Raw genomic sequence first — 43,546 nt, forward strand, 5'->3', positions numbered from 1 at the left:
GTTGATAGGCCGGATCTGGAAGGCGGGTAACCGCTGGAGGTGACCGGTACTAATAGGCCGAGGGCTTGTCCTCAAATGCTCGCGTCCACTGTGTTAGTTCTGAGACAACGACCGTTGTCGGCTTTGAGCAGAACACCAACTGAAAAGTGTGCTTGTTCGCTCGAAACCAATAGAGTTTCGGTGGTCATAGCGTGAGGGAAACGCCCGGTTACATTTCGAACCCGGAAGCTAAGCCTTACAGCGCCGATGGTACTGCAGGGGGGACCCTGTGGGAGAGTAGGACGCCGCCGAACAATCTTTGGAGGACCCCTGGTCACCAGCGTTCAGCTGGGACCAGGGGTCCTTTTGTTTTTTCCAGGGCGCGCCGGCTACCCGGCTGCGCGAGAATGACTTGCGGTACCGAAGACAGGAGTCACCCATGTCCACCAACTCTCCCGACGACCGACCGGAGCGCGACCAGCGGCGACGGGACAGTGGTGACCGTGGTGACCGCAACGACCGTGGCGGGTTCCGCGGCGGTCCGCAGCGCGGCAACGACCGTGCCCCCGACCGCAGTAGTGACCGTGGCGGCTATGCACGCCGTGACGACCGCCGTGACGACCGGCGCGGCGACGACCGCGGTGACCGTGGCGGTTTCCGTCCCCGTGACGACCGCGATCGTGGCACTTACGGCCGCCGTGACGACCGTCCCTCCAGCGGCCCGCGTCGTGACGACCGTCCCTCCAGTGGTCCGCGTCGCGACGACCGTCCCTCCAGTGGTCCGCGTCGCGATGACCGTCCTTTCAGTGGTCCGCGCCGGGACGACCGTCCGTCGAGTGGTCCGCGTCGCGATGACCGTCCTTTCAGTGGTCCGCGCCGGGACGACCGTCCGTCGAGTGGTCCGCGTCGTGACGACCGTCCCTCCAGTGGTCCGCGCCGCGATGACCGTCCTTTCAGTGGTCCGCGTCGCGATGACCGACCTTCTTCCGGGCCTCGGCGCGACGACCGTTCCGGTGGTCCGCGTCGCGACGACCGTCCGGGCGGCTTCCGGCGCGACGACCGTCCGTCGGGTCCCCGCCGTGACGACCGTCCTTCCGGGCCGCGTCGTGACGACCGTCCTTCCGGGCCCCGACGCGACGACCGTTCGTTCGGTCCGCGCCGCGACGACCGGGACCGCGGAGCCGGCCAGGGCGGGGAGCGTCCCCCGTTCCGCCGTGACGACCGCGGTGAGCGGCGCGGAGACGACGACCGCCGTGACTTCCGTCGGGACGACGACCGTGGCGGCTTCCGAAGTGACGAGCGGCGGGACGAGCGCCGCACCGACGACCGCGGCGACCGCGGTGGCTTCCGCGGCCGTGACGACCGTCCCGGCGGCTTCCGTCGTGACGACCGCGGCGACCGGCCCGACCGCGGTGGATTCCGTAGGGACGACCGGCGTGACGACAACCGGGGCGAGCGCCCCGCCTTCGGCCGCCGTGACGACCGTGGGGATGACCGTCGTGACGACCGCCGTGAGGGCCAGCGCCCCGGTTTCCGTCGTACCGACGACCGGGCACCTGCCCGGCGCGACGACCGTGGCAACGACCGAGGTACCTTCCCCCGCCGTGACGACCGTCGCGATGACCGACGTGACGAGAGTCGCGGCGACGACCGTGGGAGTTACCCGCGTCGTGACGACCGCAGGGACGACCGGCGCGACGAACGTCGGGGTGACGACCGTGGGAGCTTCCCCCGCCGTGACGACCGCCGTGACGACCGGCAGGGTGGCGAGCGGGGTGACCGCGGTGGCTTCCGGCGGGACGACAGCCGTGGCGAGCGCCCCGGCGGCTTCCGCGGGCGGGACGACCGGGGCCGTGACGACCGTGGTCGTGGGGGCTTCGCCGGACGGCGTGACGCCCGCGCCGGCGGGTTCCGTGGCCGGGATGACCGCAGGGGCGACGACCGTCCCGGGGGCTTCCGGGGCCGTGACGAGCGGGACCGGGACCGGGAGCCGATCAAGCGGCTGCCGATTCCCGAGGAGGTCACGGGCGAGGAGATCGACAAGGACGTACGGCAGGAGCTGCAGAGCCTGCCGAAGGGGCTCGCGGAAGACGTCGCGAGGAACCTGGTGATGGTCGCCCGGCTGATCGACGAGGACCCCGAGGGTGCTTACGGCTACTCCCGGGTGGCCCTGAGGCTCGCGTCCCGGGTCGCGGCGGTGCGTGAGGCGGCCGGGTTCGCCGCGTACGCGAACCAGAAGTACAGCGAGGCGCTCGCCGAGTTCAGGGCCGCGCGGCGGATGACCGGCAGCGTGGAGCTGTGGCCCGTCATGGCCGACTGCGAGCGCGGACTCGGGCGGCCGGAGAAGGCGCTCGACATGGCCGGGGCCCCCGAGGTGCACAAGCTCGACAAGGCCGGCCAGGTGGAGATGCGGCTCGTCGCCGCCGGCGCCCGGCGCGACATGGGGCAGCTCGACGCGGCCATCGTGACGCTGCAGAGCCCCGAACTGGCCTCCAACTCCGTGCAGCCGTGGACCGCGCGACTGCGGTACGCGTACGCCGACGCGCTGCTCGCGGCCGAGCGTGAGGGCGAGGCGCGCGAGTGGTTCGCGAAGGCCGTGGAGGCCGACAAGGACGGCAGCACGGACGCCTCGGACCGGCTGGCCGAGCTGGACGGCGTGGACTTCGTGGACGCGCTCGACGAGGACGGCGAGGGCGAGGTCCTCGCCGAAGGAGAGCTCCGGGAAGCCGCCTCGGCCGACGACGAGGACGACCTCGACGACGACGTTCAGGGCGACCTCGACGACGAGCCCGCCGATGACCTCGCCGATGCCGATGCGGATGCGGACGCCGACGTCGATGCCGACACAGTCGATGTCGACGCGGCCGACGACGACGAGTCGGTCGCCGATGAGTCGGCCGACGACGTCGAACCCGATGTCCGACCCGACGTCGCTCTCGACGCTGACGCTGACGCTGAAGCCGAGGCCGAGGCCGAGGCAGACACCGGCGCCGAGGCCGACCGCGACAAGGACTGATCGCACCGAGTGAAAGGGGCGGGATCCCGGCAACGGGATCCCGCCCCTTTCGTGTGTCAGACCTCCAGCGCGCGCAGCACCAGGCCCGAGGCCGGTTTGGGGCCGAACGACGTGGACTTGCGGGGCATCGTCACGCCCTGGCGGGCGAGGTCGCGGACGACCTCCTCGCGGACGGGGTGCAGCAGGACGGCCGTACCGCCGTCGCGTTCGGCCTTCTCGACCGTGGCCGCCGTGTCGTGGATGTAGGCGATGTGGGCGGGGGAGTCCTCGGGGATGTGCCACACGTGGTCGAGGAGTGTGGCGTGCAGGACGGTCGCGTCCAGGGTGCGCCAGGCCGCCGGGCGGTCCGCCGGGACGGTCCGGGCCAGGAGCCCAGGGTCGGGGCGGTCGACCAGGTGGAAGGCGCCGTCGCCGGCGAGGAGGAACGCGTTGCCCGCGCAGGCCGCGTCCGCGAGGGTCTCCAGAGCCGTGGCGAGCGGCTCGTCCAGGTGGCGGACGCGGAACAGGCCGTCCAGGGCGGCCAGGGCCGCGGACACCGGCAGGCCGTGCAGGAGCCGGTGGATGGCGCGGACACGCAGCGGGTAGCGGGCCGTGTCGACCAGGAGGACCAGGCCGTAGTCCCAGGGGCCGGGCGAGGCGTGCTCCGCGCGTAGACGCCGGTAGGTGGCCCAGCGGTGGTGGCCGTCGGCGATGAGGGCCTGGTGGCGGGCCAGGTCTGCCTGGACACGGGCCAGGTCGGCCGGATCGGTGATGGACCAGAGGCGGTGGCCGAAGCCGTCCTCCGTGGTCGTGGACAGGAGCGGCGGCTGTCCGGCGGTGCGCTCGACGGCCTCGGCGGCGGCGGTCGCCGTGGCGTCCCCCCGGTAGGTCAGGAGCAGCGGTTCGAGGTTCGCGGAGGTGGCGCGCATGAGGGCCGCGCGGTCGGCGACGACGTGCGGCATGACGTCCTCGTGGGGCAGGACCACGCCGTCGGCCGGGTCCGACAACCGCAGGGCACCGATGATCCCGCGCTGGAGCATGCCGTCGTCGTGGCGCTGCTCGTAGACGTACAGGCCGGGTTCGGGGTCGGCGGTGAGGATCCCCTCGGCCTGCCAGCGGCGCAGGGTGTCGGCGGCCTGCTCGTTGCGGACACTCGGAGTGGTCGCCTGGGGCAGGATCAGCCGGACGATGTTGTACGGGTCCGCGGACTGGAGGTGCCACAGTCCGTCGGGGCGGACCACGACGTCGTACGGAGGGGACGTCACGGCGGCCAGGCTGCCGACCCGGTCGGGGTCGTACCGCAGGCCTCGGAACGGGGTGAGTTCCAGGCCCCGGGGCGTCGTTGCTTCCGAGTGACCTGCTGAGTTCATCCCGGCATCGTACGTGTGTCGGTGGCATGCGGGATGATCGGGGAAAGCGGACGAACGAGGAGCGATGTGGAATGAGCCAGAGCGTCAGGACGAAGCCCGACGGCAGTGACCGGGCCCTGAGCGAGGCGTACGACACGGCGCTGCTCGACCTGGACGGGGTGGTGTACGCGGGGGGTGACGCGATCGCGCACGCGGTCGACTCGCTCGCCACGGCCCGGTCCGGCGGGATGCGGCTCGCGTACGTGACCAACAACGCGCTGCGGACGCCCGACGCGGTCGCCGGTCACCTCGGCGAACTCGGCATCCCCACCGAGGCGTCGGACGTCATCACGTCGGCGCAGGCCGTGGCGCGGCTGATCGCCGAGCAGGTGCCGGCCGGGGCCAGGGTGCTGGTGATCGGCGGGGAGGGGCTGCGGGTCGCGCTGCGCGAACGCGGGCTGGAACCCGTCGAGTCGGCGGACGACGATCCGGTGGCCGTCGTACAGGGTTACGGCGGGCCCGAGTTGCCCTGGTCCCGCTTCGCCGAGGCCAGTTACGCCATCGCGCGCGGGGTGCCGTGGTACGCCTCCAACACCGACCTGACGATTCCGAGCGCACGCGGGATCGCCCCGGGCAACGGCGCGGCGGTCGAGGTCGTGCGGATCGCCACGGGTGCCGAACCCCAGGTCGCGGGGAAGCCGTTGCCGCCCATGCACCGCGAGACGATCCTGCGCACGGGGGCCGAGCGGCCGCTGGTGGTGGGGGACCGGCTGGACACCGACATCGAGGGCGCGTTCAACGGCGAGGTCGACTCGCTGCTCGTCCTCACCGGTGTGACCGACGCGCCCCAGTTGCTCGCGGCGCCGCCGCAGCACCGGCCGACCTATGTCGACGCCGACCTGCGCGGCCTGCTCACCGGGCAGCCGGAGGTCACCGCGGAGGGGGACGGGTTCCGGTGTGGTGGCTGGACGGCGACGGCCGGTACGGAGCAGTTGGAGCTGGAGGGCGAGGGCGAGGCCGTCGACGGGCTGCGGGCGCTGTGCGCGGCGGCCTGGACCGCGGCCGGTGAGGGTGTCTGCGAGCTCGATCCGGGGAAGGCGCTGGCGCGGCTGGAGTGGTGAGCCGTCCGGCGGCGGGCCTGGTGGGCCGCCCGGGCCCGGGCACGGCCTCCGGAGCACGGTGGCTTGCGAGGGTAGGCTAACCTAACCGGGTGTTGGTCGACAGTCCTCCCGAACAGCGCGCGGACACCGCCCCCGCGCCCCCAACCCGACGGGCGGTGCGCGCTCTTGGCCTGCTGGTCTCCGCCGCGACCCTGGTGCTCGTCGCACTGGCGAGCATCGCGGTCGGGGCGAAACAGCTGTCCACGGGGGAGGTCTGGCACGGCCTGTTCCACAACTCCGGCACCTACGGCGACGTCGTGGTGTCGGAGCGGCTGTCGCGGACGGTACTGGGACTGCTGGCCGGCGCCGCGCTCGGCCTGTCCGGGGCGGTGCTCCAGGCGCTCACCCGCAATCCGCTGGCCGATCCCGGGCTGCTCGGCATCAACGCGGGCGCCTCCGCCGCCGTGGTCACCGCCATCACCTTCCTCGGCGTCACCTCGCTGAGCGGCTATGTGTGGTTCGCGTTCTGCGGGGCGGCCGCGGTCGGGGCGCTGGTCTGGTTCCTCGGCGGCAGCCGGGGCGCGACACCGGTCCGGCTCGCCCTCGCCGGTACGGCGATCAGCGCCGCGCTCTACGGCTATCTCCAGGCCGTGATGATCAGCGACGACGCGGCGCTCGGCCGGATGCGGTTCTGGACCGTGGGCTCACTGGCGTCCGCGAGCGACTCGACCATCGTGCAGGTGCTGCCGTTCCTCGCGGCCGGCACGCTCCTCGCCCTCGCCCTCGCCCGGCCGCTCAACGCCATGGCCATGGGCGACGACACCGCCAAGGCCCTCGGCGCCCACCTGAACCGCACCCGGGCGCTGTCCATGCTGGCGGCCACCGTGCTGAGCGGGGCCGCGACCGCCGCGTGCGGGCCGATCGTGTTCGTCGGGCTGATGGTTCCGCACGCCGTGCGCTCCTTCACCGGGCCCGACCTGCGCTGGATCCTGCCGTACGCGACCCTCCTGTCGCCGGTGCTGCTGCTCGGCTCCGACGTCATCGGCCGGGTGGTCGCCCGGCCGGCCGAGCTCCAGGTCGGGATCGTGACCGCGCTCATCGGCGGCCCGGTGTTCATCTTTCTCGTACGACGGCGGAGGACGGCCCAGCTGTGAGCACCACCCGGACCAACCGTGTCCTCAGGACGCCGGGCGGGCTCTCCGTCCGGGTGGACGTCCGCGCCCTCGTCGTGGTCGTGCTGCTGCTGCTGGTCGCGCTCACCGCGAGCGTCGTGCTCATCGGCACCGGCGACTTCCCGATCCCGCCGGCCGACGTCCTGCGGACCCTGGCGGGCGACGGCACCGCCGGGCAGGAACTCATCGTCAACGAACTGCGGCTGCCGCGGGTCCTCGTCGGTCTCCTGGTCGGCGCCTCGCTCGGGCTGGGCGGGGCCCTGTTCCAGTCCATCTCGCGCAATCCGCTGGGCAGTCCGGACGTGCTCGGCCTCGGGCAGGGCGCGACGGCCGGGGCGCTGGTGGTGATCGTGCTGATGTCCGGCGACGCGGCCCAGGTGACCGTGGGCGCCCTCGCCGGCGGTCTGGTGACCGGGCTCGCGATCTACCTGCTGGCCTGGAAGCAGGGCGTGCACGGCTACCGGCTGGTGCTGGTCGGCATCGGTGTGTCCGCGGTCCTCACGGCGGTCAACGGCTATCTGCTCACCGTCTCCGACATCGTCGAGGCATCCCGTGCCGTCGTCTGGATGACCGGTTCCCTCAGCGGCCGCGACTGGACGCAGGTCTGGCCGCTGCTCGCGCTGTGCGCCGTCCTCGTGCCGCTGGTGCTGGCCCACGCGCGCGGGCTGCGGATGACCGAGATGGGCGACGACGTCTCGCACGCCCTCGGGGTGCGCGTCGAGCGCGTACGGCTGGTGCTGATGGTGGCCGCCGTACTGCTCACCGCGGCCGCCACCGCCGCCTGCGGCCCCGTCGGCTTCGTGGCGCTCACCGCGCCGCAGCTCGCCCGGCGGCTGACCCGCTCGCCCGGCCCGAACCTGCTGCCGTCCCTGTGCATGGGCGCCGCGCTGCTGGTCACCGCCGACTGGGTCTCGCAGTGGACCTTCGGCGCGGACCAGCTGCCCGTGGGTGTGGTCACCGGTGTGCTCGGCGGTGTCTACCTGCTGTGGCTGCTGGTCACCGAGCGCAGGGCGGGCCGGATATGAGCGCCGGCAGCAGTGTCCGCAGCGGACCGACCAACCAGAGGAGCACCGTGAACCGCCTGTCCGCCGAGGACGTCACCCTCGCCTACGACCAGCGTGTCATCGCCGCGCAGCTGTCGGTCGAGATACCCGACCACTCCTTCACGGTGATCGTCGGGCCGAACGCCTGCGGCAAGTCCACGCTGCTGCGGGCCCTGTCACGGATGCTCAGGCCGAGCCAGGGGCGGGTGCTGCTCGACGGGCAGGTCATCCAGTCGCTCCCGGCGAAGAAGGTCGCGCGGACCCTGGGGCTGCTGCCGCAGTCCTCGATCGCCCCGGACGGCATCACCGTCGCCGACCTCGTCGGCCGCGGCCGCTACCCGCACCAGGGCATCCTGCGCCAGTGGTCGGCCGAGGACGAGCGGATCGTCCGGGAGGCGATGGCGCAGACCGGCGTCGGCGAACTCGCCGACCGGTACGTGGACGAACTCTCCGGCGGTCAGCGGCAGCGCGTGTGGATCGCCATGGCGCTGGCCCAGCAGACACCGCTGCTGCTGCTCGACGAGCCGACCACCTACCTCGACATCCAGCACCAGATCGACGTCCTCGACCTGTGCGCCGAACTGCACGAGGAGCAGGGGCGCACGCTGGTCGCCGTGCTGCACGACCTCAACCACGCCGCGCGGTACGCCACCCACCTCATCGCGCTGCGCGAGGGCGAGGTCATCGCCGAGGGCGCGCCGGGCGACATCGTCACGGCCGAGCTGGTCGAGGGCGTGTTCGGGCTGCGCTGCCAGGTGATCGACGACCCGGAGACGGGCACGCCGCTGGTGGTGCCGGCCGCCCGCAGGGCACGGGCCACAGCTCGTGCCGGCGTCCGCGAGGCGTCCGCCACGGAAGCCTCTTGAGGGCGGCCCACGGGACTTCGCGGGCGGCCGCTACAGAAGCTTCCTGAGGCGGAACACGTCCCGCAGGCCCGCCTCCAGCCTCACCCGGCCCGAACCCCAGGCCTTGGCGAAGTTGAGCTCGCCGTTCACCATCGCCACGAGGTCGTCGCCGGTCATCGTCAGTCTGATCTCGGCCTTCTCGCGCGGCGGACCCTGGAGCGTGTCGTTCACCACGATCCGGCCGCCGGTGAGGCGGCCGACGAAGGTGATGTCCAGGTCGGTGACACGGCAGCTCAGCGAGCGGTCCAGGGCCGCGGCCTCCGCCACGTCCCCTTCGGCGCCCGCCATGGTGTCCGAGAGCTTGTCGAGTGCGGCACGGCACTCCTCAGTCGTCGCCATCGCGACCGACGGTACCCCAGTGCTTCGGGGTAGCGTCGGGGCATGAGCGACTCAGTGCCCGAGGCCGGGGCCCGGGACGAAGCGGCGGCCGCGGGGCCGCAGGCTCCGCCCGAACCGGAGTACGACCCGGCCGGTCCCGCCCCGCTGGGCGTGGCCCGCACCCCCACCGGCGACCCCGAGGTCGACGCCCGGCTGGAGCGCCTGGCCGACGCCGACCACCTCACCACCGACGGACACGCCGAGGTGTACGAGGATGTACACCGGGGGCTGCGTGACGCGCTGACCGCGCTCGACGCCCGCCCGGGACCTCCGGCGCCCCCGTCGACGTACCACCACAGGAGCTGAACCGAACGTGGCAGGAGTGGCACGCCGCCGCCTCGATGCCGAGCTGGTCCGCCGCAAGCTCGCGCGCTCGCGCGAGCACGCCGGACAGTTGATCGCCGCCGGGCGGGTCTCCGTCGGCAAGACCGTAGCGACCAAGTCGGCCACCCAGGTGGAGACCGCGGCCGCCATCGTGGTCGCGGCCGACGACGGGGACCCGGACTACGTGTCGCGGGGCGGCCACAAGCTGGCCGGCGCGCTCGCGGTCTTCGGACCGGCCGGGCTCGTGGTCGAGGGCCGGCGGGCGCTGGACGCCGGCGCGTCCACCGGAGGCTTCACCGACGTACTGCTGCGGGCGGGGGTCGCGCACGTGGTCGCCGTCGACGTCGGATACGGCCAACTCGCGTGGTCTCTGCAGAGCGATGAACGCGTCACCGTCAAGGACCGTACGAACGTACGCGAGTTGACGCTTGAAGTGATCGATGGGGAGCCTGTGGATCTTGTCGTGGGGGATCTGTCCTTCATCCCGCTCGGGCTGGTGCTGCCCGCCCTGGCGGGATGTGTGAAGCCGGACGCCGACCTGGTGATGATGGTCAAGCCGCAGTTCGAGGTGGGGAAGGAGCGGCTGGGCAGTGGAGGGGTCGTCCGCAGTCCGGAGCTGAGGGCGGAGGCCGTGCGCGGGGTCGCCGCGCGGGCCGGGGAACTGGGGCTCGGGGTGCGGGGGGTCACCGCCAGCCCGCTGCCCGGACCCTCCGGGAACGTCGAGTACTTTCTGTGGCTGCGGGCCGGGGCACCGGAACTCGACCCGGCCGATGTCGACCGTGCAGTGGCGGAGGGGCCGTGTTGACCGAGAACCGAGCTCGTACTGTTTTCCTGCTCGCCCACACCGGGCGGCCCGCCGCCATCCGCAGCGCCGAACTCGTCGTCAAGGGTCTGCTGCGCGAGGGCATCGGCGTGCGCGTCCTGGAGGCCGAGGCGCGCGACCTGCCGCTGCCGAGCGAGGTGGAGCTGGTCGGGGAGGCCACCGCGCAGTGCCTCGACGGCTGTGAGCTGCTCATCGTGCTGGGCGGTGACGGCACACTGCTGCGCGGCGCCGAGTTCGCCCGGGCCTCCGGGGTGCCGATGCTCGGCGTCAACCTCGGGCGGGTCGGGTTCCTCGCCGAGGCCGAGCGGGACGACCTGGACCGGGTCGTCGACCGCGTGGTGACCAAGTCCTACGAGGTCGAGGAGCGGATGACCGTCGATGTGGTCGTGCACCGCAACGGCGACATCGTGCACACCGACTGGGCGCTGAACGAGGCGGCCGTGCAGAAGGTCTCCGCCGAGAAGCTGCTGGAGGTCGTGCTGGAGATCGACGGCCGGCCGGTGACGGGGTTCGGGTGCGACGGGATCGTGTGCGCGACCCCGACCGGGTCGACCGCGTACGCCTTCTCGGCCGGCGGGCCCGTGGTGTGGCCCGAGGTCGAGGCCCTGCTGATGGTGCCGATCAGCGCCCACGCCCTGTTCGCGAAGCCCCTGGTGACCTCGCCGAACTCGGTGCTGGCGGTGGAGGTCCTGCCGCACATCCCGCCGGGGGTCCTGTGGTGCGACGGGCGGCGGACCGTGGAGCTGCCGCCGGGCGCGCGGGTCGAGGTGCGGCGGGGGGCCGTGCCGGTGCGGCTGGCCCGGCTGCATCACGCGTCGTTCACCGACCGGCTGGTCGCGAAGTTCGCGCTGCCGGTGTCCGGGTGGCGGGGGGCGCCGCACTGACGCCCCGAACGGCGGGCGGGGTGTTTTGCGCGGCTGCGAGGGGTTTACGGCTGATCGCACGGTTCCCCGCGCCCCTCGGGCCGGTGCACTCGCCCGGGTGACATGAGCGACCCGTATGCGTTCGTCCACCTGGGGCTTCGCCGCTGTGGGGTGGCCGCCGTCGCACGTCCCGCCCCCGACCTCGTAAGGTCGTGTCCGTGTTGGAGGAGATGCGGATACGGTCGCTCGGAGTCATCGACGACGCGGTCGTCGAGCTGTCGCCCGGTTTCACCGCCGTGACGGGTGAGACGGGTGCGGGCAAGACCATGGTGGTGACCAGCCTGGGGCTGCTCCTGGGCGGACGCGCCGACCCGGCGCTCGTGCGGATCGGCGCCAAGAACGCGGTCGTGGAGGGACGGATCGCCGTACCTCCGGGCGCCTCGGCGGTCCTGCGGGCCGAGGAGGCGGGCGCGGAGCTCGACGACGGGGCGCTGCTCATCAGCCGTACCGTTTCCGCGGAGGGCCGCTCGCGGGCCCACCTCGGCGGACGGTCCGTGCCGGTGGGGCTGCTGGCCGAGCTCGCCGACGACCTGGTGGCCGTGCACGGGCAGACCGACCAGCAGGGGCTGCTCAAGCTGTCCCGGCAGCGGCAGGCGCTCGACCGGTACGCCGGGGACGCCGTCGCCGTGCCGCTGGCCAAGTACACCGAGGCCTACCGGCGGCTCAGGGCCGTCGCCGTCGAGCTCGACGAGATCACCACACGCGCGCGGGAACGGGCCCAGGAGGCCGACCTGCTGCGCTACGGGCTCGACGAGATCGCGGGCGTGGAACCACGCGCCGGCGAGGACGTGGAGCTCGCCGAGGAGGCGGAGCGGCTGGGGCACGCGGAGGCGCTGGCGTCCGCCGCGACGGCCGCGCACGCCGCGCTCGCGGGCAATCCCGAGGACCCCGAGGGCATCGACGCGGCCACCCTCGTCGCGGGCGCGCACCGGGCGCTGGACGCCGTACGCTCGCACGACCCGGCGCTGGCCGCGCTCGCCGAGCGGCTCGGCGAGATCGGCATCCTGCTCGGTGACGTGGCCGGGGAACTGGCCGGGTACGCCGACGACCTCGACGCCGACCCGCTGCGGCTGTCGGCCGTGGAGGAGCGGCGGGCCGCACTGGGGGCGCTGACCCGGAAGTACGGCGAGGACGTCGCCGCGGTCCTCGCCTGGGCCGAACAGAGCGCCGCGCGCCTCACCGAGCTCGACGGTGACGACGAGCGGATCGGCGAGCTGACGATGGAGCGGGACGCGCTGCGGGCCGAACTGGGCGGGCTCGCACAGGCGTTGACCGACGCGCGGACGGAGACCGCGGAGCGGTTCGCGGCCGCGGTGACCGCCGAGCTGGCCTCTCTCGCCATGCCGCACGCGCGTGTGTCCTTCGACATCCGGCAGACCGAGGACCCCGAGGGGGTCGAGGTCGGCGGACGCACGGTGGGGTACGGGCCCTCGGGCGTGGACGAGGTCGAACTGCTGCTGGCGCCCCACCCCGGCGCGCCGCCGAGGCCGATCGCCAAGGGCGCGTCCGGTGGTGAGCTGTCCCGCGTGATGCTGGCCGTCGAGGTCGTGTTCGCCGGCACCGATCCGGTGCCGACGTACCTCTTCGACGAGGTCGACGCGGGCGTGGGCGGCAAGGCCGCGGTGGAGATCGGACGGCGGCTGGCGCGGCTGGCGAAGACCGCGCAGGTCGTGGTCGTGACGCACCTGCCGCAGGTGGCGGCCTTCGCCGACCGGCAGCTCCTGGTGGAGAAGACGAACGACGGGTCGGTGACGCGCTCCGGCGTCAAGGTGCTGGAGGGCGAGGAACGCGTCCGGGAACTCTCCCGGATGCTGGCCGGCCAGGAGGACTCCGAGACCGCCCGGGCCCACGCCGAGGAACTGCTGGCGACGGCCCGCCGCGACGGCCAGGGCTGAGGGAGCGGGCGGGGACGGGACGCCCGGGGCGGTCCGTGCACGCGGACAGGGCGGGCGCGGGCGCACGGGCGTCACACGCGGACGAAGTACCCGGTCCGGGGGCGTGTTCGGTTTCCAGGGGGCGTGCGGTGTGCGCGGAACCAACGGTTCCCTCACTCGTGTGAGTGACCCGCCGGGGCGCGTCGCCGGGTTTTCGAGTTCCCGGCGCTGCCGGAACGCCCGTACGGCCTGGCATCCTTGGTCTGGCACGCAGCACGCGGGGAAGCGCGCGGTACGCCCCTCCGTTCGCTACCTTCTGTACGTTTCCTCGTGTCCGCCCGACGCCGAACCAGGAGCCCCGGCCACGTGACGCCCGTGAGCAGCCCCGCACCGCACGGCCGGCCGCCGCTGCGCACCGTGCAGGTGCTGGGCGGCGGTAACGCCCGCAGCAGCGCGCATGTGCGCTCCCTGGCCCTGGGGCTCGCCGCACGGGGCGTGCGGGTCACGGTGTGCGCCCCCGCCGACGCCGATCACTCCTACGACTTCACCGGTGCCGGCGCCGAACACGTGCACGTGCCGCGCAGCAGCGACCCGGCCTCCGTGGCCGCGCTGCGGGCGGCGTGCGCCGACGCCGACCTGGTGCACGCGCACGGACTGCACGCCTCCTTCCGCGCCGTGCTCGCGCTCAGCGGCCGCCGCACCCCGCTGGTCGTCACCTGGCACGACCGCGCACAAGCCGAGGGGGCCCGCGCGCATCTGCTGCGCCTGCTGGAGCGCCGGGTCGTGAAGGCCGCCTCCGTGGTCCTCGCCACCACCTCGGACCTGGTGGACCGGGCCCGCCGCACCGGAGCACGCGACGCACGGCTCGCGGCGGTGACGATCCCCGGACCCGGGCCCGCCCCGGAGCACGAGGACCCCGACCGGCTGCGGCCCAAGCTCCGGGCCGAACTCGGCGCCACCGGAAGGCCGTTGCTGATCGCCGTCGGCTCCCTCGACGCGCACCGGGGCTACCACACACTGCTCGACGCGGCGCGCGCCTGGCGCCGGCTGGACCCGGTGCCGCTCGTGGTGATCGCGGGGGAGGGGCCGTTGCGGGCCGTGCTCCAGCGGCGGATCGAGGACGAGGGGCTGCCGGTACGGCTCCTCGGCCGGCGGGACGACGTGGCCGACCTGCTCGCCGCCGCCGACCTCGCCGTACTGCCCAGCCGATGGGAATCGCGGTCGGTGCTCGCCCAGGAGGCCCTGCTCGCGCGCGTGCCGCTGGTCGCCACGGCGGTCGGCGGTGTTCCCGACCTGGTCGGCGACGCGGCCGAACTCGTGCCCGGCGAGGATCCGGACGCCCTCGCGGACGCCGTCGTACGGCTGCTCGGTGATCCCCGGCGGTGCGAACTCCTGCGGGAGCGGGGGACCCTGCAGGCCGCCAGCTGGCCCACCGAGGACGAGACGGTCGCCCAGGTGCTGAGTGTCTACGACGAGTTGACCCAGCCGCGACCGTTCGTCTGAGGGCTCCCTCCGTCCGACCCGCACTACGACACGTGCCGGCGTGCCCGCAGCGCGAGGCTCAACGCCAGGACCGTCTGCGGGTCGTCGAGGTCGGTGCCGAGCAACTCCCCGATCCGGGCGAGGCGGTTGTAGAGCGTCTGCCGGTTGAGGTGCAGTTCGCGTGCCGTCTCCGCCTTGCGGCCGGCATGCGCCAGGTACGTCTGGAGGGTGGGCAGCAGTGGCGGCCGGGAGCGGCTGTCGTGGTCGCGGAGCGGGCCGATCGCGCGGTCCACGAAGGCCGCCAGGTCGGGATGGTCGCGCAGCCGCCACAGCAGCAGGTCGATGTCCAGGCGCCGCGCGTCGTACCACGGCCGGTCCGACAGGCCCTGCGCCGCGGTCGCCGTCTCCGCCGCGTGCCGCAACCCCGCCGAGGCCGCCGCCCAGCCCCCGGCCACCCCGACGACCACGACCGGCGGCTGAGCCCCCGGCCGCTGGATCCCGGCCCGTTCCACACCCGCCCGCAGCGCCGCCGCGACCCGGTCCGCGACCGCCGGGCGCTCCGACTCCGACCGCAGGCCCAGCAGCAGCGGGACGCGGCCCTCGACCGGTCGTACCCCCAGCAGGACCGGAACCCCCACCGAGGCCAGCTCCTCCCCGACCGCGCGCGCCAGGACCGCCCAGCCGCCGCCCGAGGACAGGGCGTCGCCGAGCCCCATCACCACCGGCAGCAGCGGGCCGTCGCCCGGCCTGAAGCCCAGAACGCGTGCCTGCGCGGGCGCGTCCTGCGCGGCGACCCGGCCCTCCGCGAGGTCGGTGAGGAAGTCGCCGCGCCCGCGCGCGGCCAGTTCCTCCTCCTGCCGGGCCTGCATCAGCACCACGGCCAGGATGCTCGCGGCCCGTTCCACGGCGATCCGGTGGACCGGCGCCAGCGGGGCCCGTACCGGCAGCAGGACCAGCCGCGCGCGGACCGAACCCGTGCCGGGGCCGCCGCCGGGCACGTCCACCAGCAGCGAGCCCGCCGGTGGCGGCGTGCCCCGGTGCTGGGCGCGCAGTCCCTCCCAGACCTGGAGCGGGTCGGCGCCCTCGGGACCGGCGCCGGCGGCGTACAGGAGCAGGCCGTCCGTCGTCTCCAGGAACACCGGGTTGGCGCTGAAGTCGGCCAGGATGCCGAGCACCTGGGGGACTCCGCCGCCGCCGAGCAGCGCCTCGGTACACCGGCGGTGCACCTCCTCGGCCCGTTGGACAAGCGCGTAGTGGCCGTTGACGATCTCGGTGTGGATCTCCTCGGTGACCGCCACGAACGGGACCTCGCGGTGCAGTTGCACCAGGGGCAGCCCACTCGCCCGTGCCGTGTCGACGAGCGCGGCGGGCAGCCGGGTGAAGCGCGGGCCGAGCTCCACCACGAGGGCCGCGATGCCGCGCTCGGCGAGGGTGCGCACGAACGCCCGCTGCTCGGCAGGACGGGTGCCCAGGCCGTAGCCCGTGGTCAGCAGCAGCTCGCCGCCCTTGAGGAGGGAGGCGATGTTGGGCACCTCGCCCGCGTGCACCCAGCGCACCGTGCGCTGCAACCGGTCGGCGCCCGCGATGATCTCGGGCAGCCCGCTGCGCAGTCCGGGCAGCTCCAGTGCCCGCTGCACGGTGATCCCCGCGCCCCGGGTGTCGAATCTGCTGTCCGCGCCGCTGTCCATGAGCCGGACGCTACCCGCGCGGACGCCACCAGGACATCTCCGGGCCCCCGCGGGAACGATCACGGCCCCCCGGACCGCTCACGGCGTCGGCGCCGGACTGATGTTGTGGTTGAAGCGGAACACGTTGTCCGGGTCGTGGCGCCGTTTCAGCTCGGCCAGCCGCCGCGTGTTCTCGGCGCCCAGGCCGGCCACCACCCGGTCCGGGCCCTCGTCGCCGACGAAGTTGAGGTAGACCGCCCCGGTGCTCCACGGCCGGACGTCGGCGCGCACGTCCCGGACCCACTGGACGGCCCGTTCGTCGTCGGCCGGGTCCTCCCAGATCGCGAACGGATGCACCACCCAGGGCGCGTCCCGGTAGGGCACCGGGTACCCGGCCGGCCCGGAGGCGATCGCGCCGCCCTGCGGGAACAGCACGTGCTGGGTGCCGGTCGGCGAGGGCAGGGTGGCCGCGCGGGCACAGAAGACGTCCACGAGGTCGTCGGGGGCGCCCGTCAGACTCTCCGCCGACCAGTAGTTCCGCATCCCGGGCGGGTCGTCGAGCATGCACTGCACATCGGCGTACGGCATCGCCCCGACCATCTCCGACTCGTGCGGCAGCGCCAGCAGCGGCTCGGCGAGCTTGCGCAGGTCCTCCTCGCCGCCGGCGTACGTCAGCAGCGCCCCGCACACCAGCCTGCCGACCAGGTGGGGCGGTACGAAGTCCTCGGGCGGGCCGGTGAAGTAGATGACACCGCCCGCCGCCTCGTCCGGGGCGGCCGTGATCAGGTCGCGGTAGGTGCGGACGACCTCGGGGCCGACCTCGGGGCGGAAGACCACCAGAGCGAGGGAGAACCCGGGCAGTTCGTGCAGCTTCAGGGTGAGGGCGGTGGCGATGCCGAAGTTGCCCCCGCCGCCGTGCAGACCCCAGAACAGCTCGGGGTTCTCGTCGGCGCTCGCGTGGATCCGGCCGCCGTCGGCGGTGACCAGTTCGACGCCGAGCAGGTTGTCCGCGGCCAGACCGCAGCAGCGGTCCAGCCAGCCGGTGCCGCCGCCGAGGACGAAGCCCCCCACGCCCGTGGTGGAGGCCCGCCCGCCGGTGGTCGCCAGGCCGTGGGGCTGGGTGGCCCGGTCCATGTCGCTCATCGTGGCGCCGCCCGCCACCCGTACCGCGGCGGCCGCCGGATCGACGGTGACCGCGCGCATGTGACGCAGGTCCACCACCAGACCGCCGTCGTTCACCGCCGTACCCGCCACGCTGTGCCCGCCGCCGCGCACCGCCACGGGCAGGCCGAGGTCACGGGCGCAACGCACCGAACGCACGACGTCGGCCTCGTCCACGCACTGGGCGATCACCGCCGGACGCCGGTCGATCATCGCGTTGAAAACGGTCCGTGCCTCGTCGTAGCCGGGGTGACCCGGAGTCAGCACGTCGCCGACCAGGTCCTCGCGCAGCGCGGACAGCGCCGCGCCCGCCTTCGATGGGGAGGCCATGGGCGCCCCCTTCCGTGCAGGGGCTGTTGGCTCCAGCGTAGGCGGGCCCGGCGGGTCGGTCCTGTTCAGCCGCCGTAGGCTCCCGACGCCGTCAGGCGCAGGGCCGTGTCGATGAGCGGGACGTGACTGAAGGCCTGCGGGAAGTTGCCGACCTGGCGCTGCAGGCGCGGGTCCCATTCCTCGGCGAGCAGGCCGAGGTCGTTGCGCAGGGCCAGCAGCTTCTCGAACAGCTTGCGGGCCTCGTCCACCCGGCCGATCATCGCGAGGTCGTCCGCCATCCAGAAGGAGCAGGCGAGGAAGGCGCCCTCGTCGCCGGGCAGGCCGTCGACGCCCTCGGCCTGGCCGTCGGTCGGGTAGCGCAGGATGAAGCCGTCCGAGGTGGACAGTTCACGCTGGATCGCCTCGATGGTGCCGATCACGCGCTTGTCGTCCGGCGGCAGGAAGCCCATCTGCGGGATCAGCAGCAGCGAGGCGTCCAGTTCCTTCGAGCCGTAGGACTGCGTGAAGGTGTTGCGCTCCTTGTCGTAGCCCCGCTCGCAGACGTCCCGGTGGATGTCGTCGCGCAGCTCGCGCCAGCGCTCCAGCGGGCCGTCCGCGTCGCCGGACTCGATCAGCTTGATGGTGCGGTCCACCGCCACCCAGGCCATGACCTTGGAGTGCACGAAGTGGCGGCGCGGGCCGCGCACCTCCCAGATGCCCTCGTCCGGCTCGTCCCAGTGGTCCTCCAGGTAGCGGATCAGCTTGAGCTGGAGCACCGAGGCGTAGTCGTTGCGGGCCAGGCCCGTCATGTGGGCCAGGTGCAGGGCCTCGGTGACCTCGCCGTACACGTCCAGCTGGAGCTGGTGCGCGGCGCCGTTGCCGACCCGGACGGGTCCGGAGTTCTCGTAGCCGGGCAGCCAGTCGAGCTCCGCCTCGCCGAGCTCGCGCTCGCCGGCGATGCCGTACATGATCTGCAGGTTCTCGGGGTCGCCGGCGACGGCCCGCAGCAGCCACTCGCGCCAGGCGCGGGCCTCCTCGCGGTAGCCGGTGCGCAGCAGCGAGGACAGGGTGATCGCCGCGTCCCGCAGCCAGGTGTAGCGGTAGTCCCAGTTGCGGACGCCGCCGATCTCCTCGGGCAGGGAGGTGGTGGGCGCGGCGACGATGCCGCCGGTGGGGGCGTACGTCAGCGCCTTGAGGGTGATCAGCGAGCGGACCACGGCCTCGCGGTAGGGGCCGTGGTACGTACAGTGGTCGACCCAGTCGCGCCAGAACTCCTCCGTCGCCTCCAGCGACTGCTCGGGCTCCGGCAGCGGCGGTGGCTGCTTGTGCGAGGGCTCCCAGGAGATGGTGAACGCGATCCGGTCCCCCGGCGCGACCGTGAAGTCGGCGTACGTCGTGAGCGACTTGCCGTAGGTCTCCACGGGCGTGTCGAACCAGACCGAGTCGGGGCCGGCGACGGCGACGGTGCGGCCCTCGTGCTTGTGCACCCAGGGCACCACCCGGCCGTAGGAGAAACGCATCCGCAGCGCCGAGCGCATCGGGACCCGGCCCGAGAGGCCCTCCACGATCCGGATCAGCTGGGGGGCGCCGTCACGCGGGGGCATGAAGTCGGTCACGCGGACCGTGCCGCGCGGGGTGTCCCACTCGGACTCCAGGATCAGCGAGTCGCCGCGGTAGCCGCGCCGGGCCGCGGTGGGCGGCTGGGCGTCGGAGGCGTGGGCGGGTCCGAGCCGCCAGAAGCCGTGTTCCTCGGTGCCGAGCAGACCGGCGAAGATGGCGTGCGAGTCGAAGCGGGGCAGGCAGAGCCAGTCCACCGTGCCGTCCCGGCAGACCAGTGCGGCGGTCTGCATGTCTCCGATGAGTGCGTAGTCCTCGATGCGCCCGGCCACGTGCAACTCCAGTCGAACGGCCACGTCGCCCCCAGCGGGGGGCTGTCGCTCTTGCGGTCAGGGGGAATGTGTCATGCGTCGTTGAGCGGTGAAGCAAAGCAGCCGCTCGTGCCGTATGGCAAAACGACAATCTCCGCTCAACGAACTGGCGAACTCTCGTTGTTCCGGGGCGTACGGGCGGGGGGTGGTGCCCTGTTGCCGGGCGGGCTCGCCAGCGAGTGTCCGAGCAGGATACGACGCACGTAGATGATCTGCGTGCCGCTCCGGGCAACCCGGAGGGGCCGAACGGGTGAGCGGCCGGTGAGAACCACGTGACCAGGGGCGGGTCCGTGCCGGCGGGTGCACGGTGCGTGGCCGGAAGCCATCTCCTCCGGGCGCTGATACCCTGGTAGCCCGTGGACCGGTGGGCAAGAAACCCCCGAACCGCAGCGACGGCACCCCCGGAGATTCCCGGTCGGCAGCCGTACCGCACCCCAGACCGCGACCACGGGAGCCCCCTCTTGGCCATGACGCCCAAATCCACGACGACCAAGCACATCTTCGTCACCGGGGGTGTCGCCTCCTCGCTCGGCAAGGGGCTGACCGCCTCGAGTCTCGGGATGCTGCTCAAGGCCAGGGGCCTGCGCGTCGTGATGCAGAAGCTCGACCCGTACCTGAACGTCGACCCGGGCACGATGAACCCCTTCCAGCACGGTGAGGTCTTCGTCACCAACGACGGCGCCGAGACCGACCTGGACATCGGACACTACGAGCGCTTCCTCGACCGTGACCTGGACGGCTCCGCCAACGTCACTACAGGACAGGTCTACTCGACGGTGATCGCCAAGGAGCGGCGCGGCGAGTACCTGGGCGACACCGTGCAGGTCATCCCGCACATCACCAACGAGATCAAGCACCGCATCCGCCGGATGGCGACGGACGAGGTGGACGTCGTGATCACGGAGGTCGGCGGCACGGTCGGCGACATCGAGTCGCTGCCGTTCCTGGAGACCGTCCGCCAGGTCCGCCACGAGGTGGGCCGGGACAACGTCTTCGTCGTGCACATCTCGCTCCTGCCGTACATCGGTCCCTCGGGCGAGCTGAAGACCAAGCCGACCCAGCACTCGGTCGCGGCCCTGCGGAACATCGGTATCCAGCCGGACGCCATCGTGCTGCGCTCCGACCGCGAGGTCCCGACCGCCATCAAGCGCAAGATCTCGCTGATGTGCGACGTCGACGAGGACGCCGTGGTCGCCTGCCCCGACGCCCGCTCGATCTACGACATCCCGAAGACCGTGCACGGCGAGGGCCTGGACGCCTATGTCGTCCGCAAGCTGGACCTGCCGTTCCGCGACGTGGACTGGACGACCTGGGACGACCTGCTCGACCGCGTGCACCGGCCCGACCACGAGGTCACCCTCGCCCTGGTCGGCAAGTACATCGACCTGCCCGACGCCTACCTCTCGGTCACCGAGGCGCTGCGCGCCGGCGGCTTCGCCAACAAGGCCCGCGTGAAGATCAAGTGGGTCACCTCCGACGACTGCCGGACCCCGGCCGGCGCCGCCCAGCAGCTCGGTGACGTCGACGGCATCTGCATCCCCGGCGGCTTCGGCGACCGCGGGGTGCTCGGCAAGGTCGGCGCCATCCGCTACGCCCGCGAGAACCGTGTTCCGCTGCTCGGCCTCTGTCTCGGCCTGCAGTGCATCGTGATCGAGGCCGCGCGCAACCTGGCCGACATCCCGGACGCCAACTCCACCGAGTTCGACGCGGCCACCTCCCACCCGGTCATCTCCACCATGGCCGAGCAGCTCGACATCGTCGCCGGCGAGGGCGACATGGGCGGCACGATGCGCCTGGGCATGTACCCGGCCAAGCTGGCCGAGGGCTCCATCGTGCGCGAGGTGTACGACGGCAAGGAGTACGTCGAGGAGCGCCACCGCCACCGCTACGAGGTGAACAACCACTACCGCGCGGAGCTGGAGAAGAAGACCGGCATCGTCTTCTCCGGCACCTCCCCGGACGGCAAGCTCGTCGAGTACGTCGAGTACCCGCGCGAGGTCCACCCCTACCTGGTCGCGACCCAGGCGCACCCCGAGCTGCGCTCGCGCCCGACGCGGCCGCACCCGCTGTTCGCCGGACTGGTGAAGGCGGCCGTCCAGCGCACGGTCGCGGCGGCGGGGAAGAGTTCGGAGTAACACACCGGTTGTACGGTGGCCGGGGCGCAAACCTTCAAAAGGTGGGCACCCCGGCCGCTTTCACGCGCGGCCTCGCACACGGGTCGGTACGTCTGGGAGGACAGGGCATGACGATCAGGGACACCCCGGAGGAATGGGAGATCCGGGCGACGCAGACGCCTTTCGTGGGCAACAAGACCTCCGTGCGCACCGACGACGTGGTCATGCCCGGTGGCACGGTGGTCCACCGCGACTACCAGGTCCACCCCGGCTCGGTCGCCGTCCTCGCCCTCGACGACGAGGGGCGCGTGCTGGTCCTGCGTCAGTACCGCCACCCCGTGCGGCACAAGCTCTGGGAGATCCCGGCCGGCCTGCTCGACGTTCCCGGCGAGAACCCGCTGCACGCCGCCCAGCGCGAGCTGTACGAGGAGGCGCACGTCAAGGCCGGGGACTGGCGGGTGCTCACCGACGTGTACACCACCCCGGGTGGCTGCGACGAGGCCGTACGAATCTTCCTGGCCCGTGACCTGTCGGAAGCCGACGGGGACCGCTTCGAGGTCGAGGACGAGGAGGCCGACATGGAGCTGTCGCGTGTGTCGGTGACCGAACTGGTCCGCGGGGTGCTCGCGGGCGAGCTGCACAACAACTGCCTGGTGGTGGGCGTGCTTTCGCTGGTCGCCGCCGAGCAGGGCGACGGGCTCGACGCGCTGCGCCCGGCGGAGGCACCCTGGCCCGCCCGTCCGTTCGAGTCCTGAACACACGCTCCCTTCCGGTGTGACCATCGGCGGATCCGATCGGGGGACGTCCCCGCCGCGCTCCGCCCGGGAGGTAGCAGAGCGTGAACTAGGCTCTGGAAACGCCCGAACCGGAGTCCCGGCGGGCTTGCGCGTGCGGTGGGACGGGAGTGTGGCCCGTGACGGATCAGGCGGTGGACACGGACGGCGTACGGCTGTCGGAACACGCTCCCGAACAGGCCCCGTTCGTGGGCCGCACACGGGAGTTGAAGGAACTCCGCGCCGACATCGAGCGCGCCGGTCTGGACACCCTCTCCGGCCGCAAGGCCCCCCGCGCACGCGTGCTCCTCATCGCGGGCCGGCCCGGCTCGGGCCGCACGGCCCTCGCCGAGGAACTCGTCCGGCAGGTCGCGGACCGCTACGACGGCGGGACGCTCCGCGCCCGGCTCAGCGAGCCCGACGGCACCCCCGTCCCCACCGAGCGCACCGCCCGCGACCTGCTCGACGCCCTCGGCCTGCCGGCCCCCGCGGGAGCCGCCGAGGACGACCTGACAGCCGCCTTCCGCGCGGCCCTCGCCGACCGCCGGGTCCTGCTGCTGCTCGACGACGCCGCCGACGCCGAGCAGGTCGACGCCCTGCTCCCGGATGCTCCGCAGTGCCTGGTCGTCGCCGTCTCCGGGGGCCCTCTCACCGGGATCGCGGACGTCAGGCCCTGCACCCTGGGCGGCCTCGACACCAAGTCCGGCCTGGAACTGCTGAGCCGCTGCACCGGCTCGGTCCGCGTCACCGTCGACCCCCGCGCCGCCGAGAACCTGGTCGAGGTGTGCCGGGCCGAGCCGGCCGCGCTGGCCCTGGCCGGCGGCTGGCTCGCCGCCCGCCCCACGGCGGCCGTCGCCGACCTCGCCAAGCACCTGCACGCCGAGAGCGACGAGGGAACACCGCTGAGCCGTGTCCTGCGGCTCGCCCACGCCTCCCTGTCCGGACCGGCCGCCCGGATGCTGCGCCTGCTCTCCCTCGCCCCGGCCGGCCTGGTCGACCCGCACACCGCCTCCGCGCTCGCCGGCTGCTCGGTCAGCGGCGCCCGCACCACCCTGGACGACTTCGTCGCCCTCGGTCTGCTGCGGGCCGTCGAGTCGCCGCTGCCGCGGTACGAGGTCCCCGGCTGCCTGCAGCCCCTGCTGCGAGCGCTCGCCGACACCCAGGACCGTCCGGCGGAACTCCAGCTGGCCCGCGCCCGCATGCTGGAGCGCACGGTGCGGCTGCTCCAGTCCTGCCGGGCGATCACCGAGACCGACAGTCCGCAGGCCCGCCAGAAGCTGCTCGGCATGCCGCGCTCGCTGCGGTTCCCCAACCCGCGGGCGGCCGAGGAGTGGCTGCGGGTGGGCCGGCCCGCCCTGCTGGCCTCCGTGCGGCTCGCGGTCGCCGACGGGGAGCTGGACACCCTGGCCCGCCGTCTGATGTCCCAGCTGGTGCGGGCGATGGTGGCCCACTTCGGCACCCGGGCGGCGGCTCCGGACCTGTACGGCGTTCACGGGCTCGTCCTCGACGTGGCCGAGCGGCGCGGCCTGCCCCGCGAGAAGGCCGCGGCCCTGCTGAACCTCGGCGACCTGGACGCCCGCACCGGCCGCACCACGGAGGCGCTGGCCCGCTACCGGGCGGCGCTGGACGCCGGGCGCGAGGCGAACGACCCGTACGCGACCGGCCGGGCGATGGAATCCGTCGGCGGCGCCCATCTGGAGCTCGGGGACTTCGACCGGGCCGCCGACTGGTACGGCCGGGCGCTGGCGCAGCGGCTGGCCCGGGACGAGCGCGCGGAGGCCGCCCGGCTGTACGGCCGTATCGCCGCCGCGCACACCTACGCGGGCCGCTACGGCGAGGCGCTGCGCAACTGGCGGGCCGCGGTCGCCGGATACCGCAAGAACGGCGATGTGGCGGCCCAGGCGCGGGCGTTGAGCGAACTGGCCCGGGTCCAGGAGTACGCGGGGCGGCCCGCCGAGTCGCTGCGGACCTGCCAGGAGGCGGTGGAGTGGGCGCGCCGGGCCGAGGACGTGCGTCTCCAGGCAGCACTGCAGCTGCGGCTCGCCGACACCCTGGAGCACCTCGGCGATCCCGTGGCGGCCCGTCTGCACCGGGGCGCGGCCGAGCGGCTGCTGGCCGAGGACCCCCGGGAGAGCGTTCCCGCGCCGGATCCCGGGGCCGAGGCACCCGGAACGAAGGCCGCGGCGCCGGATCCGGCGCCCGGGTCGACGGGGTCCGCCACGGAGGCCGCGGGGCCCGAAGCGGGGGCCGTGAGGCCGCAGTCCAGGGGTTCCGAAGGTGGAACAGCGCGCTAACACCTACGAAATCCGCAGTACACCCGGCGAAGATTGATGCAATGAAAGGCTAGACAGGGAGAACGCCTTCATTAGACTGGCTCTGCCGCACCTTCCCAGCGGTGTCTCCCGGTGTGCACCCGCATGCCTGGGTATGTGTTGTATTGCCCCACATCCTCTGAGCCAAGGACCGTGATCCACGTGAAGGTCGGCATCCCCCGCGAGGTCAAGAACAACGAGTTCCGGGTGGCCATCACCCCCGCCGGCGTGCACGAGCTGGTGCGCAACGGTCACCAGGTCGTCGTCGAGCTGGGCGCCGGGCTCGGCTCCTCGATCACGGACGCCGAGTACGTCGCCGCCGGGGCGCAGATCCTGCCCACCGCCGACGAGGTCTGGGCCGCCGCCGACCTGCTGCTGAAGGTCAAGGAGCCCATCGCCGAGGAGTACCACCGCCTCCGCAAGGACCAGACGCTCTTCACCTACCTGCACCTGGCCGCGTCCCGGGAGTGCACCGACGCCCTCCTGGAGTCGGGCACCACGGCGATCGCGTACGAGACGGTCGAGCTGCCGAGCCGCGCGCTGCCGCTCCTCGCGCCGATGTCCGAGGTCGCGGGCCGGCTGGCCCCGCAGGTCGGCGCCTACCACCTGATGCGCGCCAACGGTGGCCGCGGTGTGCTGCCCGGCGGTGTCCCGGGCGTGCTGGCCGGCCGGGCCGTCGTCATCGGCGGCGGCGTCTCGGGCTGGAACGCCGCCCAGATCGCCATCGGCATGGGCTTCCACGTGACGCTGCTGGACCGTGACATCAACAAGCTCAAGGAGGCGGACCGGGTCTTCGGCACGAAGATCCAGACGGTCGTCTCCAACGCCTTCGAGCTGGAGAAGGCATGCCTGGAGGCCGACCTCGTGATCGGCGCGGTGCTCATCCCGGGCGCCAAGGCCCCGAAGCTGGTCACCAACGAACTGGTCTCCCGGATGAAGCCCGGAAGTGTCCTTGTCGACATCGCGATCGACCAGGGCGGCTGCTTCGAGGACTCCCGTCCGACCACGCACGCCGAGCCGACCTTCCCGGTCCACAACTCGGTGTTCTACTGCGTCGCCAACATGCCGGGCGCGGTGCCCAACACCTCCACCTACGCGCTCACCAACGCGACGCTGCCGTACATCGTCGAACTCGCCAACCGCGGCTGGGCCGAGGCGCTGCGCCGGGACGCGGCCCTGGCCAAGGGCCTCAACACGCATGACGGCAAGGTTGTTTACCAGGAGGTCGCGGAGGCGCACGGCCTGGAGCACGCCGAGCTGGAGACCCTGCTCGGCTGAGCCCCGGCACCAAGTCGGCGCAGGCCAAAAGGCGATACGTCAACAGAGGTCGTCAACACCGCGCACCCGGCCGGACCTTGCTCGATGAGGTCCGGCCGGATGTGTGTATGGTCACTTTGCGGCTCTCGGTCAACTCGCCTCGAACGTAACCCTTGAACCGATTCGTACACCGGTGAAACCTGCCGTGCGACGGCCGTACGCCCTTGACAGAGGGATGTTTCATTGCCGACACATCCTGCCGGGTCCGGCGGATTGTGTTGCTGCGGACGCCCGACACGCCATAGAGTCGCCAACCGTCGGCATGGTGTTTCGCTGACCTGTCTAGAAGTTTCCTGGTCTCCAAGGAGGTAAGACGACTTGTGAATGAGTCGACATTTTCTCCCGGGGGTGGTCAACCAGGAATGCCTGCACAGGGCCAGGGCCCCGAGGGGTTCGAGGCTGTCGGCTCCGTCGCTGTGCGCACCTTCGCAGCCCACCAGAGTCACCGGACCTCAGGGGTGACTCAGTCAGCACACCAGAGCATGGATGGCCATCACGTGAACGCCACGGTCGGCGACGGAAGTGGCGCGCCCCACAACCATTTCGCCGCCTACGACGAACTGCCCGAGGGTCACTTCTACGACCCCGACGCCGAGTACGAGCCCGACCCCGAGTACGCGGCCACACTCGCGCCCGACGCCGCCCGCCAGCGCCGTGAGCGCGTGGGCCCGACCGGGCGCCCGCTGCCGTACTTCCCGATCCCGGGGCCGCTGACGGATCACGGACCCGCGAAGATCATCGCGATGTGCAACCAGAAGGGCGGCGTCGGCAAGACCACGTCGACCATCAACCTGGGTGCCGCGCTCGCGGAGTACGGCCGCCGTGTGCTGCTCGTGGACTTCGACCCGCAGGGCGCGCTGTCGGTGGGTCTCGGTGTCAACCCGATGGAGCTCGACCTCACCGTCTACAACCTGCTCATGGAGCGGGGCATGGCGGCCGACGAGGTCCTCCTGAAGACGGCGGTCCCCAACATGGACCTGCTGCCCAGCAACATCGACCTGTCCGCCGCCGAGGTGCAGCTGGTCAGCGAGGTCGCGCGCGAGTCCACCCTGCAGCGGGCGCTCAAGCCGCTGATGGCGGACTACGACTACATCGTGATCGACTGCCAGCCCTCGCTCGGCCTGCTCACGGTCAACGCGCTGACCGCCGCGCACAAGGTGATCGTGCCGCTCGAGTGCGAGTTCTTCGCCCTGCGCGGTGTGGCGCTGCTGACCGAGACCATCGAGAAGGTCCAGGAGCGGCTCAACCCGGAGCTGGAACTCGACGGCATCCTCGCGACCATGTACGACTCCCGCACGGTGCACAGCCGTGAGGTGCTCGCGCGGGTGGTCGAGGCCTTCGACGACCACGTCTACCACACGGTCATCGGGCGCACGGTCCGCTTCCCGGAGACCACGGTCGCCGGTGAGCCGATCACCACGTACGCCTCCAACTCCGTCGGTGCCGCCGCCTATCGCCAGCTCGCCAGGGAGGTGCTCGCCCGGTGTCACGCCGAGTGAGTCTGCCGGGGGCCGACGAACTGTTCCGTACGACAGGGGGAATGGCGCTCCAGGCGTCCACTCCCCGGCGGGGGGCCAACGGTGAGGCCCGGGTGCCCGCTCCCGCGGGCGAGAGCGACGGGGCGGCGGCCGGGGAGGACGCGCCGCAGTCCGTGCCCGTGCGGGGCGGTGACGGCGAGGGCGCGGAACACGTCGCGGCCGACGCCGGCTCCGGGGAGTCCCGGAGCCGGGACGGGGACCGCTCCGGACCACGTCAGGACGCGCAGGAAGGTTCTGCCGCGGGCCAGTCCCGCAAGCGCGGCCGGTCGCCCTCGCGCCGCCCCAGTGGGCGCGAACGCCATGACGAGAAGATCACGGTGTACGTCTCCGCCGAGGAACTGATGGACCTGGAGCACGCGCGGCTGGTGCTCCGGGGTGAACACGGGCTCGCCGTCGACCGCGGGCGGATCGTCCGTGAGGCGGTCGCCGTCGTGCTGGCCGATCTGGAGTCCCGGGGAGACGCGAGCATTCTCGTACGGCGACTGCGCGGGCGGTAACGGTAGCCTGCGGGGGCCATGACCTCGAACGACCCTCCCGCCTCCGTCCCCGGCGCCTCCGCCGGCCGTCGGCGTGCGCTGGGGAGGGGCCCCGGGACCACTCCGGGACCCGAGGCCGCCGTAGCGGAGGAACCCTCGGAACCCGAGGTCCCGCCCCCCGGAGGGGACACGCCTCCCGGAGGGGACACGCCTCCCGGAGGGGACACGCCTCCCGGAGGGGACACGCCCCCCGGAGGGGACACGCCCGCCGGAGGGCGAGCCGAGCAGGCCGCCGGCCCCGAGGTTCCGGCACCGGAGGTCCGGCTCCCGGCACCCGAGGCCCCGGTCCCGGACCAGGCGGCGCCCGGGCCCGTCGGGGCTGCCGCCGAGGGCCGGTTTCGCGGAGTCGGGGCCGAGGAGCCCGGTGACGGTGTCTTCACGGTGCGGCTGACCAACTTCGAGGGGCCCTTCGACCTGCTCCTCCAGCTGATCTCGAAGCACAAGCTCGACGTCACCGAGGTCGCCCTGTCCAAGGTCACCGACGAGTTCATGGCGCACATCAGGGCGATGGGACCGGACTGGGACCTGGACCAGACGACCGAGTTCCTGGTCGTGGCCGCCACGCTGCTGGACCTGAAGGCGGCCCGGCTGCTGCCCGCCGCCGAGGTCGAGGACGAGGCCGACCTCGCGCTCCTGGAGGCCCGGGACCTGCTCTTCGCCCGGCTGCTGCAGTACCGCGCGTACAAACAGATCGCCGACATCCTCAACCACCGCCTCGACGACGAGGCCCGGCGCTACCCCCGTACCGTCGGGCTGGAACCCCATCACGCGCGGCTGCTGCCCGAGGTCGTCATCAGCATCGGCCCCGAGGGCTTCGCGAAGCTCGCCGTGAAGGCGATGCAGCCCCGGCCCAGGCCGCAGGTGTACGTCGACCACATCCACGCGCCGCTGGTCAGCGTGCAGGAGCAGGCCGGGATCGTGGTCGCGCGGCTCAGGGAACTCGGCGAGGCCAGCTTCCGCGTGCTCGTGGAGGACACCGAGGACACCCTCACCGTCGTGGCCCGCTTCCTCGCCCTGCTGGAGCTGTACCGCGAGAAGGCGGTGGCGCTCGACCAGGAGATCGCCCTCGGCGAGCTGCTCGTGCGCTGGACCGGCGGGGCGGGGGAGGCCGGCCCGGTGGTGACCGACGAGTTCGACCGGCCGCCCCAGGAACCGGAGGAGTCCGGGCGGCCCGAGGAGGAGAAGGCGTGAGCGAGGAGAGCACCGACGTACCCGCGGGGTCGCGCACCGTCGCCGACCTCGACCTCAAGCCCGCTCTGGAGGCCGTCCTGATGGTCGTGGACGAGCCCGCGACCGAGGAGCACCTCGCCAGGATCCTCCAGCGGCCCCGGCGGCGGATCGCGGACGCGCTGCGGGAACTGGCCGACGAGTACACCGCGCAGGGCCGCGGTTTCGAGCTGCGGCTCGTCGCCGGCGGCTGGCGCTTCTACTCCCGGCCCGAGTTCGCGGCGGCCGTCGAGGGCTTCGTCCTGGACGGCCAGCAGGCCCGGCTCACCCAGGCGGCGCTGGAGACGCTCGCGGTCGTGGCGTACCGCCAGCCGGTCAGCCGCAGCCGGGTCTCCGCGGTCCGCGGGGTCAACTGCGACGGCGTGATGCGCACCCTCCTGCAACGCGGTCTGGTCCAGGAGGCGGGCACGGAACCCGAAACAGGTGCGATCCTGTACACGACGACGAACTACTTCCTGGAACGGATGGGCCTGCGCGGCCTGGACGAACTCCCGGAGCTCGCGCCCTTCCTCCCGGAGGCTGAGGCGATCGAGGCCGAGACACAGGAGGGCGTTTTGTCGTTCGACCCGGACGCACCCGATGCCCCGGGGGCAGATGACGCAGACGACTAGACGGAACTTTGATGCGAAGCAGCGGCAGGAACAGCAGCGGAAACAACGGCGGGAGCCGTGGTGGCAACAGCGGCGGCCGCGACGGGAGCAGTGGTGGCCGCGGCGGGAGCGGTGGTGGCCGCGGGAGCAGCGGTGGCCGCAGCGGGAGCAGTGGTGGCCGCGGTAACCCCCGCGGCGCCGGCAACGCCCGCGACGACAAGCAGGGGCAGCGCCCCAGCAAGCCCCGCCCCGAGGAGCGCCGCTACGACGTGGGCTCCGGCGCCACCCACGAGGGCCCCAAGTCCGGGCGCGGCGCCTCCGCGCGCGGCGGCGCCAAGGGCGGTCCCAAGCAGGGCCAGGGCACCGGGCGCGGCCGTTCGGTGCCGGCCACCTCCCGCGAGTACGAGGTGCGCGCCGAGGAACGCAACCGCGAGCGGTACGCGGGCAAGAAGGACATCAAGCTGCCCAAGACCTTCCCGGGCGCCGAGCAGGAGGGCGAGCGGCTGCAGAAGATCCTGGCGCGCGCCGGTTACGGCTCCCGGCGGGCCTGCGAGGAGCTGATCGAGCAGGCGCGGGTCGAGGTCAACGGCGAGATCGTGCTGGAGCAGGGCAAGCGGGTCGACCCGGAGCACGACGAGGTCAAGGTCGACGGCCTGACCGTCGCCACCCAGACGTACCAGTTCTTCTCGCTGAACAAGCCGGCCGGTGTCGTCTCCACGATGGAGGACACCGAGGGCCGGCAGTGCCTCGGTGACTACGTGACCAACCGCGAGACGCGGCTGTTCCACGTCGGGCGGCTCGACACCGAGACCGAGGGCGTCATCCTGCTCACCAACCACGGCGAGCTGGCGCACCGGCTGACCCACCCCAAGTACGGCGTGAAGAAGGTCTACCTCGCGCACATCGTCGGCCCGATCCCGCGCGACCTGGGCAAGCAGCTCAAGAACGGCATCCAGCTGGAGGACGGCTACGCCAAGGCGGACCACTTCCGGGTCGTCGAGCAGACCGGCAAGAACTACCTCGTCGAGGTGACCCTGCACGAGGGCCGCAAGCACATCGTGCGCCGCATGCTGGCCGAGGCCGGCTTCCCGGTCGACAAGCTGGTGCGCGTGGCCTTCGGCCCGATCACCCTGGGCGACCAGAAGTCGGGCTGGCTGCGGCGGCTGTCCAACACGGAGGTCGGCATGCTGATGAAGGAGGTCGACCTCTAGGACCAGGCAGGACCCGCACGTCGGCCGGCTTCCGCGGAACGGGCCCGGGGTGCGGGGACGCCCTCCGGGAGACCCGGCCGCCGCCGGCCGGTTCCTTTTCCCCCCGCCCGCCCCGACCCGGGGCGGGCGTCAGGGCCTTGTGGTGCCACCCCCACCCCCTTTATGGTCGACCTGACTCTTAGTCGGGTGGGCTGTGAAGGGGGTGGCGGCGTGACCGGGCGCGGACCGGTGCCCCAGGGCCCCGAGGGCTACGACAGGCGCGCCTTCGAGCCGTTCGCCCTCACCGTCGACCTCGCCGTCCTCACCCTCCGCGGGGGCGACCTGCACGTCCTGCTCGTCGAGCGCGGACAGCAGCCGTACGCCGGGCACTGGGCACTGCCCGGCGGGTTCGTGCTGCCCGACGAGTCCGCGGAGACCGCCGCCCGGCGCGAACTCGCCGAGGAGACAGGCCTGTCGGACGTCTCCGGGCTGCACCTGGAGCAGCTGCGGACCTACAGCGAGCCCGGCCGCGACCCCCGGATGCGGGTCGTGTCCGTCGCGTTCGCCGCGCTGCTGCCCCACGCGCCCGAGCCGCACGGCGGCGGCGACGCGGCACAGGCCCGCTGGACGCCGTACGACAAGGCCGGGCCGCTCGCCTTCGACCACGACGTGATGCTCGGCGACGCCCACGACCGCGTCGGCGCCAAACTCGAGTACACGTGTCTCGCCACCGCCTTCTGCCCGCCCCGGTTCACGCTCGGCGAGCTCCGGCAGGTCTACGAGAGCGTGTGGGGCACCGCGCTCGACCGGCCCAACTTCCGGCGCAAGGTGCTCACCACCCCCGGCTTCGTCGAACCGGTCCCGGGCGCCGCCCGGCTCACCGGCGGCCGCGGCAAACCGGCCGCGCTGTACCGCGCGGGGACGGCCACCACCCTGCATCCGCCCCTGCTCCGACCGTCCCGGGAAGGTTCACTCTCATGAGCGTCACGCCGTCCACCGCCCACAAGCGCGCCGCGAGCGGGGCCCTGGTGGGCCTCGCCCTCGGGGACGCCCTCGGCTTCCCGACCGAGTTCAACGACGTGCCGTCCATCCTCGCCACGTGCGGCCCGTGGCGGGAGATGGAGCTGGCGACGCCGGCGATCGTCAGCGACGACACGCAGATGACGCTGGCCCTGGGGCGGGGGCTGCGGACGGCCATGGACCGGGGGTTGCTGGAGCCCGGGCGGCTGGAGCGGGCCGTGCGGGAGGAGTTCGTGGACTGGTACCGGTCGCCGCAGAACAACCGCGCCCCCGGACGCACCTGCCTGGTCGCCTGCGAGCTGCTGCAGGACGAGGACCGCCGCTGGCAGGAGGCGAGCCAGATCGGCTCCAAGGGGTGCGGCGCCAACATGCGCGTGGCGCCGCTCGGTCTGATCTCCGGTCTCAGCGAGGAACAGCGGTCCGGCGCGGCCCAGTTGCAGTCCGGTCTCACCCACGGGCATCCGACGGCGCTCGCCGCCTCCGACCTCACCGCGCACGCCGTACGGCTGCTCGCCCAGGGCGCCGAGCCGCAGGCGCTCGTCGGACTGCTGCGCGCGTACGCCGAGGAGAACCGCGGGCACTACCACCAGCGCTGGCTCGGCGATCTGTGGACCCGGGCCCAGGATCCGAGCGCCGAGCACTTCATCACCCGCGGCTGGGACGACTGCCTGGAGATCCTCGGACGGCTGGAGGCGGCCGTCGGCGGCGCCTCGCCCGAGGCCGACCCGTGCCTGGCCACCGGGGCGGGCTGGATCGCCGAGGAGGCGCTGGCGACCGGTCTGCTGTGCTTCCTGCTGTTCCCCGACGAACCGGTGACGGCACTGCGCCGGGCCGCCTGCACCTCCGGCGACTCCGACTCGATCGCCTGCCTCACCGGTGCCTTCGCGGGCGCCTACCTGGGCGTCGACGCCTGGCCGGCGGCGTGGGCCGACCGCGTCGAGTACCAGAGCGAGCTGGCGACGCTCGGGGCGCTCTGGGACGCCTGACGGCGGGTGCCGCCCAGCTCGGCTCCCCGGCGCGCGGCTCCCCGGCGCGCGGCTCGCCGGCCGCGCGGCCCTCAGGCCAGGCGGATCGAGTCGCCCCGCACGGTGATCTTCTTCTCGGGCAGCGGCTGCGTCGCCGGGGCGTGCGCCACCGAACCGTCGGCGATGTGGAACCTGCTGCCGTGACAGGTGCAGTTGATGGTCCCGTCCGACACGCTCGCCACCGGACACTGCGCGTGCGTGCAGATGTTGGAGAAGGCTTTGAACTCGCCCTTCTTCGGCTGGGTGACGACGACCTTCTCGTCGGCGAAGATCTTGCCGCCGCCGACCGGGATGTCGGCCGTCCGGGCCAGCTCCTGGCCACTGGTGGCCCCGGAGGAACCGCTGTCGTCGCCGCCGTACTTGCTGCAGCCCGCGGTCAGGGCCGCCGTGCCCGCCGCGAGAAGGACGGCGCGGCGCGCCGGGTGCTGGGTCATGTCGTCACTCCGAAGGTGCGGAAGAACCAGAGGGCCGAGGTCAGCCAGACGACGGTGAGGGCGGCGAACACCAGCCCGCCGACGAGCGGCAGCAGCCAGCCGGGAAGTCGCTCCGAGCGGAGCAGCAGCATCTTGGCACTGAAGACACCGAAGAAGAAGCAACCCAGGAGGGAGTGCCACACCACCCGTGTCTCGTACGTCTGGTAGCCCAGCGCGTACAGGCAGTGCACCGCGACCGGCACGGCCACCAGGAAGGCCGCCCGGCCCGACCAGCGGTGCAGCGTGCCGGCCCAACGGGGGCCCGGCAGCCTGCCGTACACCATCAGCGCCGACACGAGCTGCACGAGCGCGAAGAGGAACGCCACGGACGCCAGCCACGACTTCACCGCCCCGGTGCTGCTGAACCCCGCGAGGTTGAAGGCGGTGCCCGCCGGGTGGTGGACCTTGCCGTAGGCCCCCAGGGCGACGGCCACCGCGGCGCCGACGAGGGCCGGGACCAGATAGCGGGCGGGGTGCGGGGCCGCGGGCCGGGGCGGGGGGAAGCTCTGGGTGGCGGCGTTCGGGTCGGCGGTCATGAGCGGCTCCCGGAGGGTTCAGGGGGTGACGGGGTGTGCCGTGAGCCGTTGTCCGTCGACCGTCACCGCGCCGGTCGCCGGGTCGACGCGCGGCGCGGGGGAGGGCTTGCCGCCCCGGGTGAGGACGCCGACCTGCGTGCCGTCCGCGAGGACGATCCAGCCGCCGTCGACCTTCGCCCCGCGGACGGTGGCGGTCGCCCGGTACAGCCCCGAGGGCTTCTTCGCCCGGTCTGCGGTGAAGGAGTGGCGGCCGCCGTCGATGTCGACGGTGCCGCGGAGGCGCCGTCCGCCCTGGAGCGTGCCGTTCAGGACGGCGCCGTGCCCGTCGGTGAGCCGCATCCTGCCGTCGTCCGCCACGTCCCCCTTCAGCCAGGACTCCTTGTCGTGGCCGTCGCAGAAGTAGGCGATCGCCCTGCCGTCGCGCACGGAGACGGACACGGCGGAGGAGCCGTCGTCGGTACGGCCGGCGTAGTCGGCGTTCCGGACGGGTGACTTCGTCGGCGACGGTGACGCGGTGGCCGTCGTGGCGGACGGGAACGCCGTGGGCGAGGGGGACACCGTGACCGCCGGCGTCTCCTCGCGGTAGGCGGTCGAGGCGCTCTTCGTCCCCGTCGTCGCGTTGAGCGACAGCATGAACAGGCCGAGCAGCAGCCCCGCGAGCAGGGTGAGCAGTGGTCCGGAGCGCTTCATGAACGGGCCTCCCCCGAGGCGGGTGTCCTGCCATCAGAGCGGACCCGCGGCCCGGCGTCCAGAGGCGCACGGAGGCGTTCTCGCCCCCGCGGCGGACCCGGCACTCCCGCCGGATGTCCCCCGCGCCCCGCCCGCCCCGGCCGTCTCAGCGGGCGGGCGCCGCGCACCGGTCCCGCGCGGGCTGACTACGCTGGACGGACCAGGGAACGACACGCACACCAGCAAGGAGCAGCGCCGTGGCGGTACGAGCGGTCAGGGGGGCCGTCCAACTGGAGCGGGACGAGGCCGGCCACATGGACGAGCAGGTCGGTGCCCTGCTCACCGCCGTCCTGGAGCGCAACGAGCTGACCGCCGACGACCTGATCAGCGTCTGGTTCACGGCGACGCCCGACCTGCACAGCGACTTCCCGGCGGCCGCGGCCCGCAAGCTCGGCATCGTCGACGTGCCGCTGATCTGCGCCCAGGAACTGGACGTCGAGGGCGCCATGCCCCGGGTGGTCCGCGTCCTCGCCCACATCGAGTCCGACCGCTCCCGGGCCGACATCGCCCATGTCTACCTCGGCGCCGCGGCCGCCCTGCGCAGGGACATCGCCCAGTGAGGACCGCGCTCGTCCTCGGGACCGGCCTCATCGGCACCTCCGCCGCCCTGGCCCTGACGCAGCGGGGCGTCGTCGTACACCTCGCCGACCACGACCCGGAGCAGGCCCGCACCGCCGCCGCGCTGGGCGCCGGCCTGGACAGCGCGCCCGAGGGGCCCGTCGACCTCGCGATCGTCGCGGCCCCGCCGGCCCACGTGGCCACCGTTCTCGCCGACACCATGCGCCGGGGCGCGGCACGCGGCTACCTCGACGTGGCCAGCGTCAAGGGCGGCCCGCGCCGCGAACTGGAGGCCCTCGGCCTCGACCTGTCCGCGTACATCGGCAGCCACCCCATGTCCGGCCGGGAGAAGTCGGGCCCGCTGGCCGCCACCGCCGACCTGTTCGAGGGCCGCCCCTGGGTGCTGACGCCCACCCGCGACACCGACACCGAGGTGCTGAACCTCGCGCTGGAGCTGGTCTCGCACTGCCGGGCGGTGCCCGTGGTGATGGACGCGGACGCCCACGACCGTGCCGTCGCCCTCGTCTCCCACATGCCCCACCTGGTGTCCAGCATGGTCGCCGCCCGGCTGGAGGACGCCGAGGAGGCGGCCGTACGACTGTGCGGGCAGGGCATCCGGGACGTGACCCGGATCGCCGCCTCCGACCCGCGGATGTGGATCGACATCCTGTCCGCGAACCCGGGACCGGTCGCCGACCTGCTCGCCGACGTCTCCGCCGACCTCGACGAGACGGTCCGGGCGCTGCGCGCCCTGCAGTCCTCCGACGAGGCCAAACGCCAGGAGGGCACCGCCGGCATCCGGGACGTCCTGCGGCGCGGCAACGCCGGTCAGGTCCGCGTCCCCGGCAAGCACGGCTCGGCCCCGCGGGCGTACGAGGTCGTGGCCGTCCTCATCGACGACCAGCCGGGACAGCTGGCCCGCATCTTCGCGGACGCGGGCATGGCGGGCGTCAACATCGAGGACGTACGCATCGAGCACGCGACGGGACAGCAGGCCGGTCTGGTGCAGCTGATGGTGGAGCCCAAGGCGGCGCCGGTCCTCACGGCGGCGCTGCGGGAGCGGGGCTGGGCGCTGCGCCAGTAGGACCGGGGGCGACCGGGCGGCCGGACGAGTGACGCGCGCCCGGTAACCTTGTCGGGGGCATCGTCCGCCCCCACCCACCACCCCGGATCAGGAAGGTGCCCCCACAGTGGAACGCGCCGCAGTCATTGTCGCCATCGACGGCCCCTCCGGCACGGGTAAGTCGAGCACGTCGAAGGCCGTGGCCGCGCAGCTCGGCCTGAGCTACCTGGACACCGGCGCCCAGTACCGGGCGATCACGTGGTGGATGGTGACCAACGGGATCGACATAGACGACCCCACCGCGATCGCCGCCGTGGCCGGCAAGCCGGAGATCGTCTCCGGCACCGACCCGGCCGACCCGACGATCACCGTCGACGGCGTCGACGTGGCCGGCCCGATCCGCACCCAGGAGGTCACCTCCAGGGTCAGCGCGGTCAGCGCGGTGCCCGAGGTCCGCACCCGGATCACCGAACTCCAGCGCTCGGCCGCCGCGGCCGCCGGGCAGGGCATCGTCGTCGAGGGCCGCGACATCGGGACGACCGTACTGCCCGACGCCGACCTCAAGATCTTCCTCACCGCCTCCCCGGAGGCGCGGGCCGCCCGCCGCAGCGGCGAGCTGAAGGGCGCCGACGTCCAGGCCACCCGCGAGGCCCTGGTCAAGCGGGACGCGGCCGACTCCACCCGCAAGACCTCGCCACTCGCCAAGGCGGACGACGCGGTCGAGGTGGACACCACCGACCTCACACTCACGCAGGTCATCGAGTGCGTCGTCACCCTCGTCGAGGAGAAGCGGGCCGCGAAGTGACCGAGCTGCCGTCGGCGCGGGGCGCCGAGGTCGGCCGGCGTATCGGCGTCGGGCTGATGTACGGGCTGTGGCGACCGCGCGTCCTGGGCGCCTGGAAGGTGCCGGCGACCGGCCCGGCGATCTTCGCGGTCAACCACTCGCACAACATCGACGGCCCGATGGTCATGGGCGTGGCGCCCCGGCCCACGCATTTCCTGATCAAGAAGGAAGCCTTCATCGGCCCGCTCGACCCGTTCCTGCTCGCCATCGGGCAGGTCAAGGTCGACCGGGAGACCACCGACCGCACCGCTATCACCCGGGCCCTGGGCGTGCTGGACCACGGCGGCGTCCTCGGCATCTTCCCGGAGGGCAGCCGGGGCGAGGGCGACTTCGCCTCGCTGCGCGCCGGGCTCGCCTACTTCGCCGTGCGCAGCGGCGCGCCGGTCGTCCCGGTCGCCGTACTGGGAAGTTCCGAACGCCCCGGACGGTTGATGAAGGGGCTGCCTCCGCTGCGCAGCCGCGTCGACGTGGTCTTCGGCGACCCGTTCGAGGCGGGCGACGGCAGCGGGCGGCGCACCCGCACGGCGCTGGACGAGGCGACCGAGCGCATCCAGAAGCAGCTCACCGCACACCTGGACAACGCCAGGCGCCTGACCGGCCGCCAGGCGACACTTGAGTAGTGGATCACCCGAAACCGGGGCATTCCACCGATCACCACGATGAACGACGAGGTACGGACTTCATGAACGACCACATCCAGCCCGACGGCCCGGCCGAGCACGGGCACGAGCACGGAGCGCTCGGCGACGCCGAGTACGCGGAGTTCATGGAGCTCGCCGCGGAGGAGGGCTTCGACGTCGGCGACGTCGAGGGCGCCATCGACGAGGCCGGTCACGGACCGCTGCCCGTCCTGGCCGTCGTCGGCCGCCCGAACGTCGGCAAGTCGACTCTGGTGAACCGCATCATCGGCCGCCGCGAGGCCGTCGTCGAGGACAAGCCCGGCGTCACCCGCGACCGCGTGACCTACGAGGCCGAGTGGGCCGGCCGCCGGTTCAAGCTGGTCGACACCGGCGGCTGGGAGCAGGACGTCCTCGGCATCGACGCCTCCGTGGCCGCGCAGGCCGAGTACGCGATCGAGGCCGCCGACGCCGTCGTGTTCGTCGTCGACGCCAAGGTCGGCGCCACCGACACCGACGAGGCCGTCGTACGGCTGCTGCGCAAGGCCGGCAAGCCCGTGGTCCTCGCCGCCAACAAGGTCGACGGCCTGAGCGGCGAGGCCGACGCGGCGTACCTGTGGGGCCTCGGGCTCGGCGAGCCGCACCCCGTCTCCGCGCTGCACGGCCGCGGCACGGGCGACATGCTCGACGCCGTCCTGGAGGCGCTGCCGGAGGCGCCCGAGCAGACCTTCGGCACGGCGGCCGGCGGACCGCGCCGCATCGCGCTGATCGGCCGCCCCAACGTCGGCAAGTCCTCGCTGCTGAACAAGGTGGCCGGCGAGGAGCGCGTCGTCGTCAACGAGGTCGCCGGCACCACCCGCGACCCGGTCGACGAGCTGATCGAGCTGGGCGGCGTGACCTGGAAGTTCGTCGACACGGCGGGCATCCGCAAGCGCGTCCACCTCCAGCAGGGCGCCGACTACTACGCCTCGCTGCGCACCGCGGCCGCCCTGGAGAAGGCGGAGGTGGCCGTCATCCTCATCGACGCCTCCGAGTCCATCTCGGTGCAGGACCAGCGCATCGTCACCATGGCCGTCGAGGCGGGCCGCGCGCTCGTCATCGCGTACAACAAGTGGGACAACCTCGACGAGGAGCGCCGCTACTACCTGGAGCGGGAGATCGAGACCGAGTTCGCCCAGGTCGCCTGGGCGCCCCGGGTCAACGTGTCGGCGCGCACCGGGCGGCACATGGAGAAGCTGGTCCCGGCGATCGAGACCGCCCTGGCCGGCTGGGAGACCCGGGTGCCCACGGGCCGCCTGAACGCCTTCCTCGGCGAGCTGGTCGCCGCGCACCCGCACCCGATCCGGGGCGGCAAGCAGCCGCGCATCCTGTTCGGCACCCAGGCCGGCACCAAGCCGCCGCGGTTCGTGCTCTTCGCCTCGGGCTTCATCGAGGCGGGCTACCGGCGCTTCGTCGAGCGCCGGCTGCGCGAGGAGTTCAGCTTCGAGGGCACCCCGATCCACATCTCGGTGCGGGTCCGCGAGAAGCGCGGCGCGAAGAAGAAGTAGCCCCTGACATGCGAGAAGGGCCGCCCCGACCGGGGCGGCCCTTCTCGCATGTCACAGGCCCCGGCGCGGGCCGGGCGGCAGGGCCGCCGGGACGTGGTGCAGCTCGGAGCCCTGCTGGCCGACCTGCCCGAGATAGCCGACGCGCTGCCACGGCGACTGCTGCTGCGCCGTGTGGCGGGCGCTCTGGGCCCCCGCGCTGTAGGCGCTGTACGAGCTGCTGAACGACCCCGAGCGGTGACCGCCGAACGAGCCCGCGGCGTGCGGCAGGTTCCCGAAGGCGGTGAAGCCCAGCTCCTCCTCGCCGCTGCGGTCACCGGGCAGTGAGCGGAAGGACCTGACGTACTCGGCGTAGAGCGCGTCGTAGATCGGCGTGGCCGATGGGCCGCCGTGGTGATCCTGGGCCGGTCGCGCGGACGGGATCGACGGATAGGGCTGGCGGCGGGAGACGTCGTATGCGTGCACGTATGTCCAAACGACCCCGGCCCTCAGGGGATGCGGGCGTACCGCATGCCTCCGGGGCGCGGGGCCGGTGCCGGCACGGGGCTCTGCCGACAGGGGACGTCGCGGGACGGGCGTGGGCGTGGCGCGGGGGCCTTCGGGGCCGGCCGCGAACGCCGGACTCCGGGACCTGCCGTGCTCAGGTGCCCGCCAGCGGCAGCGCCGCCGCGACCAGCTTCCCGTTGGCCGCGGCCTTGTCGAGCGCACCGCGCAGCAGGTCCTCCCGCGGCTGCCGCCCGATCGAGCCCACCGGAGCCGCGAACATCAGCACCTGCTGGTGCTTGTTCGCGGCCGCCCGCCAGCTCTCGGTGACCTGGAGGGGCTGGTGCGCCTGCCACCAGGCCACCGGGGAACCGCCGTTGGCGCCCGGCTGGAGGACCGCGTGCAGCCGGCCCGCGGCGAGCAGCACGGACCAGCCGTGCAGGACGGACGGCGCGGACTCGATCGCGGTCAGCGGCATGAAGCCCTGTTCGATGAGCAGCGGCAGGAAGTCGTCGCCGAGGCCGGTCTCCCCGGGGCGCACGACGGGCGCGGTCGGCTCGACGACCAGGGCCGGGTGCAACTCCCCGGTGATCAGGACGAGTCCGCTGGTCACGCCGAGCACGGCCTGCTCGGGCATGATCTTGTGGGGCTCCAGGTCGACGGTGTCGCCGGTGATGGACCGCACCGCGCCCCGGAGTTGCTCCTCGGTGACCTGGACGACCTGCGAGGGCAGACACGAGGCGTGGGCGAACGCGAGGACGGCGGTCTCGTCGCCGATGAACAGGACGGTGCTGGTGCGCTCCTGGTCCGAGTCGCCCTGCGTGCGGCACGACGTGCAGTCGTAACTGCCGGGGGCGTTCTCGCCGGCGAGCAGCCGGGCGGCTTCTTCGTCGCCGATCTCGGCGCGTACCTCGTCGCTGACGTCGAGCATGCGCGGCACGGGTGGCTCCCTCGGGATGTGGTGCGTGGCGGGGCCGGGTGGCTCCCGGTCCGTGAACCGGGGGGATCCCGGGCTCATGAAGAAGACAACGGGCGATCTGTGGCGGGAGTCACGCCCCATGACGAACGGAATCCAACCGGCGACCGCGCACGGTCACCCGCCGTGCGTGATTCGGCACTCCCCGTCAAGTACCCGCAAGGGGAAGGCGGTTGAGTTGGTGACCTGAGTCACAGAGGGCCGGTGCCGCTGACCGACAAATCCGGAAATCAGCGAACGAAGTGGGTGTCCGGAAATCGCTGATACCCAAGGTAATGGCGAACTGGCCTGGAACGACAGGCGGATGCCCGATCCCGAGCGGACCGGCTCCCTGGATCGCTCCGCCGTGTGCGACGAGCACCGCTCGGGCAGTCCGCCGGCCGCACCAGGACGGCTCACAGCTCCACCGCCGGAGGACGGGGCGGGACGCGACGACCGCGTGCGACGCGCGGTGCGTGGCGGCCCGTTCCGGGGGAGCCCGGGTCCGTGGAGAGCGACCTTCCCCGGCCCGGTGCGGGGGCCCCACCCGGTCCGCCGACCGGGTGGGGCCCGCGGCACACCGGACGCGCATGGGCGGCCGCGGACGACGCGCTGCTTAGCGTGGGCCGATGCCGCACAAGCCGCTCCCGCTCGTCCTCGCCGCCGCCCTGCTCGCCGTCCTCGCCCCGGCCGTGGCGTACGCGGCGCCACCACCGCCCGTGCCCGGCCCGCCCCCGACACGTGTGCCGCCCGCGTGCGCGAGCGACGAGTGGCCCTGGGGCTGCGTCGCCCAGTGCGAGAGCGGCGGGCGCTGGCACGCCAACACCGGCAACGGCTACTACGGCGGGCTCCAGTTCTGGCAGCCCACCTGGAAGGCGTACGGCGGACTGGCCCACGCCCCGCGCGCGGACCTCGCCACCCGGGCCGAACAGATCGCCGTCGCCCGCAAGGTACTGGCCGTCCAGGGGTGGGAGGCCTGGCAGGTGTGCTCGGCCCGGTACGGACTCAAGGGCCGTATGCACACGGTGGCGCCCGGCGACACCCTCGTGTCGATCGCCCGCCTCTACGGCGTCAAGGGCGGCTGGACGGCGCTCTACGCGGCGAACACCGAGGTGATCGGCGCCCGGCCGGAGCGGTTGAAGCCCGGCGCCCTGCTGGTCATCCCCAAGGGCTCGGCCCGCACCCTGACCCCGGCGGCCACCCCCGCCGCGTTCGGCCCGCCGCTGACCCCCGCGCCCCGTCGCCTGCCGCTGACCCCCGCGCCCGGTCGCCCGCCTCTGCGCTGACCCCGTGGCCGCCTGCCCGCTCGTCCTCCGCCCCCCGGCCGCCTGCCCGCTCCTCCACCGACTCGCGTGGCCGCCTGTCCGCTCCTCCACCGACTCCCGTGGCCGCCTGTCCGCTCGTCCACCGACTCGCGTGGCCGCCTGTCCGCTCCTCCACCGACTCCCGTGGCCATCTGCCCGCTCGTCCCCCGCCCCCGTGGCCACTCGGCCGCCTCTACCGTTTACCTCCGCCGGCCGCGCATCCCTCGGCCCTGAGGCGCCCCGGAGGCCGTGCCGGTGTCCTTCCCTTGCGGACAGCGGCTGTCCGCGACCGCTGGCAGACTCGGCCGCATGGTGGAGACCTCGGCACGTCTGCTGCGTCTGCTCTCGCTGCTCCAGGCCCACCGCGAGTGGTCAGGCGCCGACCTCGCCGACCGTCTCGGCGTCAGCGCGCGCACGATCCGCCGGGACGTGGACCGGCTGCGCGAGCTGGGCTATCCCGTCCACGCCAGCCCCGGCACGGGCGGCGGCTACCAGCTCGGGGCGGGGGCCGAGCTGCCGCCCCTGCTGCTGGACGACGACGAGGCGGTCGCCGTGGCGGTCGGCCTGCGGTCGGCCGCCGGACAGGGGATCGAGGGAATCGGCGAGACCTCGGTACGGGCCCTGGCCAAGCTGGAGCAGGTCCTGCCGGGCCGGCTGCGCCGCCGGGTGGCCGCCCTCAACGCCTTCACCGTGCCGATGCTGCGCGGCCCCCAGCCCTCCACCGTCGACCCGGCCGTCCTCACCGAGCTCGCCGACCTCTGCCGTGACGCCGAACGGCTGCGCTTCGAGTACAGCGACCACGACGGCGTCACCTCCCGCCGTACCGTCGAACCGCACCGCCTGGTGTGCACCGAGCGTCGCTGGTACCTGGTCGCCTGGGACGTCGACCGCGAGGACTGGCGGACGTTTCGCGCGGACCGCGTCACCCCGAGGCCGCCGCACGGCCCGCGCTTCGCCCCCCGCACCCCGCCCGCCGAGGATCTCGCCGCCTACGTCTCCCGGGGCGTCTCCACGCGCGCGTACGCCTCCCACGCGGTGGTCCGGCTGCTGGTGCCGCTGGCCGAGGCCGCCGAACGGATCTCGCCGTCCGTCGGGACGCTGGAGCCCGACGGTCCGGACGCCTGCGTGCTGCGGACGGGGGCGGCGAGTCTGGACGCGATGGTGATTCACGTGATGTTGCCGGGTTTCGAGTTCGAGGTGCTGGAGCCGGCGGAACTGACCGAGGCGATCCGCTTTGGCGAGCGGCCGGCTCGCCCGTGCGCTGGCCCGGACCGGAGACTCCGCGGCTCCCGGGGGGGGGGGGGGGGGGGGGGGGAGAGGGGAGGGGGGGGGGGGGGGGGGGGAGGGGCGGGGGGGGGGGGGGGGGGGGGGGCGCCCCCCCCCCCG

36 protein-coding genes, 1 rRNA gene and 3 pseudogenes are annotated in these 43,546 nt (G+C 73.2%); 30 read left to right on the forward strand and 10 right to left on the reverse strand.

Features of this window, described 5'->3' with window-relative positions:
* The first annotated feature begins 176 nt into the window (after window positions 1-176).
* The 3 genes and pseudogenes from rrf to AC07AZ_RS36455 all read left to right on the forward strand — a co-directional run.
* Window positions 177-293 (forward strand): 5S ribosomal RNA (rrf, locus tag AC07AZ_RS36445).
* 881 nt (window positions 294-1,174) lie between these two features.
* Window positions 1,175-1,834: pseudogene (locus AC07AZ_RS36450) on the forward strand (tetratricopeptide repeat protein); the annotation flags it as partial.
* Between the two features lie 147 nt (window positions 1,835-1,981).
* A pseudogene (locus tag AC07AZ_RS36455) lies at window positions 1,982-2,723 on the forward strand (tetratricopeptide repeat protein); the annotation flags it as partial.
* Between the two features lie 328 nt (window positions 2,724-3,051).
* Here the strand turns inward: AC07AZ_RS36455 and AC07AZ_RS36460 are convergent.
* Window positions 3,052-4,344 (reverse strand): DUF1015 domain-containing protein, encoded by a 1,293-nt coding sequence (locus tag AC07AZ_RS36460; RefSeq protein ID WP_478855048.1) that lies wholly within the window; start codon window positions 4,342-4,344, stop codon window positions 3,052-3,054.
* A 71-nt stretch (window positions 4,345-4,415) separates the two neighbouring features.
* Here AC07AZ_RS36460 and AC07AZ_RS36465 point away from each other — a divergent pair, with 71 nt between their 5' ends.
* From AC07AZ_RS36465 to AC07AZ_RS36480, 4 genes are all read left to right on the forward strand, one after another.
* Window positions 4,416-5,444 carry an HAD hydrolase-like protein gene (locus AC07AZ_RS36465; RefSeq protein WP_478855049.1) on the forward strand — a complete coding sequence of 343 codons (1,029 nt, stop codon included), beginning with the start codon at window positions 4,416-4,418 and terminating at the stop codon, window positions 5,442-5,444.
* An 89-nt stretch (window positions 5,445-5,533) separates the two neighbouring features.
* Window positions 5,534-6,577, forward strand: coding sequence for a FecCD family ABC transporter permease (locus AC07AZ_RS36470; protein ID WP_478855050.1), 1,044 nt, complete (start codon window positions 5,534-5,536; stop codon window positions 6,575-6,577).
* Window positions 6,574-7,620, forward strand: coding sequence for a FecCD family ABC transporter permease (locus AC07AZ_RS36475; RefSeq protein WP_478855051.1), 1,047 nt, complete (start codon window positions 6,574-6,576; stop codon window positions 7,618-7,620). Before AC07AZ_RS36470 ends, AC07AZ_RS36475 begins: the two co-directional genes overlap by 4 nt.
* Window positions 7,617-8,504, forward strand: coding sequence for an ABC transporter ATP-binding protein (locus AC07AZ_RS36480; RefSeq protein WP_478855052.1), 888 nt, complete (start codon window positions 7,617-7,619; stop codon window positions 8,502-8,504). Before AC07AZ_RS36475 ends, AC07AZ_RS36480 begins: the two co-directional genes overlap by 4 nt.
* Before the next feature lie 30 nt (window positions 8,505-8,534).
* Here AC07AZ_RS36480 and AC07AZ_RS36485 read toward each other — a convergent pair whose 3' ends face one another.
* Window positions 8,535-8,882: an SCP2 sterol-binding domain-containing protein gene (locus AC07AZ_RS36485; RefSeq protein WP_478855053.1), complete on the reverse strand. Its 348-nt coding sequence runs from the start codon at window positions 8,880-8,882 to the stop codon at window positions 8,535-8,537.
* Window positions 8,883-8,924: 42 nt separating this feature from the next.
* On the opposite strand from AC07AZ_RS36485, the gene AC07AZ_RS36490 reads away from it, so the two are divergent.
* From AC07AZ_RS36490 to AC07AZ_RS36510, 5 genes are all read left to right on the forward strand, one after another.
* The gene (locus AC07AZ_RS36490; RefSeq protein WP_478855054.1) at window positions 8,925-9,227 is read left to right on the forward strand and encodes a hypothetical protein; all 303 of its coding nucleotides are present in this window, start codon (window positions 8,925-8,927) and stop codon (window positions 9,225-9,227) included.
* Between the two features lie 7 nt (window positions 9,228-9,234).
* Window positions 9,235-10,050, forward strand: coding sequence for a TlyA family RNA methyltransferase (locus AC07AZ_RS36495; RefSeq protein ID WP_478855055.1), 816 nt, complete (start codon window positions 9,235-9,237; stop codon window positions 10,048-10,050).
* Entirely contained in the window at window positions 10,047-10,952 is a 906-nt protein-coding gene (locus tag AC07AZ_RS36500; protein ID WP_478855056.1) for an NAD kinase, read from the forward strand. Before AC07AZ_RS36495 ends, AC07AZ_RS36500 begins: the two co-directional genes overlap by 4 nt.
* A 209-nt stretch (window positions 10,953-11,161) precedes the next feature.
* Window positions 11,162-12,886 carry a DNA repair protein RecN gene (recN, locus tag AC07AZ_RS36505; protein ID WP_478855082.1) on the forward strand — a complete coding sequence of 575 codons (1,725 nt, stop codon included), beginning with the start codon at window positions 11,162-11,164 and terminating at the stop codon, window positions 12,884-12,886.
* Between the two features lie 345 nt (window positions 12,887-13,231).
* On the forward strand, window positions 13,232-14,368 hold the full coding sequence (locus tag AC07AZ_RS36510; protein ID WP_478855057.1) for a glycosyltransferase family 4 protein: 1,137 nt from the start codon (window positions 13,232-13,234) through the stop codon (window positions 14,366-14,368).
* A 23-nt stretch (window positions 14,369-14,391) separates the two neighbouring features.
* On the opposite strand, the gene AC07AZ_RS36515 is transcribed toward AC07AZ_RS36510, so the two are convergent.
* From AC07AZ_RS36515 to AC07AZ_RS36525, 3 genes are all read right to left on the reverse strand, one after another.
* Window positions 14,392-16,035 (reverse strand): PucR family transcriptional regulator, encoded by a 1,644-nt coding sequence (locus AC07AZ_RS36515; RefSeq protein WP_478855058.1) that lies wholly within the window; start codon window positions 16,033-16,035, stop codon window positions 14,392-14,394.
* Between the two features lie 78 nt (window positions 16,036-16,113).
* On the reverse strand, window positions 16,114-17,505 hold the full coding sequence (locus AC07AZ_RS36520; RefSeq protein WP_478855059.1) for an FAD-binding oxidoreductase: 1,392 nt from the start codon (window positions 17,503-17,505) through the stop codon (window positions 16,114-16,116).
* Between the two features lie 65 nt (window positions 17,506-17,570).
* Window positions 17,571-19,373 carry a glycoside hydrolase family 15 protein gene (locus AC07AZ_RS36525; RefSeq protein WP_478855083.1) on the reverse strand — a complete coding sequence of 601 codons (1,803 nt, stop codon included), beginning with the start codon at window positions 19,371-19,373 and terminating at the stop codon, window positions 17,571-17,573.
* A 506-nt stretch (window positions 19,374-19,879) separates the two neighbouring features.
* Between AC07AZ_RS36525 and AC07AZ_RS36530 the strand changes: the two genes are divergently transcribed.
* The 11 genes from AC07AZ_RS36530 to AC07AZ_RS36580 all read left to right on the forward strand — a co-directional run bounded on the left by AC07AZ_RS36530 (window position 19,880) and on the right by AC07AZ_RS36580 (window position 33,015).
* Window positions 19,880-21,547 carry a CTP synthase gene (locus AC07AZ_RS36530; protein WP_478855060.1) on the forward strand — a complete coding sequence of 556 codons (1,668 nt, stop codon included), beginning with the start codon at window positions 19,880-19,882 and terminating at the stop codon, window positions 21,545-21,547.
* 107 nt (window positions 21,548-21,654) lie between these two features.
* Window positions 21,655-22,281 carry an NUDIX domain-containing protein gene (locus AC07AZ_RS36535; RefSeq protein ID WP_478855061.1) on the forward strand — a complete coding sequence of 209 codons (627 nt, stop codon included), beginning with the start codon at window positions 21,655-21,657 and terminating at the stop codon, window positions 22,279-22,281.
* 158 nt (window positions 22,282-22,439) lie between these two features.
* Window positions 22,440-24,593: a tetratricopeptide repeat protein gene (locus AC07AZ_RS36540; RefSeq protein WP_478855062.1), complete on the forward strand. Its 2,154-nt coding sequence runs from the start codon at window positions 22,440-22,442 to the stop codon at window positions 24,591-24,593.
* A 171-nt stretch (window positions 24,594-24,764) separates the two neighbouring features.
* A complete protein-coding gene (ald, locus tag AC07AZ_RS36545; RefSeq protein ID WP_478855063.1) occupies window positions 24,765-25,889 on the forward strand; it encodes an alanine dehydrogenase in 1,125 nt (374 codons plus the stop codon).
* Between the two features lie 401 nt (window positions 25,890-26,290).
* Window positions 26,291-27,427 (forward strand): ParA family protein, encoded by a 1,137-nt coding sequence (locus AC07AZ_RS36550; protein ID WP_478855064.1) that lies wholly within the window; start codon window positions 26,291-26,293, stop codon window positions 27,425-27,427.
* Entirely contained in the window at window positions 27,412-27,963 is a 552-nt protein-coding gene (locus AC07AZ_RS36555) for a hypothetical protein (protein ID WP_478855065.1), read from the forward strand. The genes AC07AZ_RS36550 and AC07AZ_RS36555 overlap by 16 nt, the downstream gene beginning before the upstream one ends.
* Before the next feature lie 18 nt (window positions 27,964-27,981).
* Window positions 27,982-29,193 carry a segregation and condensation protein A gene (locus AC07AZ_RS36560; RefSeq protein WP_478855066.1) on the forward strand — a complete coding sequence of 404 codons (1,212 nt, stop codon included), beginning with the start codon at window positions 27,982-27,984 and terminating at the stop codon, window positions 29,191-29,193.
* Entirely contained in the window at window positions 29,190-29,840 is a 651-nt protein-coding gene (gene scpB / locus AC07AZ_RS36565; protein WP_478855067.1) for an SMC-Scp complex subunit ScpB, read from the forward strand. The genes AC07AZ_RS36560 and scpB overlap by 4 nt, the downstream gene beginning before the upstream one ends.
* Window positions 29,841-29,848: 8 nt before the next feature.
* The gene (locus AC07AZ_RS36570; RefSeq protein WP_478855068.1) at window positions 29,849-31,030 is read left to right on the forward strand and encodes a pseudouridine synthase; all 1,182 of its coding nucleotides are present in this window, start codon (window positions 29,849-29,851) and stop codon (window positions 31,028-31,030) included.
* 210 nt (window positions 31,031-31,240) lie between these two features.
* Entirely contained in the window at window positions 31,241-31,990 is a 750-nt protein-coding gene (locus tag AC07AZ_RS36575; protein ID WP_478855069.1) for an NUDIX hydrolase, read from the forward strand.
* Entirely contained in the window at window positions 31,987-33,015 is a 1,029-nt protein-coding gene (locus AC07AZ_RS36580) for an ADP-ribosylglycohydrolase family protein (protein WP_478855070.1), read from the forward strand. The genes AC07AZ_RS36575 and AC07AZ_RS36580 overlap by 4 nt, the downstream gene beginning before the upstream one ends.
* Window positions 33,016-33,086: 71 nt before the next feature.
* On the opposite strand, the gene AC07AZ_RS36585 is transcribed toward AC07AZ_RS36580, so the two are convergent.
* From AC07AZ_RS36585 to AC07AZ_RS36595, 3 genes are read right to left on the reverse strand one after another with little or no spacing between them, the layout of a single operon-like run.
* A complete protein-coding gene (locus AC07AZ_RS36585) occupies window positions 33,087-33,488 on the reverse strand; it encodes a Rieske (2Fe-2S) protein (RefSeq protein ID WP_478855071.1) in 402 nt (133 codons plus the stop codon).
* Entirely contained in the window at window positions 33,485-34,063 is a 579-nt protein-coding gene (locus AC07AZ_RS36590) for a DUF6529 family protein (protein WP_478855072.1), read from the reverse strand. Before AC07AZ_RS36590 ends, AC07AZ_RS36585 begins: the two co-directional genes overlap by 4 nt.
* 18 nt (window positions 34,064-34,081) lie before the next feature.
* A complete protein-coding gene (locus AC07AZ_RS36595; protein ID WP_478855073.1) occupies window positions 34,082-34,753 on the reverse strand; it encodes a hypothetical protein in 672 nt (223 codons plus the stop codon).
* 236 nt (window positions 34,754-34,989) lie between these two features.
* Between AC07AZ_RS36595 and aroH the strand changes: the two genes are divergently transcribed.
* The 5 genes from aroH (at window position 34,990) to der (ending at window position 39,421) form a co-directional block, all read left to right on the forward strand.
* The gene (aroH, locus tag AC07AZ_RS36600) at window positions 34,990-35,352 is read left to right on the forward strand and encodes a chorismate mutase (RefSeq protein WP_478855074.1); all 363 of its coding nucleotides are present in this window, start codon (window positions 34,990-34,992) and stop codon (window positions 35,350-35,352) included.
* Complete coding sequence (locus AC07AZ_RS36605) at window positions 35,349-36,434, forward strand: prephenate dehydrogenase (protein ID WP_478855075.1); 1,086 nt, start codon at window positions 35,349-35,351, stop codon at window positions 36,432-36,434. Before aroH ends, AC07AZ_RS36605 begins: the two co-directional genes overlap by 4 nt.
* Before the next feature lie 106 nt (window positions 36,435-36,540).
* Complete coding sequence (gene cmk, locus AC07AZ_RS36610; RefSeq protein ID WP_478855076.1) at window positions 36,541-37,218, forward strand: (d)CMP kinase; 678 nt, start codon at window positions 36,541-36,543, stop codon at window positions 37,216-37,218.
* Window positions 37,215-37,877, forward strand: a complete 663-nt coding sequence (locus tag AC07AZ_RS36615; RefSeq protein ID WP_478855077.1) for a lysophospholipid acyltransferase family protein — start codon at window positions 37,215-37,217, stop codon at window positions 37,875-37,877. Before cmk ends, AC07AZ_RS36615 begins: the two co-directional genes overlap by 4 nt.
* A 62-nt stretch (window positions 37,878-37,939) precedes the next feature.
* Window positions 37,940-39,421, forward strand: a complete 1,482-nt coding sequence (gene der, locus AC07AZ_RS36620; protein WP_478855078.1) for a ribosome biogenesis GTPase Der — start codon at window positions 37,940-37,942, stop codon at window positions 39,419-39,421.
* Window positions 39,422-39,472: 51 nt separating this feature from the next.
* Here the strand turns inward: der and AC07AZ_RS36625 are convergent, their stop codons facing one another.
* Together AC07AZ_RS36625 and AC07AZ_RS36630 are read right to left on the reverse strand one after the other, a co-directional pair.
* Window positions 39,473-39,883, reverse strand: a complete 411-nt coding sequence (locus AC07AZ_RS36625) for a hypothetical protein (RefSeq protein ID WP_478855079.1) — start codon at window positions 39,881-39,883, stop codon at window positions 39,473-39,475.
* Window positions 39,884-40,058: 175 nt separating this feature from the next.
* Window positions 40,059-40,841, reverse strand: a complete 783-nt coding sequence (locus AC07AZ_RS36630; RefSeq protein WP_478855080.1) for a hypothetical protein — start codon at window positions 40,839-40,841, stop codon at window positions 40,059-40,061.
* Between the two features lie 644 nt (window positions 40,842-41,485).
* Here AC07AZ_RS36630 and AC07AZ_RS36635 point away from each other — a divergent pair.
* Together AC07AZ_RS36635 and AC07AZ_RS36640 are read left to right on the forward strand one after the other, a co-directional pair.
* Window positions 41,486-42,142 (forward strand): transglycosylase family protein, encoded by a 657-nt coding sequence (locus AC07AZ_RS36635; RefSeq protein WP_478855081.1) that lies wholly within the window; start codon window positions 41,486-41,488, stop codon window positions 42,140-42,142.
* 327 nt (window positions 42,143-42,469) lie between these two features.
* Window positions 42,470-43,546 (forward strand): annotated as a pseudogene (locus AC07AZ_RS36640) (helix-turn-helix transcriptional regulator); the annotation flags it as partial.

It is taken from the genome of Streptomyces sp. NPDC043878 (assembly GCF_056435735.1).

What these genes read in the sequence shown, in the direction of transcription:
- AC07AZ_RS36460 (WP_478855048.1), bottom strand. Translation starts at nt 4,344, where the DNA reads ATGAACTCAGCAGGTCACTCGGAAGCAACGACGCCCCGGGGCCTGGAA.
- AC07AZ_RS36465 (WP_478855049.1), top strand. Translation starts at nt 4,416, where the DNA reads ATGAGCCAGAGCGTCAGGACGAAGCCCGACGGCAGTGACCGGGCCCTG.
- AC07AZ_RS36480 (WP_478855052.1), top strand. Translation starts at nt 7,617, where the DNA reads ATGAGCGCCGGCAGCAGTGTCCGCAGCGGACCGACCAACCAGAGGAGC.
- AC07AZ_RS36485 (WP_478855053.1), bottom strand. Translation starts at nt 8,882, where the DNA reads ATGGCGACGACTGAGGAGTGCCGTGCCGCACTCGACAAGCTCTCGGAC.
- AC07AZ_RS36490 (WP_478855054.1), top strand. Translation starts at nt 8,925, where the DNA reads ATGAGCGACTCAGTGCCCGAGGCCGGGGCCCGGGACGAAGCGGCGGCC.
- recN (WP_478855082.1), top strand. Translation starts at nt 11,162, where the DNA reads ATGCGGATACGGTCGCTCGGAGTCATCGACGACGCGGTCGTCGAGCTG.
- AC07AZ_RS36515 (WP_478855058.1), bottom strand. Translation starts at nt 16,035, where the DNA reads ATGGACAGCGGCGCGGACAGCAGATTCGACACCCGGGGCGCGGGGATC.
- AC07AZ_RS36520 (WP_478855059.1), bottom strand. Translation starts at nt 17,505, where the DNA reads ATGGCCTCCCCATCGAAGGCGGGCGCGGCGCTGTCCGCGCTGCGCGAG.
- AC07AZ_RS36530 (WP_478855060.1), top strand. Translation starts at nt 19,880, where the DNA reads ATGACGCCCAAATCCACGACGACCAAGCACATCTTCGTCACCGGGGGT.
- AC07AZ_RS36535 (WP_478855061.1), top strand. Translation starts at nt 21,655, where the DNA reads ATGACGATCAGGGACACCCCGGAGGAATGGGAGATCCGGGCGACGCAG.
- AC07AZ_RS36550 (WP_478855064.1), top strand. Translation starts at nt 26,291, where the DNA reads ATGCCTGCACAGGGCCAGGGCCCCGAGGGGTTCGAGGCTGTCGGCTCC.
- AC07AZ_RS36560 (WP_478855066.1), top strand. Translation starts at nt 27,982, where the DNA reads ATGACCTCGAACGACCCTCCCGCCTCCGTCCCCGGCGCCTCCGCCGGC.
- AC07AZ_RS36580 (WP_478855070.1), top strand. Translation starts at nt 31,987, where the DNA reads ATGAGCGTCACGCCGTCCACCGCCCACAAGCGCGCCGCGAGCGGGGCC.
- AC07AZ_RS36585 (WP_478855071.1), bottom strand. Translation starts at nt 33,488, where the DNA reads ATGACCCAGCACCCGGCGCGCCGCGCCGTCCTTCTCGCGGCGGGCACG.
- AC07AZ_RS36590 (WP_478855072.1), bottom strand. Translation starts at nt 34,063, where the DNA reads ATGACCGCCGACCCGAACGCCGCCACCCAGAGCTTCCCCCCGCCCCGG.
- AC07AZ_RS36595 (WP_478855073.1), bottom strand. Translation starts at nt 34,753, where the DNA reads ATGAAGCGCTCCGGACCACTGCTCACCCTGCTCGCGGGGCTGCTGCTC.
- der (WP_478855078.1), top strand. Translation starts at nt 37,940, where the DNA reads ATGAACGACCACATCCAGCCCGACGGCCCGGCCGAGCACGGGCACGAG.
- AC07AZ_RS36635 (WP_478855081.1), top strand. Translation starts at nt 41,486, where the DNA reads ATGCCGCACAAGCCGCTCCCGCTCGTCCTCGCCGCCGCCCTGCTCGCC.